This is a genomic window from Mycobacterium malmoense (assembly GCF_019645855.1).
Lineage (GTDB): Bacteria > Actinomycetota > Actinomycetes > Mycobacteriales > Mycobacteriaceae > Mycobacterium > Mycobacterium malmoense.
The window spans coordinates 1,197,820-1,254,850 of record NZ_CP080999.1; the positions used below are offsets into that span (position 1 = coordinate 1,197,820).

The window sequence follows — 57,031 nt, forward strand, 5'->3', positions numbered from 1 at the left end:
TCCCGGTTACCGTCGCGCACAATTCCGGCGCCTCGGCCACATACACCGGCCGACGATTCTCCCGCCCAGATGTCAACGAATCAACGACACGCAACACCAGTCTCGGAACACCCAGACTACAGACAGCAAAGGAACAACGCGCATGCAACAGCTAACAGCCCTCCGGCCCCTCGTCATCGCGGGTGTCGCGGCAGTAGGTGCCAGCCTGATCGCCTTAGCGCCGGCGGTCTCCAACGATGTCGCAGCCGACCTCCAGCGCAGCGTGGTCAATATCCAGGTCGAGCTGACCGATAACGTGGTGAATCCCGTCGCAACCTGGATCGACGTCTTGCAGACCTCGGGTGCCAACCTCCAGTCGATTTTCAACCAGTGGAGCGAGATTCCGTTCCCGGTCCTGCAGCAGATGGCTGCGAACGCGCTCGACTACGCGGGTATCTACGTCGGTGCGTACCAGACCGCTGCGATGGGCGCTTCTAACTTCTACACCTCAACGTCGTCTGGCAACTTCTTCCCAGCCCTGGTACAGGCTGTCACCGCGTTCCGCGAGCCTGACTTCACCACAGCGTTCGAGGGATTGGATCAGGCCTTCTGGACACAACCACTGCTGTACATTTTCGAACCGCTCGAAAATACTTTGAAGATCCCTACAGATATCGCGCAGAATTTCGCGAACTTTGTCGCGTTTATGGATAGCCCTTTTTTGTCCGCAATTGGTTACGATTTTGTCACCCAGCTGCCTCCCGCGTTGGTGCGTGGTTTGGGTGAGGGTGTTCAGAATATTTACGATGCGTTCGCCTCCGGGGACTTGCTTGGGGGGCTGACCAATGTGGTCAATCTCCCGGGCGTGTTCGCACAGGCAGCCCTCAACGGGGTTAATAGTGGTCCCGGCGGCATCCTCACCCCCACCGTTGCGGGTCTGCTGTACACTTTGGCGATTTCGGTTCCTGTTGATCTGAGCCAAAAACTTGTTGCTCCCGGTGCGCAAGACATCGTGCAAGGCGGCAGTGTCTCCTCGGCGCTCTCGGCATTCTTGACCCAACTGACCACCGATTGGCCAAGTCTGCAGGCTTTCGGCGATCAGTTCATTAATGCCTTTCATTATTTCGTCGATGCGGCCGGCTTCAGCACCGCGGCCAATGTCGCTGGCGTGGGTGATTTCGCCGCTGCGGCGTCGGCTGCCGGTGCTTTTCCGGTCGATATCGCCAGTGTGGCTCCGTCGATCGCGGCCGACCTGTCTGGCCTGGCCCCGTCGGTCGTGGCGGACCTTGCCGGCCGGCTGCCGGTCGAGTTCGGGACGCTCGCGGCCAACGTCCTGACGTCGCTGTTCTGATCCCGCTGCGGCGTGAACCCGCCCAGCGCAGGTGAGACCCACACCAGTGCTGGGCGGGCTGGTTGCCGGATCGCCACCGCCGATGCTGACACGGTTGCTGGCACCGGTATGGGGGGCGTCGCTCTGGCCGCCGAGTGTCGGGAGGTGCTTGAGTGGGCGCGGACGCGTGTCGATGAGTTGGTCGGTTTGGCCGAGGCGAAAGAACGGTTCGCGGTGTGGTGCACCGCACTTGAGCTCGACCAGCATCGTGTCGAGCACAGTGTGGTGAGGTCGTGCGCGCGAAACCATATGGTGTTTCTGGGCGCACCAGGTACGGCGAAAACGACGTTCGCCCGGGTCATCGGTGAAGTGTTGTTCGGGGTGGGCACGATCACGCGCCCGCAGGTCACCGTGGTCAGCGCAGGCGACATCGTCGGGGGTGACCTTTGGTGCAGCGCGGCCAGGATGAGGGATGTGTGCGAGGAGGCGCGCGGTGGGGTGCTGTTGATCGACGAGGCCTACCGGCTGGACCCGGACACCGAAGACCACGCTTTCGGTGTGGAGGCGATCACCACACTGCGGACCTGCATGGCGGCATACCGCAACGGGCTTGTGGTCATCCTGGCCGGCTACCCCGGCCCGATGCGCGACTTCTTGACAGCCCATGCTGGGTTGGCCGCTCGATTCCCCCTCACCGTGACTTTCGCCAGCTACACCCCGCAGGAAGTCGTCGCGATTGGGCGCCGGCTGGCCGGCAAGGAGCATCTGGTTGTCGAGGACAGTGCGTGGGAGCTGCTGGGTGCCGAAGCAATCCGGCTGCGGTCGATCCCGCATGGCCCTGGCACGCTGCTGGATGTGGCCGGCAACGCCCGTTATGTCGGTGAGGTGATCGCGGTGTGTCGGCGTGCGCGAACCCGCCGATTACGCAGGCTGGCGCCCAGCCCCCGCGATCTCGAGCAACTCGTGCGCACCGACCCCGGCATCCTCCACGTCAGCGCCGTGGACATGGGACGCGCGATCGCTGCAGCACGCCCAGCCGCAGCACCCTAAATCCGGTGTACCGACACTGATCCCGGAACACCGAAATCCACGTAAGGCCGCTCTCCGCCTCGTACCTGATCGTGCAGTTCACCGCCTTCCGCAGTGCGGAGGTACCAGTGGAAATTTGAAATAACTTACAGCCGTTCAGCTTTGGCATATAGGGCGGCTGGCGGCCTTCGAGAAAAGGACAAATGACCGAACGGGGAATGGTTCTCGCTGTCGCACGATGGCATAGCAGCGTTCAAGCGCCGCGGCCGCTTCATGTGACCCCCGCCCTAGGGTTTACGCGCGTTCTACTGCGCCCGGCGCGAACTGCATCACCGCGGCACCACTGGCGCGCACCGAGAACCACCACGGCCCCTCGGGCGCACGGTCAACGTGGTTCTCGATGCTTGTCCAGCGGGTGGCCAACCGCACCATCTGATCCCACGCAGGCTTGCGCCCAATATCGCCATGCAGGTGAATCACCTTGAGCCTGTGTGTAATCGCCAGCTCGGCTTCGGCCGGCCTGGTACGCAGCCGCTTGTCGTTGGTAATCATTACCCAGCTGCGATCACCGACGATCGGAATCCACTCGGGGTCCGTAACACCACGCGGCAGTAGCTCCTCAACGGGTGGACGGCTGAAGCGCGCGTCGGTGCCTACGCCGCCGCCAACCGGTACCTTGCTGTGTAGGCGATCGCTTGATCCACCTGCCGCAGGCTGAGCCCGTACTCCGCGGCCAAAACCTCGTGCGGCTCACCGCTATTGGCCATGCCGGCGATCGTGACAGGCGAGACTCGACGACCGACGAATGTGGGCTGCCCGCTGTAGCGCATCGGGTTAATCACGATGTCGGGGAAGTCGCGGTCTGCGGGGATTTCGGCGATTATGGCCTCGCCGTTCTCGTCCATCCCGAGGGTAGCCAGGTTGGCGAGCCACCGGCCGTCGCCGAGCAATTGCTGACCGGTGCGTATGACGACCTCATGCTCCGATTCTTCGTCTTTTATCGTGAGATCGCGGTCGTGGACAGAGAGATACGGGCGCATAAGCGCCAATGGATACTGTGTGTCGAACTGTCGCCGTAGTTCGTCAATCGCCGCCCGCAATCGTGGGATTGGAACGTTCTTCACGTCGCGGAACTCGGCGAGTATGCGTGTCTCGACGAATTCGCCCCAGGTAACCCACGGGGTGTCGCGTGGCTTTACCCGCAAAATCGGGTCGTAGGCCTTCCCGGCGCGTTCGTAACCGTTGATCCATCGCCGCGCTGTCCCGCCGTGCAGTCCGATCAGCCGATCCACCTCGGCGTATACGTAGACCTCGCGATCGAGCATCGAGGTAACAACCATGTGCGTAAGCATGACACAACGCTATTGGTGGAGCCTGACACCTCACGGTAAAGCGCCCGCCCGGCCCGGCAGGCGAGGATGACCGGCCGCCGTTGCCGCCGTAGGCCGACAGCCGCGCGTAGAGCAGTCTGGGGTTGCGCTCTTCGGCGGCTACGGCTACACGCGGGACTTCCCCGTCGAGCGGATGATGCGCGGCGCCAAGATCACCCGGATCTACGAGGGCACCAATCAGATTGAGCGCGTGGCGATGTCGCGGGCGCCGCTGCGCTAACGCCGCCAAGCCCTAATGCCCGTCGCTAGCTATGTGGATTCCGAATGGCGCCGCGCGAACCAGGTGATCAGCCGGCCGACGATGATCAGCAGCAGCAGGAACACGATCAGCAAGAACGCCGCGTCATAGGACAGGTCTTGGGCCGTCCGCGACGGCTGGTTGTAAAACGTCCAGATCGGGTAAGTCAGGTAACCGACCGGTGAGTCGGTGAGCTGTCCGCTCGGGAGCGAATTCGACCAGCCCGCCGTGTACAGCAATGGCGCCGTCTCGCCGATCGCCAGCGCGAGCGCCACCAGCATCCCGGTGATGATTCCGGGCACCGCCGACTTCAGCACAATTTTGCGCAGCATCCAACCGGTCGGCAGCCCGAGCGCCTCCGCCCCTTCCCGGTATGAGGTCGGCACCTGAGAAAGCGCGGACTCGGTGGCCTTGGCGATGTATGGAATGCTCATGACCGACAGCACCAACACCCCGGCCGCCAGGGAAAACCCCCAGTCGAAGTTCACTACGAGCGCGATATAGCCGACGTAGCCGAGCACGATGGACGGGATGCCGGAAAGCACCTCGTAGGTGCCGCGCAGAATCGATTGCGTTCTGCCGGTGGCGAATTCGGACAGATAGATCCCGGTCAACACGGCCACGGTGCCACCCACCAGCATGACCCCCAACCCCAAGACGGCGGTACCGACGATCGCGTTGCGTAGACCGCCACCGTTGCCCTGCGTGTCCTGCACCAGCACATTCCAATTGATGACCGGCAAGGCACGGCCGACGACTCCGATCAGCATCCACAACGTCGGGACGATCACCACCGCCAGGCAGCAGAAGCATGCGGCCCACCACAACGCGTTGACGATCTTGCGCCGAGTGGCGACCGACCGCAGTTCGCTCACGTCAAATACCTCGCCCGACTGGCAGCGCGGTACCTGACACCCGGCGCACCAGCGCGCGAGCGGCCACATTCGTCAGCAACGTGATCACCATCAGCACCAGAGATACCTCGGCGAGTGTCTTTACCGCGAAGTTGGTGGAGTCGGTCATCGCCGAATCCAGCTGTGACACCACGGTGGCCGCAATGGTGGTCATGGTCGAGTAGATGTTGGTGGGCATCGCGCCCAGGATCGCACCGGACACCATGGCCACGGCCATCGTCTCCCCAAGCGCACGCCCTAGTCCCAGGACCACGGCGCCGATGATGCCGCTGGACACCCACGGCAGTGTGACCCTGCGGGCACACTCCCAATCAGACATTCCCAGCGCCGTCGCGCCCTCGCGGGGCAGCAACGGCACCTGTCGGATCAAGTCGCGGCTGGTGCTGGCGATGATCGGGATGATCATCACCGCCAGCACCAGACCGGACACCAGCATGCCTTCTCCGTTACCGGTGTCACCGCGAAAGTAGTCGAGCACCGGCACGTCGGGAGCGTTGCGGGCGATCACCGGCGCGACGTGGTGAGCGACGAACGGCCCGAACGTCATCGCCCCCCAGAGCCCGACGACGACGCTGGGGATGCCGGCGAGCAACTCGAGCATCATTCCGACGGTCGACGCGAGACGTTTCGGCAACCGTTCCACGATCGCCAACGCCGCTCCGATGGACACCGGCACCGCGACGATCAGGGCAATCGCAGAGGTCGCCAGGGTCCCGACGATCAGCGGCAATGCCCCGTAATAGGCGCCGACCGGATGGGGGACACCGCGGGTGACGACGGTGTCACCGTAGGTGTTACCCGGGTTCCATTCGGTAGCGGCGAAAAAATGCAGCCCGTTGAGCCTGATCGCGGGCAGCGCCTCGATAGTCAACGTCGCGAGCACGAACACGAGCGCGAGCAGCGGGATCACCGCACCGAGTCCGCCCAGCCACCGGACGGCGAGGCCTGCGCGGCTCGCGTCACGGATGCGGCCCAGCGTGTGCCGAACGACGGTCAAGCCGCCCGGCGCGCGCTGTTTAAGGGGCAGGACCAACGAATCAGCTTGCTATCTTGGCGATCTGGGCGTCAGACATCTTCACCACCGCGGCGGGCAGCGGCTGAAAGTGAACCTGGTCGAGGAACGACTTGCCGTTACCGTCGGTCAACGCCCAGTGCAGAAACGCCTGCAACGTTTGTGCGGTGGCGGCATCCTTTTGATGGTTATTGACGATGGCGTACTCATAGTTGACGATCGGGTATCCGTCGGCGGCGCGCCCGTCGATCATGGAAACGGCTTGATTCTCTGGGGTTTTGGCGGCGAAGCTGCCGGCCGCGGACTGAATGCTTTGGGCGTCCGGCAGCACGTATTTACCGGAGCTGTTGCCCAGCTGGGCTTCCCCCAGTCCCCTTTGGTTGGCCTGGTCGAGGAAGCTGATGCCGATGTAGGCCACACAACCGGGGGTCTCAGCGCAGCCGGTCACCATGCCGCCATTGCCGTTCTCGCCCAGCGCACCCGGCACCGCGGGGAAGTCGACGGTGGTGCCGAAGCCGGGGGATTTGCCCCAGCCATCGGAGTCTTGTTTCGACAGATACTGGGTGAACAAGAAGGTGTCGCCGGACCCGTCGGAACGGTGCAGCGGCACCACCGTCGTTCCGGGCAGGTTGACCCCGGGATTGAGGGCCGCGATCTGCGGGTCGTTCCAGGTTTTGACCTTGCCCTGGTACATGGCCGCCAGCACTTTGCCATTGAGCTTCAATTGCTCTTTAACACCGGGCAGGTTGTAGTTGACCTGCTGAGCGGAAATGGCCAACGCGATGTTCATCAACCCCTTGTGGGCGGCCATGTCGCCCTCGGACAAATAGGCGTCGGAGGCGCCGATGTCGATCGCCCCGGCAGCGGCCTGCGAGATGCCGGTACCCGAACCGGTACCCGCCGTGGTGATCGTGACGTTCGGGTACTTGTCGTGATAGGCGGGAGCCCACAGATTGAACAACGGGTAAAGCAGCGTGCTACCGGTCTCCGACAACGCCACCGGTGACGATGCGGGCGTCGTTGCAACCGGACCGGCGTTTCCCCCGGGTTTCGACGAACCGCCTGTTGATTGCGAACCGCAGGCTGCTGAGGCCAGCACCAGCGGCACAATGGCCGACAGCGCTAACAATGCACGAATCTTCACGTCCACACCTTTCGCTATCTCTCGTTACCGCCGTTTTCCTCCGTGGCCCCCACGATGACTCCCAAGAGCTTGCGGTCGCCAAACAGTCCGGAAACGTAACGGGCGGTTTCGGCGTGCTTCGGCGACAGGAAAAGCTGTTCGGTGGGCCCCTCCTCGACCAGTTTGCCGTCGAAGAACAAGGCCGTGCGGTCACCGATCCTGGCGGCCTGGGCGAGATCATGGGTCACCATGATCACGGTCAGGCGGTCGGTGAGCGATCGGATCATCCTTTCGATCTTTTCGGTCGTGGTCGGATCCAGCGAGGAGGTGGGCTCGTCGAGCAGCAGCACCTCCGGGTTCACCGCAAGCGCACGCGCCAGACACAACAACTGCTGCTGACCGCCGGAGAGCCGGAACGGGGAATCGCCGAGCCGATCCTTGACCGCATCCCAGAGACCGACCTCGGTGAGTCGAGCCTCGGCAATGCTCCTGAATTCCTTGCGAGGTGCCATCTTGTGAGCGCGCACGCCGGCGACCACGTTGTCCATGATCGACATGGGGAATGGATTGGGGCGCTGGAACAGCATGCCGACCCTGCGGCGAAACTCCATCGGGTCGCGGTCTTTGAAGATGCTGCGTCCGCCCAGCAGGACATCGCCGCTATACCGGTGTCCGGACACTCTGTCGTTCATACGGTTCAGGGTGCGCAGGAAGGTCGTCTTACCTGAACCGGTTGGTCCCAGCAAAGACGTGACCGCACACGCGGGAAACTCCAGGCTCACCTGGTCGAGCACGGTTTTGCTACCGAAACTCAGGGTGAGGTTGACAGTCGCCATGGCCGGAGTGGCGACACCAACAGCTACGGAACCGGTTGCGGCTTCAAGCTGTTTGCGGTCCATAAAGACCCGATGCTACTTGGTCGTTCCACACGGGGGTGACAACGCCCGTTCTTCGTTCGCAGCGCTTTCACAGATGCTGCTAATGCTCCGCTCATCTTCCGGAGTTTGTATATTCACAGTAGGTTCACGCCTACGTTGCCTACCAGCTACGCATCTGTGCGGTGGAATGCGTGGTTCAACGGCTCGGCTCCTCGGTGGCGGCGGAGAGAATTGTGTTCGTCGCCCTGACTCGTCAAAGGAGTTCCGTGAGATTCAACCGATCCGGTGCCGCATTGAGCCTGCTGCTCGCCAGCGCACTGGTGCTGTCCGCGTGTGGAAACAACACGAACACCTCCTCGCCCGGATCCGGCTCCAAATCGGCGCCGGTGCAGTGCGGCGGCAAAAAACAGCTCAAGGACAGCGGCTCGACCGCGCAAGAAAACGCGATGGAACAATTCGTGTACGCCTACATTCGTGCGTGCCCGGGCCACACACTGGATTACAACGCGAATGGCTCCGGCGCCGGGGTGAAGGAGTTCATCAATAACGAAACCGATCTGGCGGGCTCCGACGTGCCGCTGGATCCGTCGACGGGTCAGACCGACGCCGCCGCGGCGCGGTGCGGTTCGCCGGCGTGGGATCTGCCGACGGTATTCGGCCCCATAGCGGTCACCTACAACGTCAGCGGTGTGAGCCCGCTGAACCTGGACGGGCCCACGCTCGCCAAGATCTTCAACGGCACCATCACCTCGTGGAACGATCCGGCGATCGTCGCGCTCAACGCGGACACCGCGCTGCCCGCAAAGCCCATTCACGTGATCTTCCGCAGCGACAAGTCCGGTACCTCGGACAACTTCCAGAAATACCTCGATGGCGCGTCCAACGGTGCCTGGGGTAAAGGCTTCAGCGAGACGTTCCGCGGGGGTGTCGGTGACGGCGCGGCCGGGAATAATGGCACGTCGGCGCTGCTGCAGAGCACCGACGGGGCGATCACTTACAACGAGTGGTCGTTCGCGGTGGGCAAGCAGCTGAACATGGCCCGGATCATCAGCTCAGCAGGCCCGGATCCGGTGTCGATCACTACCGACTCGGTCGGCAAGACGATTGCCGGAGCCAAGATCATGGGACAAGGCAACGACCTGGTGTTGGACACGTCGTCGTTCTACAAGCCGACGCAGCCCGGCGCCTACCCGATCGTGCTGGCGACTTACGAGATCGTCTGCTCGAAGTATCCGGATCCCGCGACCGGCCCGGCGGTAAAGGCGTTTATGCAGGCCGCAATTGGTCCGGGCCAAGATGGTTTGGACCAGTATGGATCCATTCCGCTGCCAAGTTCGTTCCAATCAAAACTGGCGGCAGCGGTCAATGCCATTTCGTAGCTATCTCGTGACTGCCAATAGTTAGACGAAGGGAGCTCGACGGTGAGCGACAGCGGGTCGGGTTCGCGGGTTGGGTCGCTGTTCGGGCCTTATCGGCTGATGAGGTTGCTGGGCAGCGGCGGGATGGGTGAGGTTTACCAGGCCGAAGACACCCGCAAACACCGGCTGGTCGCGTTGAAGCTGATCTCGCCGCAGTTCTCCAGCAACTCGGTATTCCGTGCGCGGATGCAACGCGAGGCGGATACCGCGGGCAGGCTGACCGAGCCCCACATAGTGCCGATCCACGACTACGGCGAGATCGACGGGCAGTTCTTTGTCGAGATGCGCCTGATCGACGGAACCTCGCTGCGCACCACGTTGACCCACTACGGTCCGCTGACCCCGGCACGGGCCGTGGCCATTGTGCGCCAGGTCGCCGCCGCGCTGGACGCCGCGCACTCCAACGGCGTGACGCACCGCGACGTCAAACCGGAAAACATCCTCCTCACCAGCAACGACTTCGCCTATCTGGTGGATTTCGGTATTGCCCGTGCCGCCACCGACCCGGGGTTGACCCAGAGCGGGATGGCCGTGGGCACCTACAACTACATGGCCCCCGAGCGGTTCACCGGCGGTGAGGTCACCTATCGCGCCGATATCTACGCGCTGGCCTGTGTGTTGGGCGAGGTTTTGACCGGGTCCCCTCCCTATCATGCCGACAGCGTCGAACGTTTGGTCGCCGCGCATTTGCTGGAGCCCGCCCCGCGGCCCAGCCAGCTGCGCCCCGGGATGATTCCCGTGGCCTTGGACCATGTGATCGCCAGGGGGATGGCCAAACAACCCGAAGAGCGCTATCACACCGCCGGTGACCTGGCCGCCGCAGCGCACGACGCGCTGACCGCAACGGAGCAGCACCAAGAGGCGTCGATTCTGCGGAAAGAAGGCGACAACGCGACCCTGCTCGCCAACGTTCCCGATACTCTTCGGGCCGGCGCCTGGGCTCACTACGGTTCGGGCGCGGACCCTAGGCCGATGGTTCCGCCAGAGCCGGTGCACGGCGAGCAGACAATGGCTCGTCCCGTGGCCCGTCCCGTGCCCGACGGCGGGAGCAGTGGCGGCTGGCGACAACCCGGGCCCGACGCGTCCCGGCCTAGCCGGAAACGCACGTGGTGGATCGTCGGCGCTGCCGCGCTGCTGCTGGTCGCCGCTATCGGTATTGCCGGATACCTGGTGGTGCGGCCGTCGTCTGGGCCGAGCCAGGCGTCGGGACAAACCGTGCTGCCGTTCACCGGCATCGACTTCCGCCTCTCCCCAAGCGGGGTGGCGCTGGACAAGGCCGGCAACGTGTATGTCACCAGTGAAGGCATGTATGGGCGGGTGGTGGAGTTGGCGCCGCAGTCGAACATCCCGAGGGTGCTGCCGTTCACCGGCCTCTACCAGCCCCAGGGGCTGGCCGTGGATAGCGCCGGCGCCGTGTACGTCACCGACTTCAACAATCGCGTGGTCACGTTGGCGGCCGGGTCGAACCAACAGGCCGTGCTGCCGTTCACCGGCCTCAATTACCCCGAAGGTGTAGCGGTGGATGGCCAGGGCAGCGTTTATGTCGCCGACCGGGGCAACAGCAGGGTGGTGAAGTTGGCGGCCGGGTCTAACACCCAGACCGTGCTGCCGTTCACCGGGCTCAAGAACCCGGATGGTGTGGCGGTGGACACCGCCGGCAACGTCTACGTCACCGACACCGACAACAACAGGGTGGTGAAGTTGGTGGCCGGATCGGACGCCCAGTCCGTGCTGCCGTTCACCGGCGTCTCGGCACCGTGGGGTATCGCGGTGGACGCCGCCGGCAACGTCTACGTCACCGAACACGACAGCAATCAGGTGATGAAATTGGCGGCCGGGTCTAACACCCCGACCGTGCTGCCGTTGACCGGCCTCAACACCCCGCTGGCGGTGACGGTCAATGACGCGGGGAACGTGTACGTCGCCGATCGCGGCAACGACAGGGTGGTCAAGCTGGCGGTGTGAGAAACAGCTCGTTGTGCGCGCCCGCGGCCGGTGGGGGATCGGTGGCTACGGCGTCGAAGCTGGCGTAGCGCGCCGGGGTGCGGATCACCGTGACGGCGTCCGCGCCGCTGCCAACCGGCAGGGCCAGCTCGTTCTCGGCGAACAGCGGGGTGTCGACGACCTGCTTCCAGGTGTGGGCGAGGCAGGCCATCAGGCCGCCTTCGTGTAGCAGCTCAACCCATTCGGCCGCGGTCTTGGCGGCCAGCGCGGATTCCAGTTCCTCGGTCAGCTCCGGGTAATTCAGGGCGCGGGCGCGCTGGTCGACGAATCGCTCGTCCTCCAGCAGGTCGGGCCGGCCGATGATCTCGCACAGCTTCGCCCAATGCTTGGGCACGTACGCGCTGATCACCAGGTACCCGTCGGCGGCCTTGAACGCGTCCGACGGCTGGGTGGCAAAGCCAACCCCCTTGCGCCGCTTACCTTTTGGCGCGGCATCCGGCTTGGGGCGGTCGCCGCCGGAGCGGTTCAGGTGCATGGTGAGCTGGTTGGCCTGCAGCCCGACGGCGACGTCGTACATCGCGACGCGGACCGTGTCGGCCACCCCGTGGCGCTCGCGGTTGAGCAGCGCGGCCAGCACCGCCTCGGCCAGCACGTGACCGCTGGCGTTGTCGACGAGCTGGAACGGGATGATCTGCGGTTTGCCGTCCGGCGTGGGCATCCCGGTGGTCATGCCCGCCTCGGCGGCGACCATCAGGTCGACGCCCGGCCTGCTGCCGTGCGGGCCGTTGCCGCCGTAGGCCGACAGCCGCGCGTAGATCAGTCTGGGGTTGCGCGACCGCAGGTCGTCGGGGCCCAACCCCATGCGCTCCATCACCCCGGGCCGAAACCCTTCCAGCACAACGTCGGCCGTGTCGGCGAGCCGCAGTATCTGCCGCTTGCCCTCCTCGGTGGTCAGGTCCACGGTCACCGACTTCTTGCCCCGGTTGTTCGGCAGGAAATACGTCGCCAGCGGCGGGCGTCCGGGCAGCACCGCGGTGATCTGCCGGGCCGCCTCACCGCCCGGCGCCTCGACCTTGATCACCTCGGCGCCCAAGTCGGCCATCACCTGTCCGGCCAGCGGCCCGGCCACGTTCTGGGTGAAATCGAGCACCCGGAATCCGTCGAGTGGCTTGGCGGGCTTGCCGTTTGGGCTGTTGGGCATGGGTGGGGCCTTCCGTTAACCTGCCTTGCGCAGGACCGCCGTGCAGTAGTAGTTCTTGGCGAAGGGCGCGTCCGGGTCGGCGGGCTGCAGCGGTAACCCGTTGTCGCCCAACAGCTTATTCAGCGGGGTGCGAACCGGGTGCCAGCCACGGTCGGCCAGGTAGGTCGCCACGTCGTTGCGCTCGCCGGGGAAACCCAGGTTGTCGAGCGCGACGTCGAGACCGCTCTCCCGCCACGTGCCGGCGGCCGCGTTCAGGGCCTGCTGATTGGCCTGCGAGTTCAGGAAGACTTCGGCCACCAGCCGGCTGCCGTCGGCGCTGAGCGCGGTCACGTTGTCCAGCAACCGATCCTGGGCGTCGGCGGGCAGGAAGCCGAGCAGCCCCTCGGCGGCCCACGCGGCGGGCCGACCGGTGTCGAACCCGGCCCGGCGCAGCGCCGTCGGCCAGTCGTGGCGCAAGTCGATCGGGACGGCCCGCACGTCGGCCGCGGGCTTGGCGCCGAGTGCGGCGATGGTGGCGGTCTTGAATTCGATGACCCGCGGCTGGTCGATCTCGAAGATCGTGGTGCCCGCCGCCCAGGGCAGCCTATAAGCGCGTGCGTCCAGACCGGCGGCCAAGATGACCACCTGGCGGATGCCCGCGTCGGCCGCCTCGGAGAAGAAGGTGTCGATGTAGCGCGTGCGCGCGGCCAGCATGTCGGTCATGCGCTGCATGCCCCAGGGCGCACCGGGGACGTCGACGTCCCTGGAGTCGAGTTCGCCGGCGGCCCACCGGGTGAAGAAGTCGATGCCGACGGCACGCACCAGCGGCTCGGCGAACGGGTCTTCGATCAGCGCGTCCCGGGTGGCCCGGGCTCGTCCCGCCGCGACCATGGTGGCGGTGGCTCCCACACTGGTCGCCAGGTCCCAGGTGTCGTTGTCGGTGCGGCCCATCGCACGATCCCCTTCCGTCTACTGATTAGCCAGAATAACGACACGCGCGCCGGCCCTGGCCGGGCCCCAGCCGGTAGTGCACAGTGGGACGATGACGGCGAAAGCGCTCAGGCGCCTCGGATTGGAAACCTGGTCGCTGCTGCTGTTGGTGCGGTCCGGAGGCTTGCGGTTGATCCCGCTCTGGCGGATCGCCGCGGTGCTGCGCGCACTGCACCGCTACGGCCTGTTGGGTGCGGCGACCGTGATCACCGCCGCCCGAGACCGCAACGGGCTGGCGCTGATCGACGAGCGCGGTGCGCTCAGTTTCGCCGACCTGGACAACCGGACCAACGCGTTGGCCAACGAGTGGCGCCAGCGTGGGCTCGGCCCGGGCGCCCGGGTGGCCATCCTGACCGGAAATCACAGGGGCTTCCTGGAAGCGGTGTACGGGGCCGCCAAGTGCGGCGCCGGGGTCGTGCCGCTCAACACCGGCTTCGGCGGCGGGCAACTCGCCGGCATGGTCGCCCGCGAAGGCATCGACTTACTGGTCTACGACGACGAGTACGACGCCGCCGTCGCCGACATCCACCCGCGGCTGGGGCGGTATCGGGCTTGGGTACAAACACCGACGCACACACCGGGGCCCGACACCCTCGACGCGCTGATCGAGCGCGGCGACACCAACCCGCCGCCCAAATCCGGCGGCCGGCCCAAGATCGTCATCTTGACCAGCGGGACGACCGGAGTCCCCAAGGGCGCCACGCGCTCGGAACCCTACTCGCTGATACCGGTCGGCGGCCTGCTCGGCAAGGCGCCGTTTCGCGGCCGGAAAGTCACCGAATGCTGTGTGCCGCTGTTTCATTCGCTGGGCTTCAGCCACGCGATGTACGCGATGGTGCTGGGCTCGACGCTGGTGCTGCGTCGCCGGTTCGATCCGCGGCAGGCCTTGGACAGCGTGGCCGCGCACCGGGCCAGCGCCATGATCGTCGTGCCGGTCATGCTGCGGCGCATCCTCGACCTGGGCCCGGCGGCCCTCGCCGACCGCGACCTGTCGGCGCTGCGCATCGTGTTCGTCGGCGGATCCCAGCTCGGGGCCGCGCTGGCCACCCGCGCGATCGAAGCGCTCGGACCGATCGTCTACAACATGTACGGGTCCACCGAGGTCGCCTACGCCACCATCGCCACGCCCGGTGACCTGGCCGTCGCGCCGGGATGCGTCGGGGGAGTCGTGCCCGGATCGGTCGTCAAGGTGTTCACCGACGACGGCCGCGAGGCTCCGCCCGGAACGACGGCGCGGATTTTCGTCGGCAACGTGCTGGCGTTCGAGGGCTACACCGGCGGCGGCACCAAGGAGTCGATCCGGGGCCTGCTGGCCACCGGCGACGTCGGGCATTTCGACCGGGCCGGCAGGCTGTTCATCGACGGCCGCGACGACGAGATGATCGTCTCCGGCGGCGAGAACGTGTACCCGGGCGAGGTCGAGGAGGCGCTCGCGCACCATCCCGACATCCTCGACGTCGCGGTCGTCGGCGTCAGCGACGACGAGTTCGGCCAGCGGCTGCGCAGCTACATCGTGCTCCGGCCCGGCGCGTCGCTGACCGAGCGGGATGTCCAGGAGTACGTCCGAAACCGGTTGGCGCGCTTCAAGATTCCTCGCGACGTGGTCTTCGTCGACGCGCTGCCCCGCAACGCCGGCGGGAAGGTGCTCAAACGCCTGTTGAAAACGTGAGCCGCGGCACGGGCTTTGGCAACGGTCCTGTTACGGCCGGGTGTCGAACCATTTGGCCGTGCCGGGTTGCCGCTACCCTCGCGCCATGACCACTTCCCCCGTCATCGCCGCAGAATGCGGAATCGTCGCGCCGCGCGGCGCCGGGTGGCAGCAAAGCGCCCGGTGGGCGCGGCAGTTGGCCTGGGTCAGCCTGACCGTGGTGCTCGTCGAGGGCGCCGTCGGGCTGTGGCAGGGCCTGGCGGTCGGATCCGTCGCGCTCACGGGATGGGCCCTGGGCGGCGGTTCCGAGGCGCTGGCCAGCGCCATGGTGGTATGGCGCTTCAGCGGCGCACGCACGCTGTCCGGGACCGCCGAGCGGCGCGCGCAACGCGGTGTCGCCGTGTCGTTTTGGCTGACCGCCCCGTACGTCGCGGCCGAGTCCCTGCGCCATTTGACCGACGAGCACCACGTCGACGCCTCGCTGATTGGCATCGGGTTGACGGCGGCCGCGCTGTTGCTGATGCCGATTCTGGGCTGGGCGAACCGCAAACTGGGCGCGCGGCTGGGCTCGGAGGCCACCGAGGGCGAGGGCACCCAGAACTACCTGTGCGCCATTCAGGCCGCCGGGGTGCTGACCGGGCTGGCCATCACGGCCACCTGGCCCGGCGGCTGGTGGTTCGACCCGATGATCGGCCTTGCCGTCGCCGGCATCGCGGTGTGGCAGGGCATCCGCTCCTGGCGCGGCCACTCCTGCGGCTGCTGACCGAAGGCGTCAGCCGTCGGGTGAGGCCGGGTCGTCGCCCCAGGTGCTTGGCATTCTCGGCGTGAGCGGGCCCCCGCCGAACCCATCGTCCGGCAGCGTGATCAATCCTGCCGCGGTACCGGCGAAACCGGATGATCCCGCACCCGAGGGCACCGCCGCAGGCTCTGGCTCCACATCCATGTATTCGTACCCACGGCCGAGCTGTTTGACCTTCACCCGCCGCCGCGGCCCATCCGGAGCCCGTTCCTCGCCCGGCGCCGCGGCCGCCGGGGCCTGGGCGTCGTCGAGTTCGGGCAGCTTCTTCGGGCGTGCGCCGGCGGCCGCCGCCCGCCGGGCGCCGGCGGTAAGGCCACCGACCAGGTAGGAAAAACCTTCCAGCGTGACCACCGGTGGTGCCGATGGCGGTGGCGGGGGGCCGCCGGGCGCGGGAACCGCGGCGGCCGCGGCGGGCGCGGGAGCCGGCGCGGGGGTCGGGGCCGGTGCCGGAGTGGGGGTCGGGGTCGGTGTTGGTGCCAACGCGGCGAGCGCAGGGGTCGGGGCGATAGACGCGACAGGGATGCCATACAGCCCCGCCAATCCCGCCAAGCCCGCCAGGCTGCCCAGGGGGGTGACGGCCAACGGCGCCAGCGGGACGGTCAACAGCGGCAGAAAGGCCGGGATTAACGCAACAGCTTGCTCGAGCAGGGTCTTCAGCAGCGCGATGGTGTCGGTGATGATCGTGCCAATGGCTTCGACGCTGGTGAACATCAGGGTGAGACCGATGGTCGCGGGATTACCCGAGGCGAACGCCGCCGCAAGGTCCGCCCCTATGAACGCGAACGTTTCCGACAGATAAGCGACATAGGAGCCGACATCCATCGGGTAGCCGAGGGCGAACGCGATGTTGAACGGGTTGAGGAAGACTAGCGGGTTGCCGAGCTCGGGCAGCCACGGGTCGAATCCGGAAAATATCGATTGCAGGTAAGGGTCGTTCAGCAGGGCGTCTATCAGCGGCTGTAAGAAGTTGTTGTAGAAGTCGGTGTATCCGATTTGCTGGAGCCATTGTTCGATTTGGGACTCCTGGTCGGGAGGTAGCGACTCGGCGGAAGTGGCCGCCGGCGCATTGGCTTTCACGATCTGCGGGGCCGGTGTGATGTGCGGCGATGTCGCCACCGCTGCGGTGGCAACACCGTGATAGGTGCCCATCACGGTGGCGGCCTGGATCCACATCCGCACATAGTCGGCCTCGTTCAGCGCGATCGGAATCGCGTTGATGCCAAAGAAATTCGTTGCTATCAACGCCGCGTGGGTGGCGTGGTTGGCGGCCAACTCGGCCAGTGTCGGCATGGCCGCCAGCGCGCCGGTGTAGGCGGTGGCCGCGGTCTCGTGCCGGGCGGCCATCGCGGCGCTGTCGACGCTGGCCTGCGTCAGCCACGCCAGATAGGGCACATGGGCGGCGACGTAGGTCTCGGCCGTCGGGCCGTCCCAGCCGCCGGCCTGCACGGCGCCCAACAGGGCGGTCAATTCCTCGGCGGTTTCGGCATATTCGGCGCTCAGCGAGTTCCATGCCGCGGCGGCCGCCAGCAGCGCACCCGGCCCCGGGCCGCTGCTCAACAGCGCCGAATGCACCTCCGGTGGTGCGGCCATCCACATGGACGTCGGTCGGCTCTCTCGGGGTCCACCGCCCCGGGTCGCGGGATGCGACGACGCGAGTGTCCTGGCTCTCGGATCGCCGCTCGCCTCGCCTTCCAGCCGGTGGCCGTGGCTGCTGAGGGTCGCTCCCCGATGACAGTGGCGGGACGGCGCCGGATTTGCACCGGCTTCCTGCATCGTCGTCGCCTTACGGGCGACATTGTCGCACGCGGCTAAGTCGCCACTAGTCCAGGCGGTACCGGATCAGCCGGGAGCTGTTGGCCACCACCGCCACCGACGACGCATTGTGCAGGATCGCGGCCAGCACCGGGGACAACGCGCCGCCCGCGCCGATGATCAGCCCGGCGGCGTTGACGGCGATGGACATGCCGTAGTTCTCCCGGATCACATCCACGGCCCGCGCGCCCAGGTCCCGCACGTCGAGCAGGCGATGCAGGTCGTCGTTGGCCAGCGCCACGTCGGCGGTCTCGACGGCGACGTCGGTTCCGGCCAGCCCCATGGCGATCCCGATGTCGGCGGCGGCCAGCGCCGGGGCGTCGTTGATGCCGTCGCCGACCATGCCGACGACGAAGCCGTCGCCTTGCAGCTCGCGCACCACCTCGAGCTTGTCCTCCGGCATCACCTCGGCGCGCCACTCGTCGATCCCCAGCTCTTCGGCGACCACCGCGGCGATGTCGGGATGATCACCGGTGAGCATGACGATGCGGCGAATGCCGTTGGCGCGCAGCTGTATTAGCACCTCAGCGGCCTCGGGCCGCACCTCGTCGCGCAGGCTGATCAGCCCCACCAGGGTGCCGTCCACCGCGAGCAGCAGCGGCGTCTCGGCCTGGCGCCGCAGCTTGTCCACCCACTCCTGCGCCTTCTTGGACACCTTCACCTTTTCGGCGCGCAGCAGTGATGGGCTGCCCAGCAGCAGGGTCCGGCCGTCGGCCCAGGTCCGCATGCCCAGGCCCACCAACACCTCGCACTCCTCGTGCGGCGGGATGCTGATGTGGCGTTCCTCGGTCGAGCGGATCACCGCCTCGGCCAGCGGATGACGGGAGTGGATCTCCGAGCTGGCCGCATACGCCAGCACCCGCTCCGGATCCCAATCCTTGTGCATGGCAACGATATTCGTAACTACCGGGCGTCCGACGGTCAGCGTTCCGGTCTTGTCGAACACGATCGCGTCGACCCGGCCCGCCTGTTCGAGGTGGGATCCGCCCTTGATCAGGATGCCGCGGCGCGCGCCGTTGCCGATCGCGGCGCTGATCGCGGTCGGGGTGGACAGGCCCACCGCGCACGGGCACGCGATCAACAGCATGGTCATCGCGCGGCGGACGTCTTTCGTGATCGCCAGGGTGATCGCCGAGACGATGAACGAGGTGGGCACGAAACGGCGGGAGAAGGTTTCGCCGACGGTCTGGATCGGCGCCCGATCGTGTTGGGCCTCTTCGACTCTGGCGATGATGCGCCCGATGGCGGTCTGGCTGCCGACGGCGCGGGCGCGCACCACCACCCGGCCGCGCACCACCACCGAACCGGCGTGCACGCGCGAGCCGACCAGGACGCTGACGGGCAGCGTCTCGCCGGTGATCGCGGACTGGTCGACGATCGCCTCGCCGTCGACCACCTCGCCGTCCACCGGTATCGCGACGTGGTCGTGGACCACCACCTCGTCGCCGATCTGCACGGTGTCGATCGGCACCTGGATCTCGGTCCAGGGGCTAGGGCCCCCAGCGGGCCCCGTCAGCCGGATCCACGCCGTGTCCTGGGTGCCGCGCAGCAGCTCCGAGATGGCCCGCCGGGTGCGCCGCAGGGTCAGATCCTGTAGGTACTCACCGATGTTGAGCAGCCACAGCACGGTGAGCGCGACCACGTTCTCGCGCAACACCAGGCTCGCCACGGTCGCGGCCGACACCAGCGCGTCGGTGCCGGCGCGCCCGGAGCGCGCCGAGCGCAGGGCGCCGCGCAGGAAGGGGTAGCCGGTGAACACGGTGACGCCGGTCGCGACCAGCCGCCCGCTCGGGCCGAGCAGCGGCGGCCGCGCGAACACGTAACGGCGCACGCCGAGCAGCGCCAGCGCCGCGCCGCCGATGACCATGCGCAGCACGTCGGCGTTGCGGATCTCCGACGAATGCGGCGCGCGGGCCGGGATGAGCTCGGCGGCGACGTGCGCGGCCTCGCGGATTGCCTTGAGCGCCAATGCGCGATCGCACCGACTGGGGGAGTACCACACGACGACGGATCCGGTGCGCGGGTAGGCATGCACGGCGCGCACACCGGACTGCTTGGCGACGGCCTCTTCGACCGCCACGGCCCTCCGGGAGTTGCCGCGCACCCAGTCGACCGAAACCCGCATGCGTCCGGCCGCGTCCGAAACCACTTGCAAGGCGAGGTCTTCCGCGGTCAGGACGGACATGTCCGCCCGATCAGTGCTCGTGCTGGTGGTCGTCGGTGATCGACGGCGTGGGCGCTTCCTCGCCGATGCGTTCGCGGGCTTCGGCCATGACGTCGGCGAGCTTCAGCCGGGCGGACTCGGCGGCCTCCTCGGCCTTGCGGGTTCCGCGCAGCCCCAGCTCCGCCGCCGACACCGCGGTCTCGTGCAGCGGCGCCTTGGCCACGGCCTTGCGCACCACCTCGTAGGCGGTCACGCCGACCAGACCGGTGACCACCGTTCCCGCCGCCTTTGCCAAGAGCCCGTACACCGCCATTGCCTGAACCTTCCCGTCGTCGCAGCGTCAGCTAATGATCGCACGACATTAACATTAAAGTATTGCGATATCAATATGAATAGCTGCTAGCCCTCGTCAAAGACTTTTGCGACTGCGGAGTGTGGTGGCATACGCGTCTCCGGCCGGCGATTGCAGGATCGGCGTGCCGTCAGGCAATTGTTGATCACGCCAGCCGCAGAAGGTTTTGACCAAATGGTATGTGCGGCAACAACATTTGATTTGCCCAGATGGGTGGGCCGAATCGCCGATTTCAACGGCGTACCTCAGCTGTCAACGGTCACGTATTCCCCCAGGTTTGGGGCAAACAGGCTCGCGAACGTCGGACCTCTTGCCACCGAGCGACGGTCAGGCTGCGGTGTGACCGCCGTGGTCAAGCTTCTCAGCGATCCAGACCTTGATGAGTGATTGGCGGGTGACTCCGAGCCGGGTTGCTTCGCGGTCGAGTTCGGCGATCATCCAGACCGGGAAGTCGACGTTGACGCGCCGGTGTTCCTCGCCGGGCCGCCGTGACCGTGTCGTGTCGAGGGCGGCCGCCATGTCCTGACCGTCGTCGAACCGCTTGTCGAACTCGTTAGCTTTCATAGATCGCTACCTCTCCTTCCCTCGAGCGGCGCACGGAAATGATTCGCACGTGGTCGTCTCGGTAGGTCACGACTGCCGACCAGCATCGGCCATCGATCTGACCTATCACCACCCACCTCGGCTCATCCGTCGTGCGTGCAGGGACCTCGATGCGGCGCGGATCCCGCTAGATGGACTGCGCCGCATCAAAGTCGATGCCATGCTTGACCAGGTTTGCCGCGCTCTTGGCGGGATCAAACTCAAAGTCAGGCATGTATAAAAATCATACCTTAATGACACCGGCCTCGGCTGGATACACCCAGCCCGCAGCGGCGGGCCCCATCTGTCAATGGCAAGGGCATGCCCGCACCCCAAACCGGTCCACCCGACCCCGACCCCCGCCGTTTTAGAGGACCCGGGTCACCTTCTCGGTCTCGATCCGGCGCTGCACCAGCGCCCGGTCGGGGTTGGCCACCTGCACCAACGACGCGCCCACGGCCAGGATCGCCAGCAGGCCGTCCACCAGGTCGCCGGGCCGCGTCCACGACGCGCTGGAAAGCACCCGGTCGTTGGGCGTCAATCCCCTTGCGGCCGCGGAAGTTTCGCACTCTGCGAGGACCCGTGCGACCGATAGGCCTTCCAGCGCCGGACCCGGATGGCGCTCGGGAACGATCTGGTCGCCATGCACCCGCACCGCGGTGGCGTAGTCGGTGACGCCGACCGGCAGGTCGGGCGCGGGGCGGCCGAACGGGTCCAGCGACAGCACGGCCACCTCGCCGGCGCCTGTACCGTCGGCCTCGTCCAGCCGTTCGGCCGTGCACAGCGCCACATCGGCCGCGCCGTTGAGCACCGCCTCGGCGCCGATCCACCACACCCCGAACAGAACCGCCGCCGTCTGCCAGTGCGCCGGCAGCAGGACCGCGACCCGGCTGGCCGGCCCGGCGCCCAGCTCGTCGCGTAACAGGTTGCCGGTCTTGGCCGCCCAGTTGGCCAGCGTCACCGCGGACAGTTCGATGCGCTCGCCGGTCTCGTCGTCGTAATAGGTGATGCGCGGACCGACCGGGTTAGCCCGCAGTATCGGGTCCAGGATGGCCGCGGAGAGCGTGCTCAGTTGATGCACTCCGGCTTGTCGGAGCCGGCGGTCAGGATCGGCGACGGCGGCGGAACGTTCGAGTCGGCGCCCGACCCCGGGTTCGACGCCAGGGCGGTGACCACCCGGCTGTCCCCGCTGAGCCCGGAGCCCGGGCCGGTGTAGTCGTTGGCCAGCACCACCCGCACCGATCCGGCCGGTATGGACGCATCGGCGGCGACCGGCAATCCGCCCAGTTCCTTGGAGACCTGCTGGGCGCCCAGGTCGTCGGTCTTGGCGGCCCGCACCTGGCTGGCCTTCACGTGGCCGCCATCGTTGTTGCCGACGGTGCCGATCGTAAAACCCTTGGAGCTCAACACCTCCGACACCGCGGCCGCCAGCCCGTTGATGTCGGTGTCGTTGACCACGGTGGCGGTGGTCTTGGCGGGCGTGTAGGCCAGTTCCTCGGTCTTGCCCTGATCCTGGCCATGCAGCAGCCCGGCGACCCAGTCGGCGACCTGGTGCGGGTCCACCCGCACCACGCTTTGCATGCCGTCATCGCTCCAGCCGGCGCCGTCGAGCACCGGAATGGTGGCGAAGGCGACCTTACCGCCGGCCAGCTTCTGCAGCTGCTGGATGAAGTCCATGACGTCCCACCCGGAGGAGAGCACCACCGAGCGCTGGACGGCCGCCTCCAGCCGCTTCAGCGTGGTCGGGCTGGACAGCGTCCTGCCGGAGATGACCCGGTGGGCCAGCGAGGCCATCACCGCCTGCTGGCGCACCACCCGGTCCAGGTCGCCGCGCGGCAGCTCGTGGCGCTGGCGCACGAAGCTGAGCGCCTCCGGGCCGTCGAGTCGTTGCGGGCCGGCCGGGAAGTCGGCGCCCGAAAGCGGTTCGAACACCGGCTCTTTGAGGCAGACGTCGACGCCGCCGAGCGCGTCGGTGATCAACGCGAAACCGAGCAGCCCGATCTCGGCGTAGTGGTCCACGGTGACCCCGGTGAGGTCGGCCACCGTCTTGATCAGGGCCTCGCGACCGGCCTCGGTGCCCCGCGCCGCGGCGTCCTCGGCGGAATCGCCGGCCTTGACCAGGCTGGCCCGCTTGGCTTCCCGGGTTTGGCCGTAGACGCCGTTGATCTTCGTCTTGCCCAGGCCGGGGGCCGCGACGTAGGAGTCCCGCGGGATCGAGATGGCCGTGGCCGACTTCCCGTTGTTCGGTATCCGGATCAGGATGATCGTGTCGGTATTGGTCGCCTCTTCGTCGCCGGCCCGCAGGGTGGCCAGCTCCTCCTGGGACAAGGGGTTGCCGTGCGCATCGGTGCGGCTGTCCAGGCCGACGAGCAGGATGTCGATGGCGCCGTCGTCGCCGCCCTTGCCCAGCGAGGGCGCGGACATGTGGAAGATGCCGTCCTCGAACGACCGGACGTTGCTCCACGCGATGCCGGTGCCGACGACGACCATAACGGTCAGCACGGTTGCAACCACACGAACCACACGTTGCGCAGGCATCACACTAGGTTACTTGTGACACAGCTGGTTGTCGGGTAGCCGGCTGCGGCGTGCCAGACTCGAACCATGTCGGCCAGGTCAGAGAGGCTCGTGATCACCGGCGCCGGCGGGCAGCTGGGCGGCCGTTTGGCGGCGCTGGCCACCGATCGGGGCCGCGACGCGCTGGCGTTGACGTCGTCGCACTGGGACATCACCGACCCCGCCGCGGCCGGGCGGATCGTCGAACGCGGCGACGTGGTGATCAATTGCGCCGCGTACACCGACGTCGACGGCGCCGAGAGCGACGAGGCGCGCGCCTACGCGGTCAATGCCGCCGGCCCCGAACACATCGCGCGCGCCTGCGCGCGCGCCGGCGCCCGGTTGATCCACGTGTCCACCGACTACGTGTTCAGCGGCGACTTCAAGGGCGGCCGGCCGCGCCCCTACGAGCCCGGCGACGAGACCGACCCGCGGGGCGTCTACGCGCGCAGCAAGCTCGCCGGCGAACGGGCCGTGCTGGCCGCGCTGCCGGACGCCACGGTGGTCCGTACCGCCTGGGTCTACACCGGCGGGGCCGGCAAGGACTTCGTCGCCGTCATGCGCCGGCTCGCCGCCGGCGACGGCCCGGTGGACGTGGTCGACGACCAGACCGGGTCGCCGACCTACGTCGCCGACCTGGCCGCGGCGCTGCTGCAGGTCGCCGACGACCGCGTGCCCGGGCCCATCCTGCACGCCGCCAACGAGGGCGAGGTCTCCCGCTTCGGGCAGGCCCGCGCGGTGTTCGAAGAATGCGGCGCCGACCCGGCGCGGGTGCGGCCCGTCGGCAGCGCACAATTTCCGCGACCGGCGCCGCGCCCGAGCTACTCGGCGCTGGGCGGCCGGCAGTCCGCCGCCGCGGGCCTGACGCCGCTAAGGCCCTGGCGCGCTGCGCTTATCGCCGCGCTCGCGGCAGCTGGCAGCGATGCCGCGGCCGGCCGACCGTTACCCTCTACGCGTGACTGACGCCCTGCCGGTCGTGACGGTGACCTACTCGCCGGGCCCCCACCTGGAGCGATTCCTGGCCTCGTTGTCGCTGGCCACCGAGCGCCCGGTCAGCGTGCTGCTGGCCGACAACGGCTCCACCGACGGGACCCCGCAGGCGGCCGTCGAGCGCTACCCGAACGTGCGGCTGCTGCACACCGGCGCCAACCTCGGGTATGGAACCGCGGTGAACCGCGCGGTCGCGCAGCTGGATCGGAAGCAAGACTGGGTGATCGTCGCCAACCCCGACGTGCAGTGGGGCCCGGGCAGCATCGACGCGCTGCTGGACGCCGCCGCCCGCTGGCCGGGAGCCGGCGCGCTGGGCCCGCTGATCCGCGATCCCGACGGGTCGGTGTACCCGTCGGCGCGGCATCTGCCGAGCCTGATCCGCGGCGGCATGCACGCGGTCGTCGGGCCCTTCTGGAAGCGCAACCCGTGGACGGCGGCCTACCGCCAGGAGCGGCTCGAGCCCAGCGAACGCGTGGTGGGCTGGCTGTCGGGGTCATGCCTGCTGGTGCGCCGGTCGGCCTTTAGCCACGTCGGTGGATTCGACGAGCGCTACTTCATGTACATGGAGGACGTCGACCTGGGCGACCGCCTCGGCCGGGCCGGCTGGCTGAGCGTCTACGTCCCGTCGGCCGAGGTCCTGCACCACAAGGGCCACTCCACCGGGCACGACCCGGCGAGCCACTTGGCCGCGCATCACAAGAGCACCTACATCTTCCTGGCCGACCGCCATTCCGGGTGGTGGCGGGCCCCGCTGCGCTGGACGCTGCGGGGATCGTTGGCGGTGCGTTCCCGTCTGATGGTGCGCCAGTCGCGCCGACGGAGACTGGCAGAAGGGCGGCGCTGAGTTGGCTAATCCTCAGGTCGATGCGGTGATCCTGGTCGGCGGCAAGGGCACCCGGCTGCGGCCGCTGACGCTGTCGGCGCCCAAGCCCATGCTGCCCACCGCCGGGCTGCCGTTTCTGACCCATCTGCTGTCGCGGATCGCCGCGGCGGGCATCGAGCACGTCATCCTGAGCACGTCGTATCGGGCCGCGGTGTTCGAGGCGGAGTTCGGCGACGGGTCCAAGCTGGGCCTGCAGATCGACTACGTCACCGAGGAACGGCCCCTGGGAACCGGCGGCGGCATCGCCAACGTCGCCGACAAGCTGCGGCACGACACCGTGATGGTGTTCAACGGCGACGTGCTCTCCGGCGCCGACCTGGGTCAGCTGCTGGCGTTTCACCAGGCCAACCGGGCCGACGTCACTTTGCACCTGGTGCGGGTGGGCGACCCGCGGGCCTTCGGCTGCGTGCCCACCGACGAAAACGGCCGCGTCGTCGCCTTCCTCGAGAAGACGCAGGATCCGCCGACCGACCAGATCAACGCCGGCTGCTACGTCTTCGCGCGCGACATCATCGACCGGATTCCGCGGGGCCGCGAGGTCTCGGTGGAACGCGAGGTGTTCCCGGCGCTGCTGTCCGACGCCGACGTCAAGGTCTGCGGCTACGTCGACGCCTCCTACTGGCGCGACATGGGCACGCCGGAGGACTTCGTCCGCGGCTCGGCGGACCTGGTGCGCGGGATCGCCCCGTCGCCGGCGCTGCACGGCCACCGCGGCGAGCAGTTGGTGCACGACGGCGCGGCGGTGTCCCCGGGCGCGGTGCTGATCGGCGGCACCGTCGTCGGGCGGGGCGCCGAGATCGGGCCCGGTGTCCGGCTGGACGGCGCGGTGATCTTCGACGGCGTCAAGGTCGAGGCGGGCAGCGTGATCGAGCGTTCCATCATCGGCTTCGGCGCCCGCATCGGTCCCCGGGCGCTGATCCGCGACGGCGTGATCGGCGACGGCGCCGACATCGGCGCGCGCTGCGAGCTGCTGCGCGGCGCCCGCGTGTGGCCCGGCGTCGCCATTCCCGACGGCGGGATCCGCTACTCGTCCGACGTGTAGGCCTCTTCCGCCGAGCGTCACGCTAGCGTGACGCTGCGCGTCGACGGTCACGCTAGCGTGACGCTCGGCGGAAGAGGCGTGACGCTCGGCGGGCGGGGTGTCCAGCTCGGCGTCGGCGGTCACGCTAGCGTGACGCTCGCGTCGCGCGGGCGACGAGATAGGCGAGCGCGTGATCGGTGCCGGCCGGCAACGCGTCGGCCGGCCACCAGCGCAGGTCCTCCGACTCGTCGCTGATCGCGATCTGCGCGCCGGCCGGCGCGCGCGCCACGAACTGCAGGTCGAGGTGGCGGGTCGGCACACCCAGCGAGCAGGTGACCGGGTGCACGTGCACGGCGGCCAGGTCGGGCGCGATGCGCAGGCCGGCGACGCCGGATTCCTCGGTGGCCTCGCGCAACGCCGCGGCAACGACGTCGGCGTCGTCCTCGTCGCAGTGCCCGCCCAGTTGCACCCAGCGGCGCAGGCGGCGGTGCAAGGTCAGCAGCACCCGGTCGCCGGTGTCGTCGAGCACCAGCGCCGAGGCGGTGACGTGGCCCGGCACGCACTCGCGACGGCAGGCATCGGCGTGGCCCTGCACGAAGGCCAGCACGGCGTGCCGCAACGAATCCTGCGCCGGATCGGGCGCCCGCCAGTCGGTGAGGATCGAGATCGCCGAATCCCTGAGGCTCACCGCGATGCCTCCGCCATAACCGCGCCCGCGAACGTCTTCACTTGCGGATCAGCAAGTCCGCTACATCGGCCGGGTCGCGCAACCCAGCCGCTTCAGAGGCGTAGCCGATCGCGATGGCGCCCAACGGTTCCCAGTCGGCGGGTAGGTCGAGCTCGGCGCGGACCAGGTCGGCGGCGAAGATCGTCGAGCCGATCCAGCAGCTGCCCAGCCCGCGAACCGCCAGCCCGACCAGCAGCGCCTGCACGGCCGCCCCGACCGCGACGGTGAACATGGTGTGCTCGGCGCCGGCGCGGGCGGCATCCGGATAGGCGTGGGCGCCGTCGGGGACCAGGAACGGGATCACCACCTCCGGTGCGTCGTAGAGGATCTGGCCGCGCGCCACCCGCCGTTCGATCGCGTCGGCGGGCCGGCCGTCGCCGGCAAGGTCCGACCGCCACTTGCCTTTCATGCGGTCCAGCAGCCGGGTGCGGGTGGCCGGGTCCTGCAGCCACACGAAACGCACCGGCCGGGTGTGGTGGGGGGCCGGCGCGGTCAGGGCCTCGGCGACGGCGGCCTCGACCAGCCCCGGCGGCACCGGCTCGTCGCCGAACCGGCGCACCGACCGGCGCAGCAGCTGCGCCTGCCCGCGACCCAGCTCGATGGCCTCGGCGGTGCCGAGCCAGAACAGGTCTTCGGTGCCCGGCCGCAGCAGCCGCCGGGCCGTCGTGCCGTCGTCGGGCAGGTCAAGGCCGCGCACCACGGCCACCGGCATCGCGGTCAACTTGCCCTTGACCAGATCGGCTGCCGCCGCGATCTCGTCGGCGATCGCGATCTCGGTGACCACCAGCTCGTTGCCATACCGGTCGACGGCCCCCGAATAGCTGTGCAGCACAGCCAGACCCGCCGCGCCGACCGCCGCGTCGGTCTGGCCGTTGCGCCACGCGCGGCCCATCGTGTCGGTGATGACCACGGCGACGTCGACGCCGAGCCGCTCCCGCAGCCCGGCCCGCAGCGCCGCGGCGCTGGCGTCGGGATCGACCGGCAGCAGCGCCAATTCGTCGCTGCCGACGTTGGATCCGTCCACGCCGGCGGCGGCCTGGACCAGACCGAGCCGGTTCTCGGTGATCAGGGTCCGGCCCTTGCGCGCCAGCACGCGCACGGCTTCGTCGTCGACCAGCTTGCGGCGCAGCTCATCCCGCGCCTCGGCATCCCGCGGCGCCGGTACCAGCCGGCCCTCGCACTTGGACACCACCTTGCTGGTCACCACCACGACGTCCCCGTCGCGCAGCCAGGGCGCGGCCGCGGCGACGGCCGCACCCAGATCGTCGCCGGGCCGGAATTCGGGAAGCCCGGCGACGGGCAGGATCTCGATCGCCGAGCCGGTGCCATGCTCGGTCACGCTGCCAGGCCCGCGAGTTCCAGCCCGGCGCGCACCATCTCGGCCGTCGCCCGGGGGTCGCTCATCAACAGCGGTATCGCGCGCACCGAGACCCCCTCGACGTCGGCCTCATCACCCTCGTGCACCAGCCAGCAATCCAGTATCCCGGTGGCCCGGCGCGCCCCGTAATGCCGGCCGACCGCCTCCGCGGTGGACTTGACCCCGATCACCGAAAGGCAGGCATCGGCCATGCCGCGCAACGGCTTTCCACCGATGATCGGCGAGTAGCCGACGACCGGGGCCCGGGCCGCACGCAACGCGCCGCGAATGCCGGGCACGGCCAGGATGGCGCCGACGCTGACCACCGGGTTGGACGGCGCCAGCAAGATGACGTCGGCGTCGGCGATGGCGGCCACCGCTTCGGTTGTGGCGCTGGCATTTTCGGCGCCGACGAATGCGAAGCTGTGCGTCGGCACCTGGGCCCGGTAGCGCACCCACCACTCCTGGAAGTGGATTGCCCGACGGCCGTCGTCGGCCGGATCGGTGATCACCACGTGTGTCTCGCAGCGGTCATCGCTGGCCGGCAGCAACCGCGCGCCCGGTTGCCAGCGGTCGCACAGCGCGGTGGTGATCTGCGACAGCGGATAGCCGGCCCGCAGCATCTGGGTGCGCACCAGATGGGTGGCCAGGTCGCGGTCGCCCAGCGCGAACCAGTCCGGCTGGACGCCGTAGCGCGCCAATTCCTCCTTGGCGTGCCAGGTTTCGTCGCGGTGTCCCCACCCCCGCTGCGGGTCGACGCCTCCACCTAAGGTGTACATGCAGGTGTCCAAATCCGGACAGACGCGCAGCCCGTGGATCCAGGCGTCGTCGCCGACGTTGACGACCGCGGTTAGCTCATGGCAATCCGAGCCGTCGGCCGGGCCCCCCTGCGGCGCGAACTGACCCAGCGCGAGCAGCCGCTGGACCCCCAGCAGGAAGCGGGCGCCGCCGACCCCGCCGACGAGAACGGTGACCTTCACACCGCTCGACAGTACTGGGCGGTGGGCGATGTGATGGACACGCCGAGGGTCGAAAACAACAGAAACGCCGAAATTTCGTCACGAGATGATATGGAAATAGGTCATAACGCTTGACCCGGCAGGTCAACGAGTGTCTAATCACAACAGTGTCATTTCCCGGTTGGTCGCCGATTCCGGTGTCGCAGACCGAGATTCGATCACTTGTTCGAATTGTCTGTACATCAGAACAGTGGGAACTCACTGACTCACTCTCTCAATCAAAGCTGAGGAGGCGGACGAAGCATGTCTTACGAGCACCTTCGGGGCGTTATGACAGGCACACCGCACACCACTATTGGCTCGGCGCCGGCGGCTCAGGCGTTAAATGCCCGTCCGCACCTGACCGTGGTTCCCGATGCGCCAGTCGCATTCGAACCGGAGCCCTCGCCGCCGCCGACCACCGACCAATGGCAGGACCGCGCCCTGTGCGCGCAAACGGATCCCGAGGCCTTCTTCCCGGAGAAGGGCGGCTCGACACGTGAGGCCAAGAAGATCTGCCTCGGCTGCGAGGTGCGTCATGAATGCCTGGAGTACGCGCTGGCGCACGACGAGCGCTTCGGCATCTGGGGCGGCCTTTCCGAACGTGAGCGCCGCCGCCTCAAGCGCGGCATCATCTGACCATGGCGCGCGCCGCGGCGCAACGTTATTCGTCGTCGATCGTCGGATCGATGACCGAGGGCTCGACGTCCAAGTAGATGGCCACCTGAGCCACCAGGATTTCGTGCAGCAACTCGCCGAGTTCGATCGTGTCCTTGGCCCGTCGCTCAATTGGCTTGCGGAACAACACAATTCGTGCCCGCGTGGCGTTGCCACGGACGTCGACGCCGGCCGGGATCAAGCGGGCCAAAGCGATGGGTCCGTCGGCGATGACCTCGGGCGGCCACTGCACGCTGTCGGGGTCCTTGGCGGCGATGCGGGGGATTTCGTCGACCGCCACGTCGAGGTCGGCCACTCGTTCCTGCCAGCGCCGCTCGATGGGCTCGTAGGCCTCCAGCACGGCCATGTCGAACCGCTCGGCCCGGCTGCGCCATCCCGGCACCGTCGGCGGCAGCAGCGGGCCGCGCATGTCGCGGCCCCGTCGAGACCCGCGGTAGGAGGCCGATCGGTGCCGATCGTTTTGCGGGGAGCAGCGCGATTCGCCCACGCGCCGATGGTAACGGTTGCACATCGTGGGTCGAACAGATGCGCGTGTCCGGCGCTTCCGCGGCGTTTGTCCACGATAGCCTTTCGGTCGTGAACGTTCCCCGTCGCTGTTGCCGGCCCGGGTGTCCGCACTATGCCGTGGCGACCTTGACGTTCGTCTACTCGGACTCGACGGCGGTGGTGGGTCCACTCGCGACCGCGCGCGAACCGCATTCGTGGGACCTGTGCGTCGGCCATGCCGGCCGGATCACCGCGCCCCGCGGATGGGAACTCGTTCGCCACGCCGCCCCGTTGCCCACCCATCCCGACGAGGACGACCTGGTCGCCCTTGCCGACGCGGTGCGCGAGGGCCGCCCGGGCGATCGGGGCCTGCCCAACAACGGGGCCGCCGGCGCGCCGCGGAACGGCTGCGGCGGCTTTGAGGGTTTTGCCGATCCCCATGTCCAGCACGCCGGAGCCCACGCGACCGCGCCGAGCAGCGGGCTGCTCGCGCCGCCCGAGCGTCGTTCCGGGCGGCGCCGCGGACATCTGCGGGTGTTGCCCGACCCTGCCGACTAGTGCCGCCGCGGTGCCCCGTGCACCGTTGCGGCCCGTGTCTTACCGGGCCGATAGGCTGACGTCGAAGAGGGGGAACAACCCACGTCGTCAGGAGGTCCCCGCATGTCTCGGCCCGCCGCGACCGTTCGCCGTGTCATCAAGGCGTACGACGTGCGTGGGCTGGTCGGCGAAGAGCTCGACGGGCCGTTCGTCGCCGACGTCGGGGCCGCGTTCGCCAGGTTGATGCGCGCCGAGGGCGCGCGGCAGGTGGTCCTCGGCCACGACATGCGAGACAGCTCGCCGGCGCTGGCCGCCGCGTTCGCCACCGGGGTGACGGGCCAGGGCCTGGACGTGGTGCGGATCGGCTTGGCGTCCACCGATGAGCTCTATTTCGCCTCGGGGCTGCTGGAGTGCCCCGGCGCGATGTTCACCGCGAGCCACAACCCGGCGGCCTACAACGGCATCAAGCTGTGCCGGGCCGGCGCGAAACCCGTCGGCGCCGAGACCGGGCTGAGCGTCATCACCGACGACGTGATCGCCGGGGTCAAGCCGGGTGACGCGGCGCCCGGAACCGTCACCGACCGGGACGTGCTGGCCGACTACGGGAAATTCCTGCGTTCGCTGGTGAACACCTCCGGGCTGCGCCCCCTGCGGGTGGCCGTCGACGCCGGCAACGGCATGGCCGGCCTCACCGCGCCCGCCGTGCTCGGCCCGATCGAGTCGATCACCTTGCTGCCGTTGTACTTCGAACTCGACGGCTCGTTTCCCCACCACGAGGCCAACCCGCTCGACCCGGCCAACCTGGTGGACCTGCAGGCCTATGTGCGCGACACCGGCGCCGATATAGGGCTGGCCTTCGACGGGGACGCCGACCGGTGCTTCGTGGTCGACGAACGCGGCCGGCCCGTGGCGCCGTCGACGGTGACCGGCCTGGTGGCCGCCCGCGAGCTGGGCCGGGAGATCGGCGCCATGATCATCCACAACGTGATCACGTCGCGCGCGGTGCCCGAACTGGTCACCGAGCGCGGCGGCACGCCGCTGCGCTCACGGGTCGGGCACTCCTACATCAAGGCGCTGATGGCCGAGACCGGCGCGATTTTCGGCGGCGAACACTCGGCGCACTACTACTTCCGTGACTTCTGGGGCGCCGACTCCGGGATGCTCGCGGCGCTGTACGTGCTGGCCGCCCTCGGGGAGCAGCAACGGCCGCTCTCGGAGTTGACCGCCGACTACCAGCGCTACGAATCCTCCGGCGAGATCAACTTCACAGTGGCCGACGCGTCGTATTGTATTGACGCGGTGTTGAAGTCATTCGGCGGCCGGATCCAGTCCATCGATCACCTCGACGGGGTGACGGTCGATCTGGGCGACGGCAGCTGGTTCAACCTGCGCACCTCCAACACCGAGCCGTTGCTGCGGCTCAACGTGGAGGGTCGCAGCGTCGAGGACGTCGACGCTGTGGTCGCCCAGATCCGCGCCGAGATCGCGCAGGCCGCACCGTGAACGCCACCCGGGCGATCGATCTGGAAGACACCGAGGGCCTGCTCGCCGCCGACCGGGACGGCCTGCTGCGGGCCGCGTCGTCGGCGGGCGCGCAGGTGCGCGCGATTGCCGCGGCGGCCGACGAAGGCGCGCTGGACCCGCTGCGGGTGCACGACCGTCCGCGCAGCGTGGTCTGGGTGGCCGGCCGGGGGACCGCCGAGACCGCCGGCGCCATGCTGGCCGCGACGCGAAGCGGCGCGGCCTCCGAGCCGATCGCGGTCGCCAGCGAGGTGCCGCCGTGGGTCGGGCCGCTTGACGTGCTGATCGTCGCGGGCGACGACCCCGGTGATCCGGCGCTGGTCGCGGCCGCGGCGACCGGCGTGCGCCGCGGAGCGCGGGTGGTCGTGGCGGCACCGTACGAGGGTCCGCTGCGGGATACCACGGCGGGCCGGGTCGCCGTCCTGGAGCCGCGGGTGTGGGTTCGCGACGAGTTCGGATTGTGCCGTTACCTGGCGGCGGGCCTGGCCGTCTTGCAGACCGTGGACCCCAGACCGGGCGTCGACCTCGGGTTGCTCGCCGACGACCTGGACGCCGAGGCGCTGCGCAACAGCGCCAGCCGCCAGGTGTTCACCAATCCGGCTAAGACGATCGCCGCGCGCATGGCCGATTGCCACATGGCGCTGGCCGGCGACTGTGCCGCGACGCTGGCGCTGGCCCGGCACGGCAGCTCGGTGCTGCTGCGGGTCGCGCACCACGTGGCCGCCGCCACCGGGCTGGCGGACGCGGTGGTGGCGCTGCGCGCGATTTCCCAGTCGGGGGACGCCCCGTCCTCGGTGGATGCGCTCTTTCACGACGAAGAAATCGACGGGCCACTGCCCGAGCGGCTGCGGGTGCTGGCGCTCACGCTGGCCGGCGAGCGGACGGTAGTGGCCGCCCGGGTCGCCGGGCTCAACGAGGTCTACCTGATCACGGCCGAGGACGTGCCCGAAGCGCCCGGCGGTGTGGGCGGGTCCGGCGGTTTGGTCGGGACCCTGGCTCCGGGAGGCGCGGCAAGCCCCGAGCAGCAACTGGCAGTATTGGCCGTTCGGCTGGAGATGGCCGCCGTTTACATGCGACTGGTGCGGGGATAGTTAGAACAGTGGAATTGCTTCGCGGGGCGTTGCGGACGTACGCCTGGGGATCGCGCACCGCCATCGCCGAATTCACCGGGCGTCCGGTTCCGGCGGCTCACCCGGAGGCCGAGCTTTGGTTCGGCGCACACCCCGCCGACCCGGCGTGGCTGGAGACGGACCACGGTGAAGTCTCGTTGCTGGACGCGCTGGTCGCCGATCCGGAGGGGCAGCTCGGCCCGGCGTCGCGCGCCCGGTTCGGGGACGTGCTGCCATTCCTGGTCAAGGTGCTGGCGGCCGACGAACCGCTGTCGCTGCAAGCCCACCCCAGCGCCGAGCAGGCCGTCGAGGGCTACCTGCGTGAGGAGCGGCTGGGCATCCCGGTGAACTCGCCAGTCCGCAATTACCGCGACACCTCGCACAAGCCCGAGTTGTTGGTGGCGCTGCAGCCGTTCGAGGCGCTGGCCGGATTCCGCCAGGCGTCCCGGACCATCGAGCTGCTGCGGGCGCTGGCCGTCTCCGACCTCGACCCCTACATCGATTTGCTGAACGACCAGTCCGACGCCGACGGCCTGCGCGCGCTGTTCACCACCTGGATCACCGCGCCCCAGCCCGACATCGACGTGCTGGTGCCCGCCGTGCTGGACGGTGCCATCCAGTACGTCAGCTCCGGGGCGAAGGAATTCGCGGCCGAAGCCAAGACGGTGCTGGAACTTGGGGAACGCTATCCCGGGGACGCCGGGGTGCTGGCGGCGTTGCTGCTCAACCGCATCAGCCTGGCCCAGGGCGAGGCGATCTTCCTGTCGGCCGGCAACTTGCACACCTATCTGCACGGTTTCGCGGTCGAGGTAATGGCCAACTCCGACAACGTGTTACGCGGCGGCCTCACGCCCAAGCACGTCGACGTGCCCGAGCTGCTGCGGGTGCTGGACTTCACCCCCACCGCCGAGGCGCGGCTGCGGCCCCCCATCCGCCGCGAGGGGTTCGGGCAGGTTTACCAGACCCCGACCGACGAGTTCGCCGTCGCGCTGCTGGAGCTTGAGGGCGACTACCTGGGCCACGAGGTCGACGCGTCGTGCGGCCACGAGGGCCCGCAGATCCTGTTGTGCACCGAGGGCTCCACGGCGGTGCACGGCAAATCCGGGTCGCTCACGCTGGAACGCGGGATGGCCGCGTGGGTGGCGGCCGACGACGGCCCGATCCGGCTGCTCGCGCGGGAGCCCGCCAAGCTGTTCAGGGCGACCGTGGGGCTGTGACGGCCCGCCGCCGCTCGCGCAGCCACAGCCGCATGTTGTGCGCCACGGCCCGGCCGATGATCCGCGGCGGCGGGATCATGTACAGGGTGTCCAGCAGCGAGAACCGGCGCAAAAACCATTCCGCCAGAACGGGTTCGGTTTCCGCGGCGCCGAGGAATTGGTCGAACAGCGCACCGGACGGTCGCCACCACCAGGGGATGCGTCCCTTGGTGCTGGCGTGGTGGAAGGTGATGTCGCCGATCGCGTTCATCATCCACACCGGGTAGGTGGTCTTGGCGGTGGCCCGGTTCTGTTCCGCGGCCAGTCGCTCGTCCGGGAACCGCAGCGCGCGCCGCAGATGACCGGCCTGCAGCGACGTCATCGTCATGCCCTGCCCGAAGGTCGGATTGAAGCTCGCGACGGCGTCGCCGAACGGGACGATCCCGACGGGGAAACGGTCCAGCTTGTCGTACCGGTGCCACCTGCTGGCCGGAAACGCGTGAAATGCCGGCTCGCCAAGGGGTTCGGCCCGCGCCAGCGCGTCGGTGAAATGGGCGGGCAGCAGCTCGTCGGCCAGCGCGAGCATCGCGGGAAAGGTCGCCGGCGGTTGGGCGCCGGCCACCCCGAAGGTGGTCAGCACCCAGGTGCCGTCCTCGTAGCACAGCATGCCCAGCCCGACCGACCGGTCGTGGGCGGCGCCGGCGACCACCACCTTCTCCGCGATCAGGCCGCCGGGGATGCGGAAGCGGTGGGTGGCGTAGTGGATGCCGATGTCCATGGTTTGTTCGGCGGGACGCCGGAATCCCCACTGCGTCAACCACACCGGGAGCCGGGTGCCCCGGCCCGCCGCGTCGACGACGAGGTCGGCCGCCACGAACTCGGGGCGCCCGTCGGGGTCGGCGGGATCCAGCAGCACACCGGTCACCCGCCGCGGCGCGGAGTCGAACCGCGGCTGCCCGACGGAGCGCCGCACGATCTCGACGTTGTCGATGCCTTGGGCCCGTCGGCGCAGCTGCCACTCCAGATGCGGCCGGCTGGGCACGTAAGCCGTGAACTCGTCGCGCAACGTCTGCCCCACACCCAGGACGTGACCGGCGGCGCCGAAGTGGATGCAGTCGGGCCGGTTCTCCAGCATCGGTACGCCCGCGGCCACCATGTCCTTGAGCACGCCGGGGAACAGGCTCTCGAACTCCATCGCTCCCCGGGCCATCAGCATGTGGAGGTGGCGGTCCTGCGGGACCGCCGCGCGGTTCGCCGGCGCGCTCGGCAACTCGTCGCGCTCGTAGACGGTCACCCGTGAATAGGCATCCGACAGCACCCGCGCGGCGCACAGGCCGGCGATGCTTCCCCCGATGACCACCGCGTGGTCCCTGGCGTTTTTTCCGCCGCGCGGCATGTCCGCAGACTACCCAGTACTGTGACGGTCCAATGGGTCCCAGCGGATCGGGAAAGGGCGACTGGATGGCCAATCGATGGCGCACGAAGTCGGTCGAACAGTCGATCGCCGACACCGACGAGCCGGACACGCGGCTACGCAAGGACCTGACCTGGTGGGACCTCGTGGTGTTCGGCGTCGCGGTGGTGATCGGTGCCGGCATCTTCACCGTGACCGCGTCGACCACCGGCGACATCACCGGGCCGGCCATCTGGATTTCGTTTGTGATCGCGGCGGTCACCTGCGCGCTGGCGGCGTTGTGCTACGCCGAATTCGCCTCGACGCTGCCGGTCGCGGGCAGCGCCTACACCTTCTCCTATGCCACCTTCGGGGAGTTCCTAGCCTGGATCATCGGGTGGAACCTGCTGCTGGAATTGGCGATCGGCGCCGCCGTCGTCTCCAAGGGCTGGTCGAGCTACCTGGGCACGGTGTTCGGATTCGCCGGCGGCACAGTTGAATTCGGATCGACTCAGCTCGACTGGGGCGCGCTGCTGATTGTCGCGGCGGTGGCGACCCTGATCGCGTTGGGAACCAAACTGTCGTCGAGGTTTTCCGCGGTGATCACCGGCATCAAGGTGGCGGTGGTGGTGTTGGTCGTGGTCGTCGGCGCCTTCTACATCAAGGGCTCCAACTACTCGCCGTTCGTTCCGAAGCCGGAAGCCGGGCATGAGGCCTCGGGCATCAACCAGTCGGTGCTGTCGCTGCTGACGGGGGCGCACGGCAGCCATTACGGTTGGTACGGCGTGCTGGCGGGGGCGTCGATCGTGTTCTTCGCGTTCATCGGGTTCGACATCGTTGCCACCATGGCCGAGGAAACCAAAAAGCCCCAGCGCGACGTCCCGAGGGGAATCCTGGTGTCGCTGGCGATCGTCACCCTGCTCTACGTCGCCGTCGCCATCGTGCTGTCCGGCATGGTTTCCTACACCCAGCTCAAGACCATTCCCGGCGGCAAACCGGCGAACCTGTCCACGGCGTTCACGGCCAACGGAATCCACTGGGCTAGCAAAATCATCGCCATCGGTGCGCTGGCGGGGTTGACCACCGTGGTGATGGTGTTGATGCTCGGGCAGTGCCGGGTGCTGTTCGCGATGGCGCGCGACGGGCTGTTGCCGCGGCCGTTGGCCAGGACCGGCCCGCGCGGCACCCCCGTCCGGATCACCGCGCTGGTTGCGGCCGTGGTGGCCGTGACGGCGTCGGTGTTTCCGATCGCCAAGCTCGAGGAGATGGTCAACGTCGGAACGCTGTTTGCGTTCGTGTTGGTGTCGGCCGGCGTCATGGTCCTGCGCCGGACCCGGCCCGACCTGCCGCGGGGATTCCGGGCCCCGTGGGTGCCGCTGCTTCCCATCGCCTCGATATGCGCGTGCGCGTGGCTAATGGTGAACCTCACCGCGCTGACCTGGGTCCGGTTCGGCGTGTGGCTGGTGGTGGGGACCGCGATCTATCTCGGCTACGGGCACCGGCATTCGGTGCAGGGCCGCCGGGAGGCAGAGTCTCGCAAAGAACCCGACCCCGACGCGACCACCGCGGCGGCATAGAGCGTCCAGCTTGCGGCTTTCCCGGTGCGCTTGCGGCTTTTGCAGTGCGCTTGCGGCGCTCGCAGTGAGCTTGCGGCTTTTGCAGTGAACTTGCGGCGTTCGCAGTGAATCCTGGGCGGGAAAACGGCCGGATCGACGCCCTGGCCGCACATTCAATGCCGTCAGCTCACACTCAACACCGCCCAACGCCGCAGGTGCACGCTCGAAGCCCGCTGGTCCAGCCGAGTCTGCGCTGGTGGCATCGAGCCTGCGTCCACGGCTGGCTTTTCGCCTTGGGTGCCGCTACCACCGCAGTCTCGACGCCCCAGCGAACAGCGCCCCGACGAACTTCCGGGCGAGACCACTAGGCTCCGCATGCGCGACATCGTGACTACGCGAGAAATGAAGAGGAGCGGGCGGTGGCGGCACGATCACTGGCGAATCATTTCGGCAGGGCCTCGGACTCGTGCTTTACAAAATAGCATTATATGTCTAGACACAAGACATAGAATCAAGTATTGTCCAATCTCAACGTGGTGTGACTCACAAGGAGGTTTGGCATATGACCACACTCGGACAGGAGCTAGAGGTCTGGCGGGACAAGAAGCGCCGCATGTGGCTCATGGGACTGATCGCGCCGACGGCGCTGTTCGTGATGCTGCCGATCATCTGGGGGCTCAACCGGCTCGGCTGGCACGCCGCCGCGCAGGCGCCGCTGTGGATCGGGCCGATCCTGCTCTACGTCCTGCTGCCGATCCTCGACCTGCGCTTCGGGCCCGACGGACAAAACCCGCCCGACGAGGTCATGGAGCGGCTGGAAAACGACAAGTACTACCGCTACTGCACCTACGCCTTCATCCCCTTCCAGTACCTCAGCGTGGTTTTGGGCGCCTACCTGTTCACCGCCGCGAACCTGAGCTGGCTCGGCTTCGACGGCCTGTTGGGCTGGGCGGGCAAGCTCGGCGTGGCGCTGTCGGTCGGCGTGCTGGGCGGCGTCGGCATCAACACCGCCCACGAGATGGGGCATAAGAAGGACGCGCTGGAGCGGTGGCTGTCCAAGATCACCCTGGCGCAGACCTGCTACGGCCACTTCTACATCGAGCACAACCGCGGCCACCACGTCCGCGTCGCCACCCCGGAGGACCCGGCGTCGTCGCGCTTCGGCGAGACGTTCTGGGAGTTCTTGCCGCGCAGCGTCTTTGGCGGCCTCCGCTCGTCGTTGCGGCTGGAGGCGCAGCGGCTGCGCCGGTTGGGTAAGAGCCCGTGGAACCCCAGGACCTACCTGTCCAACGACGTGCTCAACGCCTGGGCGATGTCGATAATCCTGTGGGGCGTGCTGATCGCGGTGTTCGGCCCGGCGCTGATTCCGTTCGTGATCATCCAGGCCGTCTTCGGTTTCGGCCTGCTCGAAGCGGTCAACTACCTCGAGCACTACGGGCTGCTGCGGCAGCAGAACGCCAACGGCCGCTACGAGCGGTGCGCGCCGGTGCACAGCTGGAATTCCGACCATGTCGTCACCAACCTGTTCCTGTACCACCTGCAGCGGCACAGCGACCACCACGCCAACCCGACCCGCCGGTACCAGACGCTGCGCAGCATGGAAGGCGCACCCAACCTGCCCAGCGGGTACGCGTCGATGATCGCGCTCACCTACTTCCCGCCGCTGTGGCGCAAGGTGATGGACCACCGGGTGCTGGCGCACTACGACGGCGACATCACCCGGGTCAACGTGCAGCCGCGCCTGCGTCAGAAGCTGCTCGCCCAATCCGGGGTGACCAAATGATGGCCGCCTACCGGTGCCCGGTCTGCGACTATGTCTACGACGAGGCCAAAGGCGATGTGCGGGAAGGCTTTCCGGCGGGCACGCGGTGGGAGCAGATTCCCGACGAGTGGTGCTGCCCGGATTGCGCGGTGCGCGAGAAACCAGATTTCGAGAAGGTGGGAGTGAACGCATGAGTGACTACAAACTGTTCCGCTGCATCCAGTGCGGCTTCGAGTACGACGAGGCGCTGGGCTGGCCGGAAGACGGCATCGCCCCCGGCACCCGCTGGGACGACATCCCCGAGGACTGGAGCTGCCCGGACTGCGGGGCGGCCAAATCCGACTTCGAGATGGTCGAGGTCGCTAGGTCCTGAGCGCCCTAAACGATAGTGTCGCGCCTGTGAAGCGGATGCCGTACGCCGAGGCGTCGCGGGTCCTGCTGCGTGACTCCGTCCTCGATGCGATGCGGGACCTGCTGCTGACCCGGGACTGGTCGGCCATCACGCTGTCGGACGTGGCCCGCGCCGCGGGCATCAGCCGGCAGACCATTTACAACGAGTTCGGCTCGCGGCAAGGCCTGGCGCAGGGTTATGCCCTGCGCCTGGCCGATCGCCTGGTCGACGCCGTCCATGCCGCCCTGGACGTCAACGTCGGTGACATCCACGAAGCGTTTCTGCAGGGTTTTCGTGCCTTTTTCTCAGAGTCGGCGGCCGACCCGTTGGTGATCTCGTTGCTGACCGGCGTCGCCAAGCCCGATCTGCTGCAGATCATCACCGTCGACAGCGCGCCCATCATCACCCGGGCGTCGGCACGCCTGACCTCGGCATTGACCCAAAGCTGGATCGCCACCAGCGACGAGGACGCCGGTGTGTTGGCGCGCGCCATTGTCAGGCTGTGCTTGAGCTACGTGTCCATGCCGCCCGAAGCCGATCACGACGTCGCGGCGGACCTGGCCCGGTTGATGACGCCGTTCGCGGAGCGTCACGGCGTCGTCAACGTGCCCTGATGCCCGCCGGGCCCAGGGCCGCCGACTACAGTGGCGGAAGAACATACCTAAGCTAACTACCGCTTGATTCCGACGAGCCCTGAGAAGCCTGAGAAGGATGAACACGCCATGACGACGACCGAAAAGTCGCTGACCCCCGAAGTTCGTAACGGCATCGAGTTCAAGATCGCCGATCTCTCGCTCGCGGACTTCGGCCGCAAGGAGATTCGGCTGGCCGAGCACGAGATGCCCGGCCTGATGTCGCTGCGTCGCGAGTACGCGGAGGTCGCGCCGCTGAAGGGCGCGCGCATTTCGGGCTCGCTGCACATGACGGTGCAGACCGCGGTGCTGATCGAAACCCTGACCGCGCTGGGAGCCGAGGTCCGGTGGGCGTCGTGCAACATCTTCTCGACCCAGGACCACGCGGCCGCGGCCGTCGTCATCGGCCCGCACGGCACTGCCGAGGAGCCCCAGGGCGTGCCGGTCTTCGCGTGGAAGGGCGAGACCCTCGAGGAGTATTGGTGGGCCGCCGAGCAGGCGCTGACCTGGCCCGGCGAGCCGGCGAACATGATCCTCGACGACGGCGGTGACGCCACCATGCTGGTGCTGCGCGGTGCGCAATTCGAGAAGGCCGGCGTGGTGCCGCCCGCCGAAGAGGACGACCCCGCGGAGTGGAAGGTCTTCCTGGACCTGCTGCGCCGTCGCTTCGAGACCGACAAGGGCAAGTGGACGAAGATCTCCGAGTCGGTCAAGGGCGTCACCGAGGAGACCACCACCGGCGTGCTGCGGCTCTACCAGTTCGCGGCGGCCGGGGATCTGGCGTTCCCGGCGATCAACGTCAACGACTCGGTGACCAAGTCCAAGTTCGACAACAAGTACGGCTGCCGGCACTCCCTGATCGACGGCATCAACCGCGGCACCGACGCGCTGATCGGCGGCAAGAAGGTGCTGATCTGCGGTTACGGGGACGTCGGCAAGGGCTGCGCGGAGTCGGTCAAGGGCCAGGGGGCGCGGGTCGTCGTCACCGAGATCGACCCGATCAACGCGCTGCAGGCCCTGATGGAGGGCTACGACGTCAAGCAGGTCGAAGACATCATCGGCGACGCCGACATCGTCGTCACCGCGACCGGCAACAAGGACATCATCACGCTCGAGCACATGCGGGCGATGAAGGACCAGGCGATCCTGGGCAACATCGGCCACTTCGACAACGAGATCCAGATGGCCAGGCTGGAGAAGTCGGGGGCGACGAAGCTCAACATCAAGCCGCAGGTCGACCAGTGGACCTTCCCCGACACCGGTAAGTCGATCATCGTGCTCTCCGAGGGCCGGCTGCTCAACCTCGGTAACGCCACCGGTCACCCGTCGTTCGTGATGAGCAACAGCTTCTCCAACCAGGTGATCGCCCAGATCGAGCTGTGGACCAAGAACGACGAGTACGACAACGAGGTGTACCGGCTGCCCAAGCACCTTGACGAGAAGGTGGCCCGCATTCACGTGGAAGCGCTCGGTGGCAAGCTGACCAAGCTGACCAAGGAGCAGGCCGAGTACATCGGCGTCGACGTCGAGGGCCCGTACAAGGCGGACCACTACCGCTACTGAGCGGCGTTCGGCTTCGATTACCAAGCGTCGCCTGCGGCGTCGAGCACGCGGTGCCCGACTGCCAGCGCGTCCGCGCTCGTATCAGCCGGCTGCCGAGATGCTCGAGCGCGCTGTCGATTTGCCGGCTCAGTGACCGCGCGTCCAGTTCGTCGAGGTAGTGCTCGGCGGCACGAGCGAAGAACTCCGACCGGCTCATGCCGAGGTCGGCGGCGCGGCGCGAGACCCGGTCGAACGTCTCATCTGGTAATGAGATGGCTGTCTTCATGGCCGAAGTATGACCCGGGATGACTCCCTGGCCGGGCGCGGCTATCTCAGTGGATAAGTACGCCCGGTTTTGGGGTCTTGCAGGGCCGGTGCGGGGAGTTTGCTCGTCGTCCTGTGTGAATGTGGCAAACGTATGCCAATGATCGCCCCCGGGTAGTTTCGCTCTGAACTAAAATTCGGGGGGGGGGTTAACTCTAGGCTTTCTAGAATATCTACGAGCATTAGTTACATTATTTTGCATTGTTTGCGGTGCTCGATGTTTGCGGGACTAACTTGACCAAGCTCACCCTGACTCGCCCGAAACTCAGGTTGTTCTCAGCTACCTTCTGATCATCCGAATCGCCGATCGAAGGAGATGGTCGTGGACCTTACAGCCCGCCCCCGCATCACCGCTGGCGTCGCACTGGCCAGCGCCGCTGTCCTCGCCGCAGGCCCGATGGCCCAGCGCCTACCCAACTTTCACGTGGCCTGGCAGCTTACCCAGGTGAACGTGTCCGAAATTAACCTCACCGACGCCAGCAGCGCGCTGGACCTGTTCTCCGGTGTGGAGAACGAACTCGTCTCCCTCGCAAGTGGGGCAAGCGCGGCCGCCGTCCCCGCGAGCGTCGTCAACCCGCTCCAGACGTGGATCAGCACATTCCAAACGGCGGGTGCCAACCTGCAGACTTTGTTCAACGACTGGAGCAAGATGCCTTTCCCGGTGTTGCAGCAGGTCGCCGCGAACGGCCTTCAGTACGGCATCGACTACGTTGCGCCGTTTCACACCGCCGCGAATGCGGCTGTTAAATACTTGACCCCCATGAAGGGCACCCAGTTTTTCCCGGCAATGCAGAAAGCGGGGAGCGAGTTGCTCGCAGGTCAGGTATCAACAGCAATAACCGGTTTTTACCAAGCCCTATGGCAGAATCCCCTGATCGAAATAGGGATGCCGCTGGAAAATATCACCGAAATTCCCGGCTACATCGCTACCAATTTCGCAAATACCGTCAACTATTTCCCCACCGTCGTCACGTACGTTGGCCTTTTCCAGCTCCTGAGTCTGCCCCAGAATTTAGCGACGACGCTCGGTACCAGCCTTCAATCCGTTTACGATGCATTCGTCGGTGGCGATGGGCCGGGGGTATTGACCAACCTGCTCAATACTCCTGCTGCGCTGACTAATACCCTCCTCAATGGCGCCGGCGGGGTCCTCTACCCCGGGGGCGGAGGCCTCTCCTATGGGTTTTCGATACAATACGCCCAGCAACTCGCGAGTAAAATTGTTGCCCCCAAGGCCCAAAACATCGCGACCGGCGGTAGTCTCGCGACTGCGCTCCAGAACTTTGGGAGCACGCTGACTCAGGGCTGGCCATCCCTTAGCAGTCTGGCCACGATTGGCAGCAACTTCGGTTATGAATTGACGTTGATGCTGCAAAGCCTCCCGTCGACCCTGTCGAATCTCCCGTCGACGTTGGGCAGCCTGGCAGGGCAGGTGGGGACGTTGCTCCTGAGCTTCCTCAGGTTGCTCTGAGTCCGGTGGAGGTCGCCGATGCGAGCCGGCGACCGCCAACGGCGATGGCCCCCTTCCCAAGAAGGGGGCCATCGTTCATCGGTGTGCTTCTTGGCTGGGTTTGCGGTGTTTCGGGACCACGCGAAAAGTACGTAAGTTCAGATGGTGCCGGTGACGGGGCGCTATGGACCTGTAGGCACACCGGCCACACGAGCACCGGCGACCTCCTCACGACTTGATCGCCAAACGTGATAGCGCATACGACATCAAATTTTCAGGCAGCATCATTGCCCCCGCGGAGCGACCACCGATACGCCCGGGTCAGCCGTGACCATTGATGCTGGCCGCCCCGGTGGTATCGGCTACCACCGCGCGGCGATCGGGTCGTCGAACAGGTCGTAATTGCCGGTGGCCTTCCACTGCTCGGCTGCCCGGTGCGGGGCGCCGAACCAGCGGACGTGCGGGGCCACCTCGGCGGGGGAACGAGCGCCGTCGCTGAGGTGACCGGTGGGGATCTCTTCAGACATCACCGGTGTGCTCAGGAAGGGGTTGAGGAGCCGCACGCCAAACAGGATCAGGTTGTGGGTCCCCGGCAGCGCGGCCGAGGGCACGATCATCGCGGTGGCTCCGCTGCCCCGAACGGCATCGGCCAAGGCTTGCGTAACGGCGTAGTCGTCGCCCACGAGGTCGTCGGGCGTCAGCCCGTACCGCGCGCAGTCGTCGAAATCGACCCGGGTCGGGTCATCCACATCGACGAGCGCCGTCCACAGATTCAGGACGACGTCGTCCGGATTGCCGTTCGGGCCGACGTGGTGGCGAAGCATCTCGGCGGCGGGGCCAAGCGGGTGAAGACCCAGGTACTGGACCGTGTCGCTGTTGGCGCGGTGGAACCGGCCGGCGCGCGAGCTGGGGAACACCCACCACGGCGAGTCGTACGCTGCGTGCCGAAAGACCGTGAGCCTCATGCCGTCATGGCACGAGCGGCGGTCGCAGCATTGAGGAGCCGCGGGTAGCACAGCGGGTCGTCGAGCAGATCGATCGGCCGCCGGCCCAGCACCGGATGGTCACGATAAAACCAGGCGACCACACCCGGGCCGGTGAACGAGTGGCGCAGCTGGTTTACCAGTTGCCCCACCGCGCGGATGCGGGCCGCGTCGTCCGCCGCGGGCTCGGCCCCATCCTGCGCCAGCCAGCGCTGAAGCTGGCGAACGGATACCCCGAGCAGGTCCGCAAGGGTCTTCTGCGGGGCCGCGAGGACCTCGGCCGTCCTGGTCAGGACGTCCCGGATGGGAACATCGTCGGCGTAGGGCCGATTCTCAACGATGTCGCGCAGAGCATGGCGGAACTGCTCGAGCGCGATGCGCACATCCCGGCGCTGCCGCTCCTTGTTGTCATGGCGGAGCGCCTTTTCGGCGCTATAGGCGGCCGCCCACAGCGTCGTCGTCAGATAGGGGTCGGCCTCAAGCCGCAACGGTGTCGCGGCGCCGAGCGTCCGCTCAAAGCTGTCGACGAGCTGGCCAACCTCACCGGGAACCGTCTTGGACCGCTGCAACAGCTTGGTCGCTTGGTCCACCCGGCCGAGCAGGGCGCCGAGGTCGGGTTCCGTCGTAGACATGTCGTCATCGTACGACACAACTGCGCCATGCCGGATCCTTGAGTAGGCTCGCGCCGTGCTGATCGCGATCGAAGGGGTCGACGGCGCCGGCAAGCGGACGCTGACCGAAGGCCTGCGCAACGCCTTCGAGGCGAACGGGAAGTCGGTGGCCACGCTCACGTTCCCGCGGTACGGACAGTCGGTGGTCGCCGACATCGCGGCCGAGGCGCTGCACGGCGAGCACGGCGACCTCGCGTCGTCGGCGTACGCGATGGCCACGCTCTTCGCGCTCGACCGCGCCGGCGCGGTCGACGAGATCGAGCGGCTACAGCGCGACCACGACGTAGTGATCCTGGACCGCTACGTCGCCTCCAACGCGGCCTACACCGCCGCCCGCCTGCACCAGGACGCGGCAGGGGACGCAACGACCTGGGTACATCAGCTCGAATACCGGCGGCTACGGCTGCCGGCGCCGGACTGGCAGATACTGCTGAACGTGCCCGCCGAGCTCGCCGGACAGCGGGCGCGAAGTCGGGCGCAGAGCGATCCGGGCCGGGCGCGCGACAGCTACGAACGCGACGACGGGCTGCAGCGGCGCACCGGCGCGGTGTACGCCGGGCTGGCCGCCGCGGGCTGGGGCGGACGCTGGCTGGTGGTCGACGCGAACGTCGATCCGGGCCGGCTGGCCGCCACTTTGACGGCCAAATAGCACAGATTTGTCACGATTTGCCCTTATCGGGCACGAAACGCCCGTGTGGTGCCCCAGTTTTGTCCCGATCTGGTGACACCATGGACTCCATGAGGCAAAGGATTTTGGTCGTCGATGACGACGCTTCGCTGGCAGAGATGCTGACCATCGTGCTGCGTGGGGAGGGCTTCGACACCGCGGTCATCGGCGACGGGACCCAGGCCCTGACCGCCGTGCGTGAGCTGCGGCCCGACCTGGTGCTGCTGGACCTGATGCTCCCGGGCATGAACGGCATCGACGTGTGCCGGGTGTTGCGCGCCGATTCCGGCGTTCCGATCGTGATGCTGACGGCCAAGACCGACACCGTGGACGTGGTGCTGGGCCTGGAGTCCGGCGCCGACGACTACATCATGAAGCCGTTCAAGCCCAAGGAGCTGGTCGCCCGGGTGCGGGCCCGGCTGCGGCGCAACGACGACGAGCCCGCCGAGATGCTGTCCATCGCCGACGTCGACATCGACGTGCCGGCACACAAGGTGACCCGCAACGGCGAGCAGATCTCCCTAACACCCCTCGAGTTCGACCTGCTGGTCGCGCTGGCACGCAAACCGCGGCAGGTGTTTACTCGTGATGTGCTGCTCGAACAGGTGTGGGGATATCGTCACCCGGCGGACACCCGCCTGGTGAACGTGCACGTCCAGCGTCTGCGGGCCAAGGTTGAGAAAGACCCTGAGAACCCGACTGTGGTGTTGACCGTTCGAGGAGTGGGATACAAGGCCGGACCCCCGTGATCGCCGGATGACCTGGGGCTCCCGGCGACGCACTCGGAGCCGTTGGGGGCGCTCCGGCCCCATGACCCGAGGCATGGGCGCGCTGAGTCGAACCGTAGCTGTTGCCTGGCGCCGATCGCTACAGCTGCGAGTCGTGGCGCTGACCCTTGGGCTGTCGTTAGCGGTGATCCTCGCGCTCGGCTTCGTGCTGACCAGCCAGGTCACCAACCGGGTGCTGGACGTCAAGGTCAAGGCCGCCATCGAGCAGATCGAGCGGGCGCGCACCACAGTCGGCGGGATCGTCAACGGCGAGGAGACGCGTTCGCTGGACAGCAGCCTGCAGCTGGCCCGCAACACGCTGACGTCCAAGACCGACCCCGCCTCCGGTGCCGGGCTGGCCGGTGCGTTCGACGCGGCGCTGATGGTGCCGGGCGACGGCCCGCGCGCCGCGACCACGGCCGGGCCCGTCGACCAGATACCCAGTTCGTTGCGCGGCTTCGTCAAGGCCGGCCAGGCGGCCTACCAGTACGCCACGGTGCACACCGACGGCTTCTCGGGGCCGGCGCTGATCGTCGGCACCCCGACGTCGTCGCAGGTGGCCAACCTTGAGCTGTACCTGATCTTCCCGCTGAAGAGCGAGCAGGCCACGATCCAGCTGGTGCGCGGCACGATGATCACCGGCGGCGCGGTGCTGCTGGTGCTGCTCGCCGGGATCGCGCTGTTGGTCTCCCGCCAGGTGGTGGTGCCGGTCCGGTCGGCGTCGCGGATCGCCGAGCGGTTCGCCGAGGGGCATCTGTCCGAACGGATGCCGGTGCGCGGCGAGGACGACATGGCCCGGCTGGCGGTGTCGTTCAACGACATGGCCGAGAGCCTGTCCCGGCAGATCACCCAGCTGGAGGAGTTCGGCAACCTGCAGCGCCGCTTTACCTCCGACGTCAGCCACGAACTGCGCACCCCGCTGACCACCGTGCGGATGGCCGCCGACCTGATCTACGACCACAGCGCCGACCTCGACCCCACGCTGGCGCGGTCCACCGAGCTGATGGTCAACGAGCTGGACCGGTTCGAGACGCTGCTCAACGACCTGCTGGAGATCTCCCGGCACGACGCCGGCGTGGCCGAGTTGTCCGTCGAGGCGGTGGACCTGCGCACCACCGTGCAGAGCGCGCTGGGCAACGTGGGCCACCTGGCCGAGGAGGCCGGCATCGAGCTGCTCGTGGACATGCCCGAACACGAGGTGATCGCCGAGGTCGACGCGCGCCGGGTGGAGCGGATACTGCGCAACCTGATCGCCAACGCCATCGACCACGCCGAGCACAAACCGGTGCGGATCCGGATGGGCGTCGATGAGGACACCGTCGCGGTCACCGTCCGCGACTACGGCGTGGGGCTGCGGCCCGGCGAGGAGAAGCTGGTGTTCAGCCGGTTCTGGCGCTCGGACCCCTCGCGGGTGCGGCGCTCCGGCGGCACCGGGCTGGGCCTGGCGATCAGCATCGAGGACGCCCGGCTGCACCAGGGCCGGCTCGAGGCGTGGGGCGAGCCCGGCCAGGGAGCCTGCTTCAGGCTGACGCTTCCCCTGGTCCGCGGCCACAAGGTCACCACCAGTCCGCTACCCCTCAAGCCCATCCCGCAGCCGCCCACCCCCGAACGCAAAGACCGTCAGCGCCAACGCGAGCACGCCGAGAGGAGCGGCTAATGCGGCAGGTCTGGCCGCTGTTGTTCCTAACGGTGTTGCTCGCCGGCTGCGCGGGGGTGCCCAGCTCGTCGGCCCCGCAAGCCATCGGCACCGTCGAGCGGCCGGCGCCGTCGAACCTGCCCAAGCCGACCCCGGGCATGGACCCCGACGTGCTGCTGCGCGAATTCCTCAAGGCCACAGCCGATCCGGCGAACCGGCACCTGGCCGCGCGGCAGTTCCTCACCCAGTCGGCATCCAACGCCTGGGACGACGCCGGCAGCGCGCTGCTGATCGACCACGTGGTATTCGTGGAAACCCGTGCCGCCGAACGGGTTTCGGCGACCATGCGGGCAGACATCCTGGGCTCGCTGTCCGACGTGGGCGTGTTCGAAACCGCCGAGGGCGTGCTGCCGGACCCGGGCCCGATCGAGTTGGTCAAGACGTCCGGCGGCTGGCGAATCGACCGCCTGCCCAACGGCGTCTTCCTGGACTGGCAGCAGTTCCAGGCGACCTACAAACGCAACACGCTGTACTTCGCCGACCCGACCGGCAAGACCGTGGTTCCCGATCCGCGCTACGTCGCGGTGTCCGACCACGACCAGCTGGCCACCGAACTCGTCTCCAAGCTGCTGGCCGGGCCGCGGCCCGAGCTGGCGCACGCGGTCCGCAATCTGCTGGCCCCGCCGCTGCGGCTGCGCGGGCCGGTGACCCGGGCCGACGGTGGTAAGAACGGGATCGGGCGCGGGTACGGCGGCGCCCGCGTCGATCTGGAGAAACTTTCCACCACCGATCCGCACAGCAGGCAATTGCTTGCCGCACAGATCATTTGGACGCTGGCCCGGGCGGACATCAGGGGCCCGTACGTGATCAACGCCGACGGCGCACCGCTGGACGACAGGTTCGCCGAAGGGTGGACCACCTCCGATGTCGCCGCCACCGACCCCGGCGTGGCCGACGGCGCGGGCGCGGGGTTGCACGCCCTGGTCAACGGGTCACTGGTCGGGCTGGACGGGCAGCACACCAGCACCGTGCCGGGGGCCTTCGGGCGGATGGGGGATCAGACCGGCGCCGCGCTGTCCCGCAGCGGGCGGCAGGTGGCGTCGGTGGTGACGCTGCGCCGCGGCGCCCCGGATATGGCGGCGTCGTTGTGGATCGGCGACCTCGGCGGCGAGGCGGTCCAGTCCGCCGACGGGCGCACCCTGACGCGGCCGAGCTGGTCGCTGGACGACGCGGTCTGGGTGGTGGTCGACAACAACAACGTGCTGCGCGCGATCCAGGAACCGGCGTCCGGGCAACCCGCACGGATCCCGGTGGATTCCGCCGCGGTGGCCGGCACCTTCCCCGGGCCGATCACCGACCTGCAGCTGTCCCGGGACGGGACGCGCGCCGCGATGGTGATCAATGGGCAGGTGATCCTCGCCAGCGTCGAGCAGACCCAGGCCGGCCAGTACGCGCTGACCTACCCGCGGCGGCTGGGTTTCGGCCTGGGCAACTCGGTGGTCTCGTTGTCCTGGCGAACCGGCGACGACATCGTGGTGACCCGCATCGACGCCGGCCATCCCGTGTCCTACGTCAACCTCGACGGGGTGAACTCCGACGCGCCGGCCCGCGGCCTGCAGACCCCGGTGTCGACGGTCGCGGCCAACCCGTCCACGGTGTACGTCGCCGCCCCGGACGGCGTGCTGCAGTATTCGGCGTCGGCTCCCGAAAGCCAACAGAACTGGTCGGAGGTGTCCGGGCTGACGGTGTCCGGCGCGGCGCCGGTGTTGCCGGGCTGAGTCGTCGTTGGCCCCGCCCGGCTGGGACCGACTGTCCGTGTAGCGGGCCAACGCATGAAAAAACCCGCCCCCTTCCGGGGAGCGGGTGGTATGCGCCAACTGTGCAACGGATATTGCATGGGTGCAATTCGCCGCGAGTACTAGCCGCGTCCGGCCATGTCACCCGGGAACGCCACACTGCAGGCGTGCTCGACCTGATCCTGCCGCTGGAATGCGGTGGCTGCGGGGCGCCGTCGACCCGCTGGTGTGACGCCTGCGCGGCGGAGCTGTCGGTGGCCGCCGGGCAGCCGCACGTGATCACGCCCCGCATCGACCCGCAGGCGCCGGTGTTCGCGCTGGGTCGCTACGCCGGCGCCCGCCGCCACGCGATTCTCGCGATGAAGGAACGCGGCCGCGGCGACCTCGTCGCACCGCTGGCCCACGCGCTGGCCGTCGGGATCCACCGGCTGCTGACCTGGGGGATGGTCGAGACCCCGCTGACGATCGTGCCCGCGCCGACGCGGCGTTGGGCGGCGCGCCGGCGCGGCGGTGACCCCGTCACCCGGCTGGCCCGGGCCGCGGTCGCCGAACACCCCGACGTCACCGTCGTGCAGGCGTTGCGAATGAAGGCACTGGCCCGCGACTCCGCGGGCCTGGGCACGGCCGCGCGCGAACGCAACATCGCGGGCCGGGTGCTGCTGCGCGGTCCGCGGGTGCGCACCGAAGTCTTGGTCGTCGACGACATCGTCACCACCGGTGCGACGGCATGCGAGTCGGTGCGGACCCTGCGCGCCGCCGGGATCCGCGTGGCCGCGGTGTTGGCGATCGCGGCGGCATGAACCTATGCGGCAGGCAAGAGGTTGTGAAGAACTCGCAACACCTCGGCGAAATTGGTGGCATCCCAAGGCGAACACGAGCTAACGTCGAGGACAACCTTCAGGAACTTCCTGGTCTGACTCACTGTCGCGATTCTCAGGTTGAGACGCCACTTGCGGAGGGGGTGAGTGTTCCACACCTTGCGCCGGCGGGCCGCCTGCGGCGGTGACCACTCTGGAAACCGTTCCAACCCCGTCGGCGCGTCTATATAAGAAAGCCGGCACGCAGCGCGTGCGACGTGGAAAGAGAAACGAGTTGTCACGTATGTCAAGGCTTACCGTGGATTCCGGTCAGATTCTGGACCAACCGCCGGCGGAAACCGGCGGGCCGGCCGAACCGACAGCCAACGCCGAGGTCGTGTTCAAGGGCCGCAACGTCGAAATCCCCGATCACTACCGCGTCTACGTCTCGCAAAAACTCGCCCGCCTCGAACGCTTCGATCGCTCCATCTATCTCTTCGACGTGGAGCTCAAGCACGCACCCAACCGGCGTCAGCGCAAGTCGTGTCAACGCGTCGAAATCACCGCCCGGGGCCGCGGGCCGGTGAGCCGGGCGGAGGCCTGCGCCGACAGCTTCTATGCCGCCTTCGAGTCCGCGGTCGACAAACTGGAGAGCCGGCTGCGCCGCGTCAAGGACCGCCGCAAGGTCCACTACGGCGACAAGACCCCGGTTTCGCTGGCCGCCGCCACCGCGGTGACCCCGCTCCCCGGGAAAGCCTTCACCACCGAACCGGTGGAGCCGCACCAACATGACGGCTCCGGCCCCGACGAGCACGGGCCGGGGCGGGTGGTGCGCACCAAGGAGCACCAGGCCAGGCCGATGACGGTCGACGACGCGCTCTACGAGATGGAGCGCGTCGGGCACGACTTTTTCTTGTTCTACGACAAGCAGACCGAACGGCCGTCGGTCGTCTACCGCCGCCACGCCTACGATTACGGCCTGATCCGCTTGGCGTGACGTTCGGGCGGTCATCGCGGCCGGTCACCTAGGATGGACGGCGCCGAAGAATCCAACCCACAGGGGACATAGCTGTGCTGTCGAAGTTGCTGCGCCTTGGTGAAGGTCGCATGGTCAAGCGCCTCAAAAAGGTGGCCGACTATGTCAACACGTTGTCCGACGACGTCGAGAAGCTGACCGATGCGGAGCTGCGGGCCAAGACCGACGAGTTCAAGAAGCGTCTCGAAGAGGGCGAAACCCTCGACGACCTGCTGCCCGAGGCGTTCGCCGTGGCCCGGGAGGCCGCCTGGCGGGTGCTCGACCAGCGCCCGTTCGACGTGCAGGTGATGGGCGCCGCCGCGCTGCACCTGGGCAACGTCGCCGAGATGAAGACCGGTGAGGGCAAGACCCTGACCTGTGTGCTGCCCGCCTACCTCAACGCGCTGGCCGGCGAGGGCGTGCACATCGTCACCGTCAACGACTACCTGGCCAAACGCGACAGCGAATGGATGGGTCGCGTACACCGCTTCCTCGGGCTGCAGGTCGGGGTGATCCTGGCGCCCATGACGCCCGACGAACGCCGGGTGGCCTACAACGCCGACATCACCTACGGCACCAACAACGAGTTCGGCTTCGACTACCTGCGTGACAACATGGCGCACTCGCTCGACGACCTGGTGCAGCGCGGGCACAACTTCGCCATCGTCGACGAGGTCGACTCCATCCTGATCGACGAGGCCCGCACCCCGCTGATCATCTCCGGGCCCGCCGACGGGGCCTCCAATTGGTACACGGAGTTCGCCCGGTTGGCGCCGCTGATGGAAAAGGACACCCACTACGAGGTCGACCTGCGCAAGCGGACCGTCGGCGTGCACGAAAAGGGCGTGGAATTCGTCGAGGACCAGCTCGGCATCGACAACCTCTACGAGGCCGCCAACTCGCCGCTGGTCAGCTACCTGAACAACGCGCTGAAGGCCAAGGAGCTGTTCAACCGCGACAAGGACTACATCGTCCGCGACGGCGAGGTGCTCATCGTCGACGAGTTCACCGGCCGCGTGCTGATCGGGCGCCGCTACAACGAGGGCATGCACCAGGCCATCGAGGCCAAGGAGCACGTCGAGATCAAGGCCGAGAACCAGACGCTGGCCACCATCACGCTGCAGAACTACTTCCGGCTCTACGACAAGCTCGCCGGCATGACCGGCACCGCCCAGACCGAGGCGGCCGAGCTGCACGAGATCTACAAGCTCGGCGTGGTCAGCATCCCGACCAACAAGCCGATGATCCGCACCGACCAGTCCGACCTCATCTACAAGACCGAGGAAGCCAAATACATCGCGGTGGTCGACGACGTCGCCGAGCGCTACGAGAAGGGCCAGCCGGTGCTGATCGGCACCACCAGCGTGGAGCGCTCGGAGTACCTGTCGCGGCAGTTCACCAAGCGGCGCCTCCCGCACAACGTGCTCAACGCCAAGTACCACGAGCAGGAGGCCACCATCGTCGCGGTGGCGGGCCGCCGCGGCGGCATCACCGTCGCCACCAACATGGCCGGCCGCGGCACCGACATCGTGCTGGGCGGCAACGTCGACTTCCTCACCGACCAGCGGCTGCGCGCCCGCGGCCTGGATCCGGTGGAAACCCCCGACGAGTACGAGGCCGCGTGGCACCAGGAGCTGCCGCTCGTCAAGGAGGAGGCCGGCAAGGAGGCCGCCGACGTGGTCGAGGCCGGCGGCCTGTACGTGCTGGGCACCGAACGGCACGAGTCGCGGCGCATCGACAACCAGCTGCGCGGCCGTTCGGGCCGCCAGGGCGACCCGGGCGAGTCCCGCTTTTACCTGTCGCTGAGCGACGAGCTGATGCGCCGCTTCAACGGCGCCGCGCTGGAGGCGATGCTCAACCGGCTGAACCTGCCCGACGACGTGCCGATCGAGAACAAGATGGTGACCCGCGCGATCAAGAGCGCGCAGACCCAGGTCGAGCAGCAGAACTTCGAGGTCAGAAAGAACGTCCTCAAATACGACGAGGTGATGAACCAGCAGCGCAAGGTGATCTACGCCGAGCGCCGTCGCATCCTGGAGGGCGAGAACCTCAAGGAGCAGGCGCTGGACATGGTGCGCGACGTCGTCACCGCCTACGTCGACGGCGCGACCGCCGACGGTTACGCCGAGGATTGGGACCTGGACGCGTTGTGGTCGGCGCTCAAGACGCTCTACCCGGTGGGGATCACGCACGAGAGCCTGACCCGTCAGGACGAGGAATCCGACCGCGACGACCTCACCCGCGACGAGCTGCTCGACGCGCTGCGCGAAGATGCCGAACGCGCTTATGCCGCAAGGGAAGCCGAACTCGAGGAACTGGCCGGTGAGGGTGCGATGCGCCAGCTGGAACGCAACGTGTTGCTCAATGTGATCGACCGCAAGTGGCGCGAGCACCTCTACGAGATGGACTACCTCAAGGAGGGCATCGGGCTGCGGGCGATGGCGCAGCGCGACCCGCTGGTGGAGTACCAGCGCGAGGGCTACGACATGTTCATGGCCATGCTCGACGGCCTGAAAGAGGAGTCGGTCGGCTTCTTGTTCAACGTCAGCGTGGAGGCGGTGCCCGCCCCGCGGGTCGCTCCGGTGCAAACACCCGAGGGGCTGGCGGAATTGGCGACGGCCGCCGGCCAGCAGGACGGGGAGGGTGGTGCGCCCGCGGTGCGCGAGGAGGCGCTAAGCACGTTGCGCGCCAAGGGAATTGAGGATGAGGCGCCCGCCCTGACCTATTCCGGCCCGTCCGAGGACGGTTCGGCGCAGGTGCAACGCAACGGCGGTGGCGCGGCCACGACCTCGGCCGGCACCAGCCGACGCGAGCGGCGGGAGGCCAAGCGGCGGCAGGGACGCGGTGCCAAGCCGCCGAAATCGGTGAAGGGGCGCTGACCGCGACACGATTCCGGACGTTTCCGTACACCCGCTGACGCCGATGCCGCGCAACTGCAAGGATTGAGGGCATGGATGTCAAGGAGGTGTTGCTGCCGGGCGTCGGCCTCCGATACGAATTCACCAGCCACAAGGGTGACCGGATCGGCATCGTCGCGCGCCGCGCCGGCGATTTCGACGTCGTCCTGTACGGCCCCGACGATCCCGATCAGGCCCGGCCGGTCCTGCACCTGACCGACGACGAGGCCGAGGCCGTGGCCCAGATCCTGGGCGCGCCGCGCATCGCCGAGCGGTTCACCGAACTTTCCCGGCAAGTGCCCGGGCTCGAGACCGGACAGGTCCACATCGTGGCCGGCAGCCCATTCGTGGGCCACCCATTGGGAGACACCCACGCCCGCACCCGCACCGGGGCGTCGATCGTCGCCATCGTGCGCAACGAGGAAGTGTTGGCCTCGCCCGGTCCGAGCGAAATGCTGCGCGCGCAAGACGTTCTGATCGTGATCGGCACCGAAGACGGCATCGCCGCGGTCGAGCAGATCATCGATAAGGGCTGAGCCGATGCAAATTTCGGGGGCGCTGCTATTCCAGCTCGGCGCCCTCCTGGCCATTCTCGCCATATTGGGCGCCGCCGCGCGCCGGTTCGCGTTGTCCCCGATCCCGGTGTATCTGCTGGCGGGCCTCTCCCTGGGCAAGGGCGGCCTGCTGCCGGTGGCCGCGGCCGGTGAATTCGTCACGACCGGCGCGCCCATCGGCATCGTGTTGCTGCTGCTGACCCTGGGGCTGGAATTCTCGGCGAACGAATTCGCCAGCAGCCTGCGGCACCACCTGCCGTCCGCCGGTGTCGACATCGTCCTCAACGCCACACCCGGCGCGGTGGCCGGCTGGCTGCTGGGATTGGACGGAGTCGCCATCCTGGCCCTGGCCGGGGTCACCTACATCTCCTCGTCGGGTGTCATCGCGCGCCTGCTGGAGGACCTGGGCCGGCTCGGTAACCGGGAGACGCCGGCCGTGCTGTCGGTGCTGGTTCTCGAGGACTTCGCGATGGCGGCCTATCTGCCGCTGTTCGCGGTCCTCGCCTCGGGGGGCAGCGTGCCGGTGGCCGTCGCCGGCATGGTGGTCGCGGTCGGCGCGCTGGTGGCGGCATTTGCCGCGTCCTACCGCTGGGGCCATCACGTCGGCCGGCTGGTCGAACACCCCGATTCCGAGCAACTGTTGCTCAGGGTCCTGGGCATCACGCTGATGGTGGCGGCGGTGGCCGAATCCCTGCATGCGTCGGCCGCCGTCGGCGCGTTCCTGGTGGGCCTCACCTTGACTGGCGAAACGGCGGACCGGGCGCGCAGGGTGTTGGGCCCACTGCGCGATTTGTTCGCCGCCATCTTTTTCCTGGCGATCGGGCTTTCGGTGGACCCGCACGAGCTCGTTCCGATGCTTCCGGTGGCGCTGGTGCTGGCCGCCGCCACCGCGGCGACGAAGGTGGCCACCGGGATCGTCGCGGCCCGGCGCGACGGCGTGGCACGGCGCGGGCAGTTGCGCGCGGGCACCGCGCTCATTGCCAGGGGCGAATTCTCGTTGATCATCATCGGATTGGTCGGCACGTCCATCCCCGTGGTGGCGGCGCTGGCGACGTCGTACGTCTTCGTCATGGCGATCGTCGGTCCGGTGCTGGCCCGTTTTACGGGCGGTCCACTGCCGGCCGCCGGACCCGCGAACTAATCCAGTCGGCGGTCAGCCGATGTGCAGGGCGACCACCAGCCACCGGGTACCGGCGCCGGCCCGCACCTGTTCCACGCGGCAGGCGATGGCGTGGATCCGCTCGCCGCGGCTGTAGCAGCCGAAAACCTCGGCCGCGGTGTCGGGATCGCGGTGCCCGGCCGGTTGCAGCCGCGTCCGGCGCAGCACCGCGGCGCCCTCGTGCCCGGCCGCCGCGC

Annotated in this window: 53 protein-coding genes, 2 pseudogenes and 1 riboswitch (1 of these 56 cut by a window edge); of the genes and pseudogenes, 31 read left to right on the forward strand and 24 right to left on the reverse strand. The window is 67.9% G+C overall.

From position 1 onward, the window contains the following. The first annotated feature begins 142 nt into the window (after positions 1-142). Together K3U93_RS05640 and K3U93_RS05645 are read left to right on the forward strand one after the other, a co-directional pair. Positions 143-1,330 carry a hypothetical protein gene (locus tag K3U93_RS05640; protein WP_071509805.1) on the forward strand — a complete coding sequence of 396 codons (1,188 nt, stop codon included), beginning with the start codon at positions 143-145 and terminating at the stop codon, positions 1,328-1,330. Positions 1,331-1,438: 108 nt separating this feature from the next. Next, positions 1,439-2,359, forward strand: a complete 921-nt coding sequence (locus tag K3U93_RS05645; RefSeq protein WP_071509806.1) for an AAA family ATPase — start codon at positions 1,439-1,441, stop codon at positions 2,357-2,359. Between the two features lie 273 nt (positions 2,360-2,632). On the opposite strand, the gene K3U93_RS05650 is transcribed toward K3U93_RS05645, so the two are convergent. Both K3U93_RS05650 and K3U93_RS05655 read right to left on the reverse strand, forming a co-directional pair. Next, positions 2,633-2,950, reverse strand: a complete 318-nt coding sequence (locus K3U93_RS05650) for a PIN-like domain-containing protein (protein ID WP_083012885.1) — start codon at positions 2,948-2,950, stop codon at positions 2,633-2,635. Between the two features lie 41 nt (positions 2,951-2,991). Continuing rightward, positions 2,992-3,690, reverse strand: coding sequence for a DUF433 domain-containing protein (locus K3U93_RS05655; protein ID WP_083012888.1), 699 nt, complete (start codon positions 3,688-3,690; stop codon positions 2,992-2,994). A 121-nt stretch (positions 3,691-3,811) separates the two neighbouring features. Between K3U93_RS05655 and K3U93_RS05660 the strand changes: the two are divergent. Then, positions 3,812-3,949, forward strand: a pseudogene (locus K3U93_RS05660) (acyl-CoA dehydrogenase family protein); the annotation flags it as partial. Between the two features lie 29 nt (positions 3,950-3,978). Here K3U93_RS05660 and pstA read toward each other — a convergent pair. From pstA to pstB, 4 genes are all read right to left on the reverse strand, one after another. Further along, positions 3,979-4,842 carry a phosphate ABC transporter permease PstA gene (gene pstA / locus K3U93_RS05665; protein WP_230981584.1) on the reverse strand — a complete coding sequence of 288 codons (864 nt, stop codon included), beginning with the start codon at positions 4,840-4,842 and terminating at the stop codon, positions 3,979-3,981. Between the two features lies 1 nt (position 4,843). Next, positions 4,844-5,857, reverse strand: coding sequence for a phosphate ABC transporter permease subunit PstC (pstC, locus tag K3U93_RS05670; RefSeq protein WP_139797232.1), 1,014 nt, complete (start codon positions 5,855-5,857; stop codon positions 4,844-4,846). Positions 5,858-5,918: 61 nt separating this feature from the next. Next, entirely contained in the window at positions 5,919-7,037 is a 1,119-nt protein-coding gene (gene pstS, locus K3U93_RS05675; protein ID WP_420915375.1) for a phosphate ABC transporter substrate-binding protein PstS, read from the reverse strand. Positions 7,038-7,051: 14 nt separating this feature from the next. Beyond that, entirely contained in the window at positions 7,052-7,915 is an 864-nt protein-coding gene (gene pstB, locus K3U93_RS05680) for a phosphate ABC transporter ATP-binding protein PstB (RefSeq protein ID WP_083012895.1), read from the reverse strand. Between the two features lie 245 nt (positions 7,916-8,160). Here pstB and pstS (K3U93_RS05685) point away from each other — a divergent pair, with 245 nt between their 5' ends. Both pstS (K3U93_RS05685) and K3U93_RS05690 read left to right on the forward strand, forming a co-directional pair. Continuing rightward, positions 8,161-9,273 carry a phosphate ABC transporter substrate-binding protein PstS gene (gene pstS, locus K3U93_RS05685; protein WP_071508911.1) on the forward strand — a complete coding sequence of 371 codons (1,113 nt, stop codon included), beginning with the start codon at positions 8,161-8,163 and terminating at the stop codon, positions 9,271-9,273. A 99-nt stretch (positions 9,274-9,372) separates the two neighbouring features. After that, positions 9,373-11,277: a serine/threonine-protein kinase PknD gene (locus K3U93_RS05690; RefSeq protein ID WP_139797233.1), complete on the forward strand. Its 1,905-nt coding sequence runs from the start codon at positions 9,373-9,375 to the stop codon at positions 11,275-11,277. Here the strand turns inward: K3U93_RS05690 and K3U93_RS05695 are convergent. After that, positions 11,261-12,457, reverse strand: a complete 1,197-nt coding sequence (locus tag K3U93_RS05695) for a CoA transferase (RefSeq protein ID WP_083012900.1) — start codon at positions 12,455-12,457, stop codon at positions 11,261-11,263. The two genes, K3U93_RS05690 and K3U93_RS05695, sit on opposite strands and share 17 nt — an antisense overlap. A 15-nt stretch (positions 12,458-12,472) precedes the next feature. Then, a complete protein-coding gene (locus K3U93_RS05700) occupies positions 12,473-13,387 on the reverse strand; it encodes a class I SAM-dependent methyltransferase (RefSeq protein ID WP_083012903.1) in 915 nt (304 codons plus the stop codon). A 91-nt stretch (positions 13,388-13,478) separates the two neighbouring features. Between K3U93_RS05700 and K3U93_RS05705 the strand changes: the two genes are divergently transcribed. After that, positions 13,479-15,095, forward strand: coding sequence for an AMP-binding protein (locus K3U93_RS05705; protein WP_083012905.1), 1,617 nt, complete (start codon positions 13,479-13,481; stop codon positions 15,093-15,095). Between the two features lie 85 nt (positions 15,096-15,180). Then, complete coding sequence (locus tag K3U93_RS05710; protein WP_071508915.1) at positions 15,181-15,837, forward strand: cation efflux transmembrane domain-containing protein; 657 nt, start codon at positions 15,181-15,183, stop codon at positions 15,835-15,837. A 9-nt stretch (positions 15,838-15,846) separates the two neighbouring features. Here the strand turns inward: K3U93_RS05710 and K3U93_RS05715 are convergent, their stop codons facing one another. The 7 genes from K3U93_RS05715 to K3U93_RS05745 form a co-directional block, all read right to left on the reverse strand. Continuing rightward, positions 15,847-17,469 (reverse strand): PPE domain-containing protein, encoded by a 1,623-nt coding sequence (locus K3U93_RS05715; protein WP_220688591.1) that lies wholly within the window; start codon positions 17,467-17,469, stop codon positions 15,847-15,849. Positions 17,470-17,506: 37 nt separating this feature from the next. Continuing rightward, positions 17,507-17,686, reverse strand: a riboswitch (cobalamin riboswitch). Positions 17,687-17,692: 6 nt separating this feature from the next. Continuing rightward, complete coding sequence (ctpC, locus tag K3U93_RS05720) at positions 17,693-19,870, reverse strand: manganese-exporting P-type ATPase CtpC (RefSeq protein WP_083012260.1); 2,178 nt, start codon at positions 19,868-19,870, stop codon at positions 17,693-17,695. Between the two features lie 10 nt (positions 19,871-19,880). After that, positions 19,881-20,162: a DUF1490 family protein gene (locus tag K3U93_RS05725; protein WP_071510999.1), complete on the reverse strand. Its 282-nt coding sequence runs from the start codon at positions 20,160-20,162 to the stop codon at positions 19,881-19,883. A gap of 366 nt (positions 20,163-20,528) precedes the next feature. Next, positions 20,529-20,765, reverse strand: a complete 237-nt coding sequence (brnA, locus tag K3U93_RS05730; RefSeq protein WP_071510998.1) for a type II toxin-antitoxin system BrnA family antitoxin — start codon at positions 20,763-20,765, stop codon at positions 20,529-20,531. Further along, positions 20,755-20,916, reverse strand: coding sequence for a BrnT family toxin (locus K3U93_RS25440; RefSeq protein ID WP_420915403.1), 162 nt, complete (start codon positions 20,914-20,916; stop codon positions 20,755-20,757). The genes brnA and K3U93_RS25440 overlap by 11 nt, the downstream gene beginning before the upstream one ends. 234 nt (positions 20,917-21,150) lie before the next feature. Further along, positions 21,151-21,864, reverse strand: coding sequence for a TIGR03089 family protein (locus K3U93_RS05740; protein ID WP_071510996.1), 714 nt, complete (start codon positions 21,862-21,864; stop codon positions 21,151-21,153). Further along, on the reverse strand, positions 21,852-23,324 hold the full coding sequence (locus K3U93_RS05745; protein WP_139797184.1) for an LCP family protein: 1,473 nt from the start codon (positions 23,322-23,324) through the stop codon (positions 21,852-21,854). Before K3U93_RS05745 ends, K3U93_RS05740 begins: the two co-directional genes overlap by 13 nt. Before the next feature lie 63 nt (positions 23,325-23,387). Between K3U93_RS05745 and rfbD the strand changes: the two genes are divergently transcribed. The 3 genes from rfbD to manB are packed head-to-tail and all read left to right on the forward strand — an operon-like array spanning position 23,388 to position 26,254. Beyond that, positions 23,388-24,302, forward strand: coding sequence for a dTDP-4-dehydrorhamnose reductase (gene rfbD / locus K3U93_RS05750; protein ID WP_083012263.1), 915 nt, complete (start codon positions 23,388-23,390; stop codon positions 24,300-24,302). Further along, positions 24,262-25,173, forward strand: coding sequence for a glycosyltransferase family 2 protein (locus K3U93_RS05755; protein ID WP_139797185.1), 912 nt, complete (start codon positions 24,262-24,264; stop codon positions 25,171-25,173). Before rfbD ends, K3U93_RS05755 begins: the two co-directional genes overlap by 41 nt. A gap of 1 nt (position 25,174) precedes the next feature. After that, positions 25,175-26,254, forward strand: a complete 1,080-nt coding sequence (manB, locus tag K3U93_RS05760) for a mannose-1-phosphate guanylyltransferase (RefSeq protein WP_071510992.1) — start codon at positions 25,175-25,177, stop codon at positions 26,252-26,254. 124 nt (positions 26,255-26,378) lie between these two features. On the opposite strand, the gene K3U93_RS05765 is transcribed toward manB, so the two are convergent. The 3 genes from K3U93_RS05765 to cofD are packed head-to-tail and all read right to left on the reverse strand — an operon-like array spanning position 26,379 to position 29,297. After that, positions 26,379-26,921, reverse strand: a complete 543-nt coding sequence (locus K3U93_RS05765; RefSeq protein ID WP_071510991.1) for an NUDIX hydrolase — start codon at positions 26,919-26,921, stop codon at positions 26,379-26,381. A gap of 37 nt (positions 26,922-26,958) precedes the next feature. After that, the gene (locus tag K3U93_RS05770) at positions 26,959-28,299 is read right to left on the reverse strand and encodes a coenzyme F420-0:L-glutamate ligase (protein WP_083012268.1); all 1,341 of its coding nucleotides are present in this window, start codon (positions 28,297-28,299) and stop codon (positions 26,959-26,961) included. After that, positions 28,296-29,297, reverse strand: coding sequence for a 2-phospho-L-lactate transferase (gene cofD, locus K3U93_RS05775; protein WP_071510989.1), 1,002 nt, complete (start codon positions 29,295-29,297; stop codon positions 28,296-28,298). The genes K3U93_RS05770 and cofD overlap by 4 nt, the downstream gene beginning before the upstream one ends. Positions 29,298-29,606: 309 nt before the next feature. Here cofD and K3U93_RS05780 point away from each other — a divergent pair, with 309 nt between their 5' ends. Further along, positions 29,607-29,954, forward strand: a complete 348-nt coding sequence (locus tag K3U93_RS05780) for a WhiB family transcriptional regulator (RefSeq protein WP_083012271.1) — start codon at positions 29,607-29,609, stop codon at positions 29,952-29,954. 25 nt (positions 29,955-29,979) lie between these two features. On the opposite strand, the gene K3U93_RS05785 is transcribed toward K3U93_RS05780, so the two are convergent. Then, entirely contained in the window at positions 29,980-30,402 is a 423-nt protein-coding gene (locus tag K3U93_RS05785; protein WP_071510987.1) for a metallopeptidase family protein, read from the reverse strand. A gap of 167 nt (positions 30,403-30,569) precedes the next feature. Between K3U93_RS05785 and K3U93_RS05790 the strand changes: the two genes are divergently transcribed. From K3U93_RS05790 to manA, 4 genes are all read left to right on the forward strand, one after another. Further along, the gene (locus K3U93_RS05790) at positions 30,570-31,037 is read left to right on the forward strand and encodes a DUF3499 domain-containing protein (RefSeq protein ID WP_217808454.1); all 468 of its coding nucleotides are present in this window, start codon (positions 30,570-30,572) and stop codon (positions 31,035-31,037) included. A 102-nt stretch (positions 31,038-31,139) separates the two neighbouring features. Next, positions 31,140-32,519, forward strand: a complete 1,380-nt coding sequence (locus K3U93_RS05795; protein WP_083012273.1) for a phosphomannomutase/phosphoglucomutase — start codon at positions 31,140-31,142, stop codon at positions 32,517-32,519. Further along, the gene (locus tag K3U93_RS05800; protein ID WP_083012275.1) at positions 32,516-33,628 is read left to right on the forward strand and encodes a TobH protein; all 1,113 of its coding nucleotides are present in this window, start codon (positions 32,516-32,518) and stop codon (positions 33,626-33,628) included. The genes K3U93_RS05795 and K3U93_RS05800 overlap by 4 nt, the downstream gene beginning before the upstream one ends. 8 nt (positions 33,629-33,636) lie before the next feature. Beyond that, positions 33,637-34,863 (forward strand): mannose-6-phosphate isomerase, class I, encoded by a 1,227-nt coding sequence (gene manA / locus K3U93_RS05805; protein WP_083012278.1) that lies wholly within the window; start codon positions 33,637-33,639, stop codon positions 34,861-34,863. On the opposite strand, the gene K3U93_RS05810 is transcribed toward manA, so the two are convergent. Beyond that, positions 34,841-36,202, reverse strand: coding sequence for an FAD-dependent oxidoreductase (locus K3U93_RS05810; protein WP_139797190.1), 1,362 nt, complete (start codon positions 36,200-36,202; stop codon positions 34,841-34,843). The genes manA and K3U93_RS05810 overlap by 23 nt on opposite strands. A 101-nt stretch (positions 36,203-36,303) precedes the next feature. Between K3U93_RS05810 and K3U93_RS05815 the strand changes: the two genes are divergently transcribed. The 6 genes from K3U93_RS05815 to ahcY all read left to right on the forward strand — a co-directional run bounded on the left by K3U93_RS05815 (position 36,304) and on the right by ahcY (position 42,139). Then, positions 36,304-37,812 (forward strand): amino acid permease, encoded by a 1,509-nt coding sequence (locus K3U93_RS05815; protein ID WP_083012341.1) that lies wholly within the window; start codon positions 36,304-36,306, stop codon positions 37,810-37,812. A gap of 541 nt (positions 37,813-38,353) precedes the next feature. Further along, positions 38,354-39,574 (forward strand): alkane 1-monooxygenase, encoded by a 1,221-nt coding sequence (locus K3U93_RS05820; RefSeq protein WP_083012283.1) that lies wholly within the window; start codon positions 38,354-38,356, stop codon positions 39,572-39,574. Then, positions 39,574-39,747, forward strand: a complete 174-nt coding sequence (locus tag K3U93_RS05825; protein ID WP_071510980.1) for a rubredoxin — start codon at positions 39,574-39,576, stop codon at positions 39,745-39,747. Before K3U93_RS05820 ends, K3U93_RS05825 begins: the two co-directional genes overlap by 1 nt. After that, positions 39,744-39,926, forward strand: a complete 183-nt coding sequence (gene rubB, locus K3U93_RS05830; RefSeq protein WP_071510979.1) for a rubredoxin RubB — start codon at positions 39,744-39,746, stop codon at positions 39,924-39,926. The genes K3U93_RS05825 and rubB overlap by 4 nt, the downstream gene beginning before the upstream one ends. A gap of 35 nt (positions 39,927-39,961) precedes the next feature. Continuing rightward, positions 39,962-40,558, forward strand: coding sequence for a TetR family transcriptional regulator AlkX (gene alkX, locus K3U93_RS05835; RefSeq protein ID WP_420915404.1), 597 nt, complete (start codon positions 39,962-39,964; stop codon positions 40,556-40,558). A gap of 108 nt (positions 40,559-40,666) precedes the next feature. Further along, entirely contained in the window at positions 40,667-42,139 is a 1,473-nt protein-coding gene (gene ahcY / locus K3U93_RS05840) for an adenosylhomocysteinase (RefSeq protein WP_071510977.1), read from the forward strand. Between the two features lie 199 nt (positions 42,140-42,338). Here the strand turns inward: ahcY and K3U93_RS24750 are convergent. Next, a pseudogene (locus K3U93_RS24750) lies at positions 42,339-42,404 on the reverse strand (ribbon-helix-helix protein, CopG family); the annotation flags it as partial. 354 nt (positions 42,405-42,758) lie between these two features. On the opposite strand from K3U93_RS24750, the gene K3U93_RS05850 reads away from it, so the two are divergent. After that, positions 42,759-43,913, forward strand: coding sequence for a hypothetical protein (locus K3U93_RS05850; RefSeq protein WP_083012287.1), 1,155 nt, complete (start codon positions 42,759-42,761; stop codon positions 43,911-43,913). A gap of 341 nt (positions 43,914-44,254) precedes the next feature. Here K3U93_RS05850 and K3U93_RS05855 read toward each other — a convergent pair whose 3' ends face one another. Together K3U93_RS05855 and K3U93_RS05860 are read right to left on the reverse strand one after the other, a co-directional pair. Beyond that, on the reverse strand, positions 44,255-44,857 hold the full coding sequence (locus tag K3U93_RS05855; protein ID WP_083012290.1) for an RES family NAD+ phosphorylase: 603 nt from the start codon (positions 44,855-44,857) through the stop codon (positions 44,255-44,257). Then, the gene (locus K3U93_RS05860) at positions 44,854-45,507 is read right to left on the reverse strand and encodes a hypothetical protein (RefSeq protein WP_139797188.1); all 654 of its coding nucleotides are present in this window, start codon (positions 45,505-45,507) and stop codon (positions 44,854-44,856) included. Before K3U93_RS05860 ends, K3U93_RS05855 begins: the two co-directional genes overlap by 4 nt. 55 nt (positions 45,508-45,562) lie before the next feature. Here K3U93_RS05860 and K3U93_RS05865 point away from each other — a divergent pair, with 55 nt between their 5' ends. From K3U93_RS05865 to K3U93_RS05905, 9 genes are all read left to right on the forward strand, one after another. Next, complete coding sequence (locus tag K3U93_RS05865; protein ID WP_083012295.1) at positions 45,563-46,195, forward strand: dTMP kinase; 633 nt, start codon at positions 45,563-45,565, stop codon at positions 46,193-46,195. Between the two features lie 80 nt (positions 46,196-46,275). Beyond that, a complete protein-coding gene (mtrA, locus tag K3U93_RS05870) occupies positions 46,276-46,962 on the forward strand; it encodes a two-component system response regulator MtrA (protein ID WP_055576516.1) in 687 nt (228 codons plus the stop codon). Positions 46,963-46,969: 7 nt separating this feature from the next. After that, complete coding sequence (gene mtrB / locus K3U93_RS05875; protein WP_083012297.1) at positions 46,970-48,637, forward strand: MtrAB system histidine kinase MtrB; 1,668 nt, start codon at positions 46,970-46,972, stop codon at positions 48,635-48,637. After that, entirely contained in the window at positions 48,637-50,394 is a 1,758-nt protein-coding gene (gene lpqB, locus K3U93_RS05880) for an MtrAB system accessory lipoprotein LpqB (RefSeq protein WP_083012300.1), read from the forward strand. Before mtrB ends, lpqB begins: the two co-directional genes overlap by 1 nt. Before the next feature lie 185 nt (positions 50,395-50,579). After that, entirely contained in the window at positions 50,580-51,212 is a 633-nt protein-coding gene (locus K3U93_RS05885; protein WP_083012302.1) for a ComF family protein, read from the forward strand. Between the two features lie 316 nt (positions 51,213-51,528). After that, positions 51,529-52,206: a ribosome hibernation-promoting factor, HPF/YfiA family gene (gene hpf / locus K3U93_RS05890; RefSeq protein ID WP_071510968.1), complete on the forward strand. Its 678-nt coding sequence runs from the start codon at positions 51,529-51,531 to the stop codon at positions 52,204-52,206. 74 nt (positions 52,207-52,280) lie between these two features. Then, entirely contained in the window at positions 52,281-55,103 is a 2,823-nt protein-coding gene (secA, locus tag K3U93_RS05895) for a preprotein translocase subunit SecA (RefSeq protein WP_083012305.1), read from the forward strand. Positions 55,104-55,174: 71 nt separating this feature from the next. Continuing rightward, positions 55,175-55,657 (forward strand): cation:proton antiporter regulatory subunit, encoded by a 483-nt coding sequence (locus tag K3U93_RS05900; protein ID WP_083012307.1) that lies wholly within the window; start codon positions 55,175-55,177, stop codon positions 55,655-55,657. A gap of 4 nt (positions 55,658-55,661) precedes the next feature. Beyond that, positions 55,662-56,816, forward strand: a complete 1,155-nt coding sequence (locus K3U93_RS05905; protein WP_071510965.1) for a cation:proton antiporter — start codon at positions 55,662-55,664, stop codon at positions 56,814-56,816. 12 nt (positions 56,817-56,828) lie between these two features. On the opposite strand, the gene K3U93_RS05910 is transcribed toward K3U93_RS05905, so the two are convergent. Continuing rightward, a protein-coding gene (locus tag K3U93_RS05910) for an Rv3235 family protein (RefSeq protein ID WP_083012344.1) crosses the window boundary here: on the reverse strand, positions 56,829-57,031 show its 3' portion. Its footprint extends 292 nt past the window's final position; 203 of the gene's 495 nt are visible here — the last part of the coding sequence; the start codon falls outside the window, past its right edge — the gene reads right to left on this strand; the stop codon is at positions 56,829-56,831.

Coding starts and splice junctions, on each gene's coding strand:
- K3U93_RS05815 (WP_083012341.1), top strand. CDS start 36,304: ATGGCCAATCGATGGCGCACGAAGTCGGTCGAACAGTCGATCGCCGAC.
- K3U93_RS05860 (WP_139797188.1), bottom strand. CDS start 45,507: ATGTCTACGACGGAACCCGACCTCGGCGCCCTGCTCGGCCGGGTGGAC.
- K3U93_RS05715 (WP_220688591.1), bottom strand. CDS start 17,469: ATGTGGATGGCCGCACCACCGGAGGTGCATTCGGCGCTGTTGAGCAGC.
- K3U93_RS05640 (WP_071509805.1), top strand. CDS start 143: ATGCAACAGCTAACAGCCCTCCGGCCCCTCGTCATCGCGGGTGTCGCG.
- K3U93_RS05700 (WP_083012903.1), bottom strand. CDS start 13,387: ATGGGCCGCACCGACAACGACACCTGGGACCTGGCGACCAGTGTGGGA.
- rfbD (WP_083012263.1), top strand. CDS start 23,388: ATGTCGGCCAGGTCAGAGAGGCTCGTGATCACCGGCGCCGGCGGGCAG.
- alkX (WP_420915404.1), top strand. CDS start 39,962: ATGCCGTACGCCGAGGCGTCGCGGGTCCTGCTGCGTGACTCCGTCCTC.
- K3U93_RS05900 (WP_083012307.1), top strand. CDS start 55,175: ATGGATGTCAAGGAGGTGTTGCTGCCGGGCGTCGGCCTCCGATACGAA.
- pstB (WP_083012895.1), bottom strand. CDS start 7,915: ATGGACCGCAAACAGCTTGAAGCCGCAACCGGTTCCGTAGCTGTTGGT.
- K3U93_RS05755 (WP_139797185.1), top strand. CDS start 24,262: ATGCCGCGGCCGGCCGACCGTTACCCTCTACGCGTGACTGACGCCCTG.
- K3U93_RS05725 (WP_071510999.1), bottom strand. CDS start 20,162: ATGGCGGTGTACGGGCTCTTGGCAAAGGCGGCGGGAACGGTGGTCACC.
- brnA (WP_071510998.1), bottom strand. CDS start 20,765: ATGAAAGCTAACGAGTTCGACAAGCGGTTCGACGACGGTCAGGACATG.
- K3U93_RS05825 (WP_071510980.1), top strand. CDS start 39,574: ATGGCCGCCTACCGGTGCCCGGTCTGCGACTATGTCTACGACGAGGCC.
- K3U93_RS05705 (WP_083012905.1), top strand. CDS start 13,479: ATGACGGCGAAAGCGCTCAGGCGCCTCGGATTGGAAACCTGGTCGCTG.
- K3U93_RS05690 (WP_139797233.1), top strand. CDS start 9,373: ATGAGGTTGCTGGGCAGCGGCGGGATGGGTGAGGTTTACCAGGCCGAA.
- K3U93_RS05785 (WP_071510987.1), bottom strand. CDS start 30,402: ATGCGCGGCCCGCTGCTGCCGCCGACGGTGCCGGGATGGCGCAGCCGG.
- K3U93_RS05820 (WP_083012283.1), top strand. CDS start 38,354: ATGACCACACTCGGACAGGAGCTAGAGGTCTGGCGGGACAAGAAGCGC.
- K3U93_RS05710 (WP_071508915.1), top strand. CDS start 15,181: ATGACCACTTCCCCCGTCATCGCCGCAGAATGCGGAATCGTCGCGCCG.
- ahcY (WP_071510977.1), top strand. CDS start 40,667: ATGACGACGACCGAAAAGTCGCTGACCCCCGAAGTTCGTAACGGCATC.
- K3U93_RS05850 (WP_083012287.1), top strand. CDS start 42,759: ATGGTCGTGGACCTTACAGCCCGCCCCCGCATCACCGCTGGCGTCGCA.
- rubB (WP_071510979.1), top strand. CDS start 39,744: ATGAGTGACTACAAACTGTTCCGCTGCATCCAGTGCGGCTTCGAGTAC.
- K3U93_RS05905 (WP_071510965.1), top strand. CDS start 55,662: ATGCAAATTTCGGGGGCGCTGCTATTCCAGCTCGGCGCCCTCCTGGCC.
- K3U93_RS05655 (WP_083012888.1), bottom strand. CDS start 3,690: ATGCTTACGCACATGGTTGTTACCTCGATGCTCGATCGCGAGGTCTAC.
- K3U93_RS05780 (WP_083012271.1), top strand. CDS start 29,607: ATGACAGGCACACCGCACACCACTATTGGCTCGGCGCCGGCGGCTCAG.
- mtrA (WP_055576516.1), top strand. CDS start 46,276: ATGGACTCCATGAGGCAAAGGATTTTGGTCGTCGATGACGACGCTTCG.
- K3U93_RS05645 (WP_071509806.1), top strand. CDS start 1,439: ATGGGGGGCGTCGCTCTGGCCGCCGAGTGTCGGGAGGTGCTTGAGTGG.
- ctpC (WP_083012260.1), bottom strand. CDS start 19,870: ATGTCCGTCCTGACCGCGGAAGACCTCGCCTTGCAAGTGGTTTCGGAC.
- K3U93_RS05795 (WP_083012273.1), top strand. CDS start 31,140: ATGTCTCGGCCCGCCGCGACCGTTCGCCGTGTCATCAAGGCGTACGAC.
- K3U93_RS05855 (WP_083012290.1), bottom strand. CDS start 44,857: ATGAGGCTCACGGTCTTTCGGCACGCAGCGTACGACTCGCCGTGGTGG.
- lpqB (WP_083012300.1), top strand. CDS start 48,637: ATGCGGCAGGTCTGGCCGCTGTTGTTCCTAACGGTGTTGCTCGCCGGC.
- mtrB (WP_083012297.1), top strand. CDS start 46,970: ATGACCTGGGGCTCCCGGCGACGCACTCGGAGCCGTTGGGGGCGCTCC.
- K3U93_RS05695 (WP_083012900.1), bottom strand. CDS start 12,457: ATGCCCAACAGCCCAAACGGCAAGCCCGCCAAGCCACTCGACGGATTC.